Raw genomic sequence first — 57,671 nt, 5'->3', positions numbered from 1 at the left:
GGCCTTCAAATTTTTTAGGCTCTTTGCGTTCATCAATAATGATAAAATCATTTCCAGTGCCTTGCATCTTAAAAAACTTCACGCGTAGTCCTCCTTTAAAATCATTTTGAGCTCATAAGTATCTCTTCGGATAGATTGAGTCAGAGGTAGTTGAGTTCTAATGTGGCTCACTTCATCTAAGTCAATTTCGCCAAAGAGATAGCCCTCTTCATCGCTTAAGCGGCCGATGACTTCCCCCCAGGGATTGACGACGATAGAATTGCCATATGAGATATAGTTTGACTCATAATCCCGTGCTGGTGCACATCCCACAGTAAACACTTGTTGGTCAATGGCTCTTGATCTGAATAAAAGTTCCCAATGCGCTGGCCCAGTGGTCATATTAAAAGCTGCTGGATAAATAAGCATCTCAGCACCTTGCTCCGCCATAAGTCTTGCAAGTTCTGGAAACCTAATATCGAAACATATAGCCACACCGATCTTGCCAAATTCAGTTTCCACAACAGTTACAGATTTTCCGGCGGTTAGAGTTTCTGCCTCACTAAAGTACTGCCCATTAATAATATCAATTTCAAAAAGATGCATTTTTCTATGCTTGCCAATTGGATTGCCATTTGGTCCAAAAATGTAAGTCGTGTTATAAATTCTATCGCCTTCGGATGCCACCTCTAATTCTGGGATCGATCCCGCAATAAGATAGATTTTTTTCTTTTTAGCAATTTCAGACATTTTTTGATAAGTGTCCCCACCCTCTACTTCTGCATATGCTGGAAAACGGTGTGTTTCATATGGACAGTTAAACATCTCGGGCAAAACAACAATATGTGCACCTTTATCTGCCATATAGGCAATATTCTCAATCGCTTTATGAACAGAATCCGCTTTAGACTCACTGACCTTCATTTGGATGACACCTAAATTAAATTTTTGATTCACTTGTGATCACCTCATTTATGATATCAATTCTCCAAGTCTACAATCTCTTTAATCGCAGATACCAATCTGTCATTACCTGCAATAACATTATACTTCTGTTCTTCTTCTTTAAAGTAAAATGTGCCCCCAGCTTCTTTAATGATGAGCATACCTGCTGCCAAATCCCACTTTGCAAGACGCAATTCCCAAAAAGCATCTAAGACTCCCATGGCAACCAAGCAAAGATCATATGCCGCGGCTCCCAATCTTCTAACCCCCTTGGTTAAAGGAATCATCTTTTGAACATTTTCACCATTATTATTACGGGCTGTAGCACGATTATATGGAAATCCAGTTCCAATAACAGCTCTGTCTAATTGATTACAAGCAGAGCCATGAATTCTTTCACCATTAAGATAAGCACCGCACCCTTTTTCTGCATAGAAAAGTTCATCTAACATCGGTACATAAACTACACCAAAAACAGCTTCCGTTTCATGCCATCGTGCAATTGAAACTGCAAATATAGGGTGTCCAATACTGTAATTTGTCGTCCCATCTAGAGGATCAATAATCCACTGATAACCACTTTTTTCGCCTTCTGGAATATAGAGTCCTTGTTCCTCAGAAAGAATCTGATCCAATGGAAATAGACGTTGAAGCTGATCCACTATAAATCGATCACACATCAGATCTACTTCTGTAACGAGATCCACTGCACTGCTTTTCGTCTCAATTTTGAAAGAAGCCGTCCGAAAACTTTCCCTTTGAAGCTCTCCTACAACTTTTGAAATTTGAATCACTTCAATATATTCTGGGCTTATTGCATTATCTAAAATTTGATTTAAATCAGACATATAAACTCCTCTTAATCCTCTTTGGGCATATTACTTGCTTTCCCAGTAATATTTTCTGGTTTAATTTCTATAATCATCGTTTTTTCAAAACTGCCTTCTGCATATTTATAACCACTTTCAGTAAAATCCAAAGCATACTTATCGATAAACATTTTAAGGGGCGAAATTGTCCCTTCACCTGTTACAAGAAAAGCGTTTCCAAACACCGTTACACTTTCATAAAAACTTGTGAAGCGCTCTGCGATGACACCGTGTGTTTTGACGATATTAAAGCTCACTTTAGGCTGTTTTAATATCGCTTCAAGTTTTGCACCTGCTTTTGCACAATGAATGTATATTTTTTCATTTTCATAAACATAGTTCATAGGGACACCATAAGGATATCCAGATATATCAAGTACACTGAGAACACCATATTCACCGGTTTTAAGGATTTCTATAATGCGTTCCTCAGACATTTGTTTTTCTTTTCTTCTCATTTCTTTAAACATGTTATCCTCCTTTATATGCATTCTTATCCACACTTTTAACCCGTTTACACACATTTTTTGTGGATAACTTTATGATTTTACACTTTTAGTCCACAATTATCCACTTCTGCTCACATTTTAATCCACAGCAGAGAACCTGTATTAATGATACACTCAAATTTCTGACATTTCAACATTTTAATAAATTGTAAATTATCTTCTATATGTGTTTAAAACAAATATAAAATGGCATTAATATAACACACGTCGTATAATAAAAAACTTACTTGGAGGCAAAACATGAGAGAAAATATAACAATGGGTGGAAACCCAATCAAATTGTTGGGAAACGAGATTAAAGTCAATGATAAAGCACCTGAATTTTCAGCTGTTAACAAGGATATGACACCTTTCAATTTTTCAGATCTAAAAGGCAAACTGAAGATCATTAGTGTTGTTCCTTCCGTGGATACAAAAATTTGTGAATTTCAAACCATCTCTTTTAACGAAGAAGCCACTAAGCATCCAGAGGTTGTAGTCCTCACCATCAGTGTGGATTTGCCCTTTGCACAACAAAGATTCTGCGTGGCTAACGCTATTGAGAATTCAATCGTTGTCTCGGATCATAGAGCGCTTGATTTCGGTATGAAATACGGTTTTGCAATAGATGAAATTCGCTTGCTCGCAAGGGGCATCGTGATCGTCGATCAAAACGAGACAGTCAGATATGTGGAGTACGTTAAAGAAGTGGGCACGCATCCTGATTATGACAAAGCCCTTGAATTCGTAAAAACATTAGTTTAATGCATCTGTAACCTCATTAATATATTAAATGAAGGGTAATCTCATTTAACGACGATTCGTTGAGATTACCCTTATTTTAAGTTACATCTAAACAGCACCTAAATTCAATATAAAAGGAACCAGTACCGGCACCAACATGGACAAAATCAAACCTGTTGTGAAAGATAAAATAGCGGTTTCAGCATTTGTGTTTTTAGAGACAATGGGTAATGTTGTATCCATTGCAGTTGCACCAGAAGGGGCAATCGCTTCTATAAACCCGATGTGTTTCGCAATAAAGGGAATGCACATAATCGCCAGTATCTCCCTGATCACATTGGTTAAGAACGACAGAACTGAAAGTTCAGAGCTGTAGGGTGCAATAATGATGGCCGACAAAGAATACCAACCAAATCCGGCACCAATTGCACCCGCTTCATTGGCTGGATACCCTAAAATAAATCCGAGTAAAATCGACCCCAATATACTGCCAGCAGCTACACCCATTGGCACTAATATAAAAAGTGGTCCTGACTTTTTAATATCCTGAAAAAGCGCTTTGTTTTTACCAATATCTATCCCCACGAAAAAGAGCAAAAGACATAGGCCTATATTTAACATATAGTCTGTCCAACCGTAATAAGATTCGGGAATGAACAACCCTATGACCACCCCTAAGATAACAACGCCAATAATCTTTAATGTCATGATCTCACCGCTTTCTTTGTCAAAATTTTTAACAAAGTCTTCCTTAAAATCCACACCATCAGAACACTGAAAACCACAGAGACAAGCGCAAAAAAGGTGGCATGAACACCCAGCTTTAAAAAGGCATTGATCACACGATCATCCATTCCAATTCTGAGTCCCATGGTGAAAAGTAGAATAAAGAGACAAATTAACTGGATGTGTTCCAGTTTATCAAACAACTTTTGTGAAACGACGCCTCTGTAGCTTAAAAAGCCACCTACTATAAGCAATAATAAATACAACACTATACTACTCATTTCTCTTCTCCTTGATTGGCAAAATTTCTCTAAATGTGAATGCATTAACCTCATGATCATACAAAATTTTACACGGATAAATCTCCACACCGCTGTTTAATGCTTCATAGAATATATTATAAAACTTTGGATCCGTCTCTCTATTGGGCTCAAATAGAGTGGCTTCACTTAACACAAGAATCAAAACCGCACATCTCGTATTGGGCTCTGACTCTGACAATAAAGCCATCAATTCTTCCAAGTGACGCCGACCTCTATCTGTAGGCGCATCTGGAAATTTTGCGATGCCCTCTTCAGAAAGTGAACACCCCTTAACTTCTATCCAAATGGTTTCGCCTGCTTCGTTTTTAACCCTAAAATCCAGCCTTGACTTTCCAACCTTTACTTCAGCTTTGATCGCTTTAAGGATTCCAAAAGGCGCAATATTTCTTTTCAGGACTGCCTCTGCAAGATATCTATGATAAGCAGAATGAATTAAAATCCATTCATCACCCTTTCTTGCAAACACCATATCCCATTTTGTCTTACGGGTCTCACTCACCACGGATTTGATTAAGCACGCGTTGTTCTCAAACAACAACTCTTTAAGACGTCCTGGATCGTGAACATGTACCTGCTCCATGCGCCCATTAATCATTACCTCTGATAAATAGCGATTGGGACGGCTCTTAAAAATGCCACTTTGAAGCGTTTCCATTTGAAATAAAGGCTCCGATGATTTATTCATTTCCCCTCCTTTTTGCCTCTCTTTTAATCATTATATCAAAAAAAGAGCACTAAAGTGCTCTCAAATAGGTGTATCAACATTTTTTAATTTAAGGGATCCACTTGATAATCATTAGATTTTGCAATTAACTTCCCATCGTCCGTTAAGAGCTCCATTTTCAAAAGATCATCTTTTTGTATTTGCTTTTCCACAATCACTTCATGCTCTCCAATAAAATCAAATGCAACTGCTGTGTTGTTAATATATAGCGTCATGGTTTGATAAAAATTTTGGCCTGTTATAATGGTCCTTTGATCGCTTGATTCTGCATTTTCAATCTTAATATTATTGAGTGCTTGATTATAGGATTCATTCGTCTCGTCAATCCAAGCGCTATAATTTAAATCATACTTTTTAGAGGTCCAGTTTTTATAAAGCAAATGATATTTAGCGAGTGCTACTTTATAGACATCCTCTGAAGGGTTTATTTTTTCGCCATTGGCATTTACAGCATACGTTCTTAGAATTAAAGGCATCTCCTTTGAAATAGTGGAGACAACCTTCATATAATTAGGCATCTCAACCCCTAATTTTTCAAGTAAAAACGCAGACATAAAAGAGGCATTCATCGGCGCTTTTGCTTCTTCCACTTGACTATAATTGGACCACAACACATAGGGTACCGACATCATCTCAAGCCCTTGTTGAAGCTCACTGCTACTTTCATAGCCAATATATCCAGATTCTCTGTACGCCAGATAATCATCCCCAAGCATCGGCAAGTGATCCCCGTAAAATAAAATCACTGTCGGTTCATCACTTTCTTTTAGATATTTTACCAAGCGTTTCAATTCAATATCCGAATGATAAAGCCCTTGGACATAATTCTTTAAGAAATAGTTACTGTCATTGCTCAGTTTTGTTTTGACCTGTACATCAATTTGATCCTCTTCAAATCTAAAATTCCCATAGGGACCATGATTCTGCATGGTTATAGTCATATTAAAAACAGGTTCTGCATTCTCTTCAATCGCCTTAATAATCTCATCTGTAGTATATTTATCAGAAGTATAGCCTCCGATGAGTTCTAGATGATCCATATACTCGATAGACTTAAATTCATCAAATCCCATGTCTTTGTAGACTTCCACGCGATTGTAATACCAAGACATATAAGGGTGAATGGCAATAGCTCTATAGCCGCTGTGTCTAAAAATTGTCGCCAAAGAGGGAATGGGTGATTTTATTGCGTTGGGATAAACCATAAACCAATCGCTTGAAAAATTTTTGAGTGTCATCCCTGTTAAAATCTCAAACTCCGTATTTGAGGTTCCGCCTCCAATGACTGGCACATACATATCTCCATGGATACTCTCCGTCTTCAAGTCATCAAAATACTGAATCGGATTCTCACTCATTTCAAGTCCCATTTTATTAATATCCCAAAAGGCTTCACTTTGGATGATAATCACATTGGGCTTTTCATAAGAACTCAGCGTCGCATCGTTATTCTCATACGTTTCTATATCTGCTCTGATTTGTGCATCCGCCTCTTTGAGTGCCGCTTTATCAAAAGGAAGCTTAATTCTTGTGTGATTGGACAAATGATATAGAAAACCCGTCTTCATGATATCAAGGTTACTGTTATAAGCCATTTGCCCTATTCCCAATACCGCAACTGATATCACTATAAGCGTTGCAAATACCACTCTATGTTGACTAATCTTTCTTACCTTCAAAATTTTAAACAGCAAAAAGCTGAGTATACCCATTGCAACTACCAAGATGCCTAGGATAATCAAAGATTGAAAATTGGCCATCTGTGGCATTAATGCCAATACCTCTTTTACTAAAAATGCATCTTCAATGTCAAGCGGAACGTTTCTAAGCGCATATTTACTGCTGTTTATCGCCCCCAAAACGAGCAAAAAATTGCTCATAACCACTGTAGTCACAAAGAGTCGTTTTGTCACCATGAGTAAAGTTGAAGCAATAAGCATAACGGTTGCAAGATTCATTAAAACAAGATCAAAATCAAAGATAAACCAGTGCATTGTTTTGAACAAACTTTTTCTAAGCATCCATTCGTCAATAAAAATAATACTCAAGTAAATTCCAATGAGCCTCAGTACGGTCCATTTATGTTGTTTCCATTTTTCTTTATATCTCTCTATCATAATACCCTTCATTTTTAAAAACATTTATTTGATTTAACATCCCTTTTACATGGATTTAATTCGAAGCTAATTATATACCTTTTTGAAATGCTGTACAAGCGCCTTTCACTATTCTAAAGAAATTTTAAGATCTCTTTAAAGAGACTCTTTTTTTTCAAAAAAAAATTTCAGAGTGTTATACGCACTCTGAAAAATTTTATGATGCTCTTTGTGGTTAAAGTGTCAAAAGCCCGTTTCGCACGAACCCTCTTCCATCTGTTTATGCTCTCATTGAACTCATGCACCTGCACCGAGTTTAATTTCCGCTAATTTTTTTCAGCATACGCTTTAGCATCGTGTATTGAATCAAAAAAAGAAGTCTCTCCTATGCGATCCACAAAGCCATCTTGTTTCATGAGTTTATAGGGCTGTTCATTGACCCCAGAAAATAAGAGTTTAATTTTATGTGCCTTACAAAGCTTTTCAAGCCGTTTAATACCATGATAGGCCGTGGCATCCATTGCAGGTACATTGCGCATTCGGATGATCAGAAAATGAGTGCTGTACTGTACTTCATCAAGTGTATTGATAAACTTATCTGCGATTCCAAAGAAAAAGGGCCCATTGATTTCATAAATAGTAATATGCTTAGTTTGTTCAGTGAGTTCCTCCGCTGTTAAATCATTTTCCTCACCCGCTTCATACAAGAGATGATTAACCTCTGCCACATCTGACATTCTCTTAACGAATAAGAAAGCAGCGAGTACAATGCCAAATTCAATTGCAACTACTAAATCAACTACTATCGTTAAGAAAAACGTCACTAAAAGCACGATGACATCACTCTTAGGCGCTCCTAAAAGACCTGCAAACTCGCGCCATTCACTCATATTATAAGCAACAATTATGAGAATAGCTGAAAGTGATGCTAGTGGAATCATCTGAGCCAGTGGCATAAAAATGAGGACAATCAATAATAGTACAACTGCATGAACCATACCCGCGACTGGTGTTCTGCCCCCGTTTTTTATATTAGCAGCAGTTCTTGCGATTGCACCTGTAGCGGGAATGCCACCAAACAATCCTGATGCAATATTGGCAACCCCTTGTGCTACAAGCTCCATATTTGACCTGTGTTTCCCACCGATCATACCATCTGAAACCACACAGGCAAGAAGTGACTCAATTGCGCCAAGCATGGCAATGGTGAACGCAGGTTTGAGAAGCATTTGCAATCTTTCTAAAGATATTTCTGGAAAATGTGGCGCTGGAAAGCTGGAAGAAAGCTCTCCAAATTTGGAACCAATCGTAGGCACATCTAAATGTCCAAAAGTGACCATTAAAGTCGTCACAATTAATGCGATTAATGAGCCAGGAATCTTCTTGTTGACCTTTGGCCAAAATATAATAATGAGCAGTGCAATGATGCCAATGAGTGCACTCTCCTTATGAAACGTATTAAAATTTTCAAAATAAACACGCCATTTTTCAACAAATTCGGTCGGGACTTCTTCTATTGAAAGTCCAAAAAAATCTTTTATTTGTGACGAAAAAATCACAACTGCAATACCACTTGTAAATCCCGTCGTAATGGGATAAGGCATGAATTTAATCAAACTGCCTAGCTTTAAAACACCCATTAAGATCAACATAACACCTGCCATCATCGTGGCCAAAATTAATCCATCAATACCATACTGCACCACAATGCCATAGACGATTACCATAAAGGCTCCCGTTGGCCCGCCTATAATAACGCGGCTCCCACCGAGTAAAGAAATGATGAATCCTGCTATGATGGCTGTAAAAAGTCCTCTTTCAGGTGTTACACCTGAAGATATGCCAAGTGCTATAGAAAGTGGTAATGCAATAATTGCAACTATCACGCCCGCAGTGGCATCACTGAAAAACTGTTCCTTAGTATACCCTTTTAAAGTCGTAAATAACTTGGGTTTAAATGTAGACATATGCGCCTCCTATAATACATCCTCATTTTAGCACTAACGGTGTACTTTGTATACAATATTTACACTCAAAAATGGATTATTTTTGTCATATACTACCACTCTATGCGTTAAAAAAGGCAAGTTTTTTTTATTGTGTATTCGGATGGTGTATAATATAATGGTAGGATGTTCGGTATAGTTAGCTTAGGAGGCAATATGAAGTATAGATTTCTGGAACTCAAGATCCACCAACGCCATTTAGATAAATACAAAGATCAGTACCCACTGCTCTTTAAAGAAGCCATTATGGGCAATCATATTTTTGAAGATTCGACGATTCAAGAAGGCACACTTCTTAAATTAACGGATGAAAGAGGCCATTTCATTGCAACTGCTTACTATGGCATCCAAAACAAAGGCATTGGCTGGGTACTTAGCCGTATTGAAAAAGAGAAGATAGATGAACTCTTCTTTAAAAAGAAACTTTACAATGCCATTGAAAAGCGTATAAAACTCTATAATAATCCCAAAACAAATGCTTTTAGAGTTTTCAATGGGGAAGGCGATGGTATCGGTGGTTTAACCATAGATTTCTTTAACGGCTCCTATCTAATCAACTGGTACAGCCAAGGTATCTATAGCTTTAAAGACAGCATTGTCAAAGGCCTAAAAGAAATTGTTGAATACGATGCCATTTATGAAAAAATGAGATTTGATAATGAAATGATTGAAGAAAATCATGGTTTTATTGCAGGAAAAGAAGTTGATTTTCCAATCCTGCTTAAAGAGAATGGTGAACAATTTGCGGTTTATTTCAATGACGGCTCCATGGTTGGTATTTTCCTCGATCAGCGTGAAGTGCGTAGAACCATCCGAAATAATTATTCTAAAGGCAAAAATATTCTAAATTTATTTTCATATACGGGTGCTTTTTCCGTATTTGCAGCTAAAGGTGGCGCACGAAACACAACAAGTGTTGACCTTGCCAATAGAAGTCTTGAACGTACTCAAGAAAACTTCAAACTCAATAATTTAAATCTCGATGATAATGTTATTATCGTTGAAGACGTTTTTAATTATTTCAATTATTGTGCGAAGAAGGAACTCAAATTTGATATGGTTATCCTCGATCCACCAAGTTTTGCAAAGTCTAAAGATTTTGTTTTCTCTGCAGAAAAAGATTACCCGGTCTTACTTGCAGAAACCATAAAGATCACCACAAACAATGGCATTATTGTTGCTTCTAATAATTCGAGCACCATCGATTTAGAAAAATTTCAGCAAATGATTGGCAAGGCATTTAATTTAGGAAAAGCGCGATTTGAAATTCTGGAAATCCATCAGTTACCCAAAGATTTCAGAACAAACCACGCTTATCCAGAAAGCAATTATTTGAAAGTTGCCTTTATTAAAGTGATTAAAAAATCTAAAACGCTCAGCACTTAAAAATGCTGACCATTTTCAAAGTAGTACGTTGGGATTAAGTCCGTGAAGATAACGGCATTCTCAGCGTATTTTTTTTGAATAAAAAACGCATTAAACAATTCTGAAACCTGTTTACAGGTCGTCTCATCTCTCTTAAACCATTGAATGCTTACAAAGGGATAAGCCCCTTGCCCAGCAACACCGTTTTGATAAAATACTGTTGGGAGATATTCAATCGTAATATGATCTTCTGGACATTTAATAATTTCAGCCATTGGCTTTACAAGTGTCTTGCTAATTTCTTTCACATGTTCTTCTGAAGCACCTTTAATGATAATATGTGGCATCGTCTTTTTCTCCTATAATGATCTGCTCGTTTACATTTTTAAATTTACTGAGCTTACATCTATTATAATCTTTTTGCGATACAAGGAAAATACCATTACAATATTATTTTTGTGTTTAAATTAAACAAATATCTGCATTGAAATTTGTTGAGTATCATTTAACTAAATTTCAGATCAAAAAGAAAGATTCCTCAATAAAAGTCGTTTCAACAACCGAAATTATTTGAGGAATCTTTCTTTTTTTGATTCATAAGCCCATAAAAAATCGGGATACATTTCTGTATACCGATTTTTTATGGGCTGTTTATTTCTCGACAGTCTTATTACTTTTCTGTCTCAAAATCTTTTTTTGCTTCTGATTGCTCTTTTCCAATCACAATTTTATGTCCAAATAAATACGGTACTGCCAAAACGAAAATTGAAACTGGCATTGTGACTAAAGTTGCCACGGATGCCGTCAATAAGGACACATCTAACACATTCTTTTCTTCATTTTTAATTTTAAATCGCGTTTCTTTCAGATCATTAAAAAATGACTTACTCTTAGATTTGATCGCCTCTTTTGTTTCCCTGTTCTTCTCAGAAGCAGATTTTTCAGGCTCTAGAATTTTTTCTGCCTTTTCTAATCGTATTAGCGCTTCTAACAAATCACCGTCAGTTTCTTCAAGCGTCTCTTTTGCCTCTTTATAAGAAACATTTGCACGCTCCATTAACAAATCAATTTTTTCTAGTGATAAACTCATATGTTGCCTCCTCTTAATCTTAATTTCTGGTCTCATTATATCGGTTTAAGATTAAGATCCCTCACTAGAAAGATTAAAAAGAAACTAAAAGCTGGTAAGATTTTAAACTGCTATTTTTATTCAACCTTGAAGAATTTAATTTCTTCTGCCAGTTTTTCCATATCAGCAGTCAAAGCGTCAATATCTGCTGTATTTTCGTTAAGAGATTTTGCAATCCCTTCAAAAGACTTGTAAGAATCATTGATCAGGTGTTCAATCTCCACAGAATTATGTGCAATATCACTTACAGCTTTCGTAATTTCCTCTGAAGCTTCTATTTGTTCTTTAGAAGTTAAAGAAACTGCTTTAATATGTTCCAAGTTCGCTTTCGCTTTTTCTAAAATCTCATTGATACTAGACTTCACTTGATCTGAAATCGAAATACCTTCTTGAACGCTTACACTTACCTTTTCATTGGCTTTTTGAACCACTTCAACTTCTTGCTGTATGCTCTCGATAATGGCTTTAATCTTATCTGTTTCTGAGCTGGTTTGCTCTGCAAGTTTACGGATTTCATCTGCAACCACAGCAAATCCTTTTCCAGCTTCACCTGCTCTTGCGGCTTCAATAGCAGCATTTAATGCAAGCAAGTTCGTTTGTTCAGAAATAGAATTGATTGTAATCAAAATACCCCCAATGTCTTTTGATAGTTTTGAAAGCTCTAATATCTGATTATTGGCATTGACAACATTGGCATCAATCATACTCATATTGCTATTCATTGCTTCGACACTTGAGTAACTTGAAGTCGCAATTTGACTTGTCTTTTCAGAGTGTTCCAGCGCCGCTTCTGTCTTATAAAACGAATCTTTTGTGGAAGCCAATATTTCTTCAAGACCCGCTAAAGACTCTTCCGTCCCTGCAGCTTGACTCTTGACATTATCTAAGACTTCACTTAATCGTCTTTGAAGCTGATCAATTCCAAGTGTGATTGGCCTCTTGATTTCGTTCTTATAAATGCTGTCTTCACCATGAATTACATTATCCATTCCTTTGTATATGCGATCATTACTTTCTTCTGCTCTCAGAATGACGTTTCCAATTTCTGAAACCACTTGATGTGTTTTCTCAATAAAGTCATTATAATGTTCACCCATAATACCAAATTCATCTTTACTCTGGATGTGAATTCTAGCCGTCAAATCACCGCTTGAACCAATTTCAAATGCGGCTCTAAACTGCTCAATGGATCTGGCAAGTTTTTTACCAATAAATACAGCAATCAAAGCAGCACCTGCAATCGCTACGATGCCAATAACAAAGAAAATTAACGTCAATTGGTTTAGATCTGCATAAATTTCAGTTAAAACTGGATTCGCAGTTAAATACCAACCGTTGCTAAGTTTATAATACGACATAATTTTCTGTTTACCTTGATAGTTGTAATTTAACAATCCAGTGGTGTCACCTTTTTGAATTTCATCTGCAAGGTAACTGAGCTCGCCATCAGCTAGCGCTCTCAAATTCGTCGCTTTTTCATCTGGATGATAGAGGAAGTTAAAATCTTTATCCATTAATGTGACATAACCCGTATCATAAATTTTGATTTGGCTTAATCGATCTTTAAGAATATCAAAAAAATATTCTGTTCCTGCAACACCTATGATTTGCCCTTCTTTTTTAACACTTTGACTATAAGATATTACCATAGCGTCCCACGGCTCCCAGTAATAAGGCGCTGTCCAGTTGCTCCCATTATCGATTGCCCCTTTAAACCACGCATCCTCGCCATATCCTGATTCTCTAACATTGTATTCTTCATCCTTCTTATAAACGCCATCATCTGCTCTTGCAAATGAAACTATCCCAGGATTTTTGATAACAGCATCATCAAATATAATCCAACCGCTTTGCGCCGAAAGAGAACCAATCGCGCCTACCAGAACAGTCTCAATACTACTCTTAAAACTTTTCATTTCAGTTTCGTCACCCCGAACCTTATTAAAATCCATGTTACTGACGACAATATTTGATATTTGATTGGTTACGGTAATAATGTCATTAATGGATCTCTCAATTTCACTTGCATTCTTATCCACAACCCCTAATAAATTTTGCTCTGCATCATTAATAAGAATTGATTTCACACTAAAAAAGCTTACCGACCCCATAATTAATACTAAAATAACTGATGTCAACATAATTGAGAGGATAATTCTAGTAGATATTTTTTTCATATGACTCACCCCTTGTCGTATTGAATAAATTAACCCATTGTATCTCATGTCCTATATATACCGACTTTGATTCAAAAAAAACAAAAAGTCCAGTGTATTTTTAGGATACACTAGACTCATTCATTTCAAATTCGATTCTTGTTAAATTTTTACAGTTTTTTTAACGCGAACTCTTTTTTTATCGCCTTCAGCATTACTCTCATTGTATGATTTTTCTTTTTGGCTTTTCTTCGCTTTAAAACCCTCAGAATCTTCTTTTCCTCTGAAGCCTCTAGAGTCCTTGCCACGATCTTTGCTGCGTTCCTTGCCTCTATCGTTTGTTCTGCCTTTAGCGCGCTCAATTGAAATGGGTTTCCCTTTGATCTGTCTTTGATCCATTCTTTCGAGAACTCTATCTGCATGACTTTCTGGAATTTCAACAAAAGAGAACGAATCGTAAATATCTACACTACCGATTAAGCTGCCATCAATATCCGCTTCATTTGCAATGGCGCCAACAATGTCTCTTGGGCGTACGTGATGATTATTGCCCACATTGATATGCATACGAATCATTGATCCTGAATTTCTACTTTTATTTTTAGAACCCGACCTTGAATCTGATCTTGAATCTGATCTTGAATCTGATCTTGAATCTGATCTTGAATCTGATCTTGGGTTAGTATTTCTGACTTTCTTTTCATTATCTATAGAATCAATTTCCTTCGCTTTTTCCATTTCAAGTTCCATTTGGAGTAAAGCAGCTGCAATTTCAATTGGTGAAAAAGCTTCATCTGAAAATTCTTCAATGATTTTAATGAATTTAGCGTCAATACCTTCTTGAATACGTTCTTTAACTTTTCCAAGGAACAGTTCACGTTTCATGGCTTCGATATCTGTAATCTTTGGAATTGGATGATGCACGATATCTGATTTTGTATATTGCTTAATACTTCTAAGCAAATGATACTCTCTGTTCGTTACAAAAGTAAAAGAAACACCATCTTTACCGGCTCTTCCAGTTCTTCCAATTCTATGCACATAATATTCTTCATGGGTTGGCATATCATAGTTAAATACCGCTTCAACACCTTCAACATCAAGACCTCTTGCCGCAACATCTGTTGCTATTAAAAGATCAATATCGCCACGTTTGAATTTGTTGATGACATTCATTCTAAGGGTCTGCTTCATATCGCCGTGAATCTTGTCACATTGATAGCCTCTTGCTTGAAGCATATCTGTGACTTCATCCACACGTTTCTTGGTATTACAAAATACAATAGAAAGCTTATAATCATAAATATCCACAAGTCGGCTCAAAATCTCAAGTTTATCTTTATCTTTCATTTCAAGATAGACTTGTTTGATATTTGGAGTTGTCAATTCTTTATGTGCTACTTTTAAAATTTCTGGATTTTTTTGGTATTTATTAATAATGTTCATGATCTCTCTTGGCATTGTTGCTGAGAACAACATTGTTTGGATTTCATGATCCACATCACCCAGTACGAGTTCGATATCTTCTCTAAAGCCCATATTGAGCATTTCATCTGCTTCATCTAAAATGAGCATTTTTAAATCTGCAAATTTAAGTGTTTTTCTTCTAAGATGATCTAAGACTCTACCCGGCGTTCCGATAACGATGTGAACACCTTTTCTAAGACCTCTGATCTGTCTTTCTATATCCTGTCCACCATAAATGGGCATGATACTAACGCCTTTTTTAAACTTTGCAATTTTGCTTACTTCCTCAGAAATTTGTACAGCAAGTTCACGCGTTGGACAGAGTACAAGAGCTTGAACGCCGCGATTAGATTCATCAATCGCTTCAAGCATCGGAATTGCAAATGCTGCTGTTTTACCTGTACCAGTTTGCGCTTGACCTACTAAATCTCTACCCTCTAACGCTACGGGAATTGCCATTGTCTGTATAGGAGTTGTTTCCTCGAATCCCATAGCTTCAACGGCTCTCAAAATTTCTTCTGAGACTTTCAGTTCACTGAATTGAATTTTATTCATTTATTTGTTCCTTTCTCAATCGTACATCCACAGAATTCTGGATGCCTTACGATCCAGAAAGATTTTCTGCTAACAAATGTCTAAAAGATGCGCCTTCGCACATCTTTAATAATCATTTGAGTATTATTAACGGGTTACGAAATCCGATGATTTCATCAACGAGTTATTATATCACACTTATGGCCAATATGCCATTATTTTTTTAATCTATAAATGCATTTAATTTAAAGAAATGCTCTAAAATCAAGGCTGACCTAATGCTAATTTCTTCCGTTTCTAAAATGCGCTTGGCTTCCATACAGTCCACTATTACAATATCCGCTTCTTCATGTTCCGTTTGGTACGTGGTACTCGGCGTGCCAAAATAGTATCCATATGCCACATTCACGCGTTCGTTCACAATCCCCACTGAAACGTATCTCGGTACTGAGATGCTTACGGGTTTGAACATTAGCCCCGTCTCTTCTTTAAATTCTCTTATGCTCGCTTCTTCGATATTTTCCCCAGCATCTATAAGACCCGCTGGGAACATATAGACGTATTTACCTGCAGATACTCTGTATTCCCTGATCATGACAAGTTTTTTTCTGTTTTCATCAGATGCCACAATCATGGCGCCATCTGTATAAATTTTACCTTCAAAAATTTCCGATTCAAGTCGCTCTAGCCCAGCTCTTGATACGAGTTCCCAATACGCTAAATTACCTTCTTTTGTGATGTAATCTATGCCATATCCTTTTAAATATTTTAAAGAATCCAATTGTGTTATCTTTTTTACTTTCATATACTCAGCCTCTCTTTTAATATCATTTGTAAAATTTACGAATTATTTTTGCTTTTCTAACTGCTTTTATTATATAATATCAAAGGACTATTGGGACTTAAAGAAAGGATTTTGTATGAGTATTTTAACAGTAAAGCATTTAAGCCATGGCTTTGGCGATCGAGCAATCTTTAATAAGGTATCTTTTAGACTCTTAATGGGGGAGCATATCGGACTCATTGGCGCCAACGGTGAAGGAAAATCCACTTTTATGAATATTATCACCCATAAACTTGAACCGGATGAAGGCACAATTGAATGGTCTAAACGCGTACGTGTTGGTTACTTAGATCAACATACTGTCCTTGAAAAGGGCATGACCATTAAAAATGTATTAGACAATGCCTTCAAATATTTATTTGATTTAGAAACAGAAATGAATGACATGTACTTGAAGATGGGTGACGTTGATGAAGATGAGCTCAATCAACTCATGGAAGAAGTGGGTACAATACAGGATATTTTAAATCATAACGACTTTTATGTGATTGATGCAAAAGTAAATGATATTGCAAGAGGCTTAGGGCTACTCGATATTGGTCTCGATAAGACCGTTGAAAGCTTAAGTGGTGGTCAACGCACAAAGATTCTTTTGGCGAAGCTCTTACTTGAAAAACCAGATATTTTATTACTGGATGAGCCAACAAACTATTTGGATGAAGAGCATATTGAATGGCTTAAACGTTATCTTCAAGAATATGAAAATGCGTTTATTCTCATCTCGCATGATGTTTCTTTTTTAAACAGTGTTATCAATCTTGTTTATCACATGCACAATCAAGAACTTAATCGCTATGTTGGAGATTACGATAACTTCATACGTATTTTTGAAGTTAAAAAGAAACAACTTGAATCTGCATATAAACAACAACAACAAGAGATTTCAGATCTTGAAGATTTTGTGGCTCGTAACAAAGCACGTGTGTCCACACGAAACATGGCGATGTCTAGACAGAAAAAATTGGATAAAATGGACGTTATAGAGCTTGCAAAAGAAAAACCTAAACCAGAATTTCATTTTAAAACAGCACGTACCAGTGGTAAAATGCTCTTCAGAGTAACTGATCTTGTCATTGGTTATGATGATCCACTCTGTAGTCCATTAAACCTCATGATGGAACGTGGACAAAAAATTGCCATTACAGGTGCTAACGGACTTGGTAAAACAACGCTTCTTAAAAGCATCATCGGTGAAATCAAAGGTCTTTCTGGACAAGTTGAGCTTGGAGAATTTCTCCACATTGGCTATTTTGAACAAGAAATTAAAGATGCCAATTACAAAACCTGTATCGAAGAAGTTTGGGAATCTTTTCCCGCCCTCACTCAATATGAAGTAAGAGCTGCACTTGCAAAATGTGGCTTAACAAACCAACACATCGAGAGCAAGATTGTGGTCTTAAGCGGTGGTGAACAAGCCAAAGTAAGACTTTGCAAGTTAATTAACCGCGAAACTAACTTCCTTATTCTAGATGAGCCCACTAATCATCTGGATGTTGATGCGAAAGCAGAACTCAAACGTGCACTACAAAAATATAAAGGCTCTGTGGTACTCATTAGCCATGAACCGGAATTCTACAGAGATATTGTTACAGACGTCTGGAATTTAGAAGAATGGACCACTAAAATCGTATAGATTTATTAATAAAGCACCCTTATTCGTATGTTATCTTGCGAATAAGGGTGCTTTTTTAGATTTTATTCGGTTTTCTCAATATAGAACTGTCTAAAATGCATTATACAGTAAATCTCTGGATGATTTCTGTCAATGTGTTTGCAATCTTGCCAACATCTGATGCATTATCTTGAATATTGCGCATGAGCTCTGCTTGAGTATCCATCGTCGCATATATTTCTTCAGAAGCTGCAGCATTTTCCTCCGTAACAGCCGATATGCCATCAATGGATTCAATCGCTTTATCTTTATTTTGATCCACATTTTGAACACTTGCTGTGATATTATCCAGTTGATGAATCGTATCCACCATTGATTTTTCAATCGCATCAAAGGAAGATTGAACCTTATAAAGCACTTCGCCTGAAATTTCAATCGCCTGATTAGCATGTTTCATATTGGTTTCAGTTTCATCGATTTCGCCAAGAATTTCTTGAATGATTTGATCGATCTGAAGTGTGGATTTGGATGTTTCTTCAGCAAGTTTTCTAATTTCATCGGCGACAACTGCAAATCCTCTTCCAGCTTCACCCGCTCTTGCTGCCTCAATCGCTGCATTAAGTGCCAAAAGATTGGTCTGCTCTGCAATTTTTTGAATCGTATTGGTAATTTGAACAATAGAAGATGACTTTACCGTCAGCGTTCCGACATTCTCATTTAAGCTTGCATTGGCCTCTTTTGTCCCTTTAAATTTCTCATCCAGTTCCTTAATAAGTTTAACACCAGATGCATTATTTTCTGTCACCTCACCGGTATAACTTCTAAGCTGCTGTGCACTTTTAACACTTTGATTGATCTCATTCGCAAGACTGTTCATATTAGAAGCCGCCTTTTGGGCATCCTCTGCTTGCTCTGTGGCGCCTTTTGCAAAATCTGCCACAGTTTGAGTCACCGCATCAATGCCTTCTCTCCCTTGTGTGACAATGCTGTTGAGTTCATTGTAAGCACCAGTCAGCTGGATTGAATCCGCATGCATTTCTTTAATCAAATCTCGAAGAACTGTTCTCAAATTTGCAATAGAACGCGCTATAATCCCCCGCTCGTCTTTGTATTTTATCAAATAATCATACCCATCGTCATCTTTAATATTGAGGTTAGACGTTTTATCCACAAGTTCTGCAAGTGATAAAATCGGTTTTGAAATCGAATTACTCGTGATAAAAGAAACGATGAATCCAATGCCCAAGCCCATAATGATAAATATGCCCAATAGTAAAATGACACGATTGATATCTTTTGCAACGATCTCTTTTTCATACAAAATAAAGGCATCGATATCATCAATGTAATTTCCAGTTCCAACGATCCAATCAAAGGGTTCATAATACTTCACAAAGGCGCGTTTAGGAAGCGCTTCCTCGCTTCCAGGTTTTGCGAAGTAGTAATCCGTGAAGCCTTCTCCATCCGCTTTGACAACAGCTATCATGTTCTGAATAATTTTATTGCCTAATTTGTCTTCGAGATCAATTCTACTCTTGCCTTCAACATCTTTATTGCCAAGTAACACCACATTTACACCATCACTTGAATCCGCCCAAAAGTAACCGCTTTCACCGTACTTTGCACTTCGAATCACATCGGCTGCAATCTTCTTCCCCTCAGCCAAGGTGATGGTTTTTTCAGTAATCTGATTCTGGATGCCGTCTAACGCTGAAATCACAATTTCAACTTGGCTCTTAATGTTCAGATCGTAATTCTCTCTCATTTTACTTTCCAGTTGATCTAATCGCCCCATATTGCTTGAATAGATAAAAAAGACTGCTGTTCCCCCAACAATCACCGCTATAAGCAACATGTTAACGAGAACCATCGAAACCAGTTTTGTTCTTATTTTCTTCATATGCCCCCTCCTCGTGTGCGTATCCCTACACTCAATACAGCATCCATAATAAACATTATAACCTAATATAAATTTAATTTAATTTAATTTAATCATTTTTTTTGGGGGGAAAGGGTACAAAAAGGGCTGTTTTATGGGCATATTCCTCATAACCATCCTTATGTTTCATTTCCTTTTCAAGCATTGGAACACCCGATACAAACAACAGCAACAAAGTGATGCTTATAGGACTTATTATCGTCCACATTGGATTGCCATAGGATGATCCCACTATAAATAGCCCCCACCACATAGTTGCCTCTCCAAAATAATTGGGATGCCTCGTGTAACGCCATAAACCTGTACTCATAATTTTGCCTTTATTTAAACTATTTTTCTTAAATTGACTCAACTGATAATCCCCTACAACTTCAAAATAAAAGCCTATAATCCAAATACAAATTCCTGTTCCCATTAAGATTCCAATAGGCTCTGTTTCATATTGATAAATTGAAATTACAGGAAGCATAATGATGAACATTATAATGCCTTGAAGCATAAAAACTTGAAAAAAGCTTCTGGGAATAACCCATTTTCCCCATTCTTTTCGCCATGTCGCATATCTAAAATCTTCAGGTTTTCCCCAATTTCTCTTGAAGATATGTAAAAACAAACGTCCCCCCCATAAGGTGATGCAAAGAGTTACAATGCCTACACCAATAGAAATATTGCCCTTTATAATAATTAAATAAAAATTGGTCAGGACAAAACCGAGTCCCCAACCGAAATCTACAATCGAATTATTTTTAAGACGTATGGATGCCATAAAAAATAAAATAAAATAGCTCATAATAAATACAAATGCGGTTAAAAACATAATACAACCTCCTCACTCTTTACAGTTATCCCCCTTGATAAAGGCAATTGCAACAGCACCTTTACCCGCATGTATCGCAGTTATTGAAGAAATTTCAGAAACAAATTTTGGTGAAACTCCTAAAATTTCAATGAATCTCTCGCTATATTGTGTTGCCATTTCAAAATTTGCTGCATGTACAATTGCATAATCAACAATACCTTCATTAACAAAAATATACTTTACCAATTTTTCAATTTTTTTATTGATACCCTTGGTTGAAAGTGCAATTCCAAAGGCCGTTCCACTTCCCATATCATCTAGGGTCATAATCGGTTTTAAATTTAAAAACATTCCAAATTTCCCGACTATATTAGGAACTCTTCCACTTTTTACTGCATACTTAAAAGTATCGAGACTGACAAAAATACGTGTTTTTTTTGCAATCTGATTCAACGCTTGAACGATGTCCTCATGTGTAAAATTTGTCAATGTTAACTCTGCTGCTCTTAAGACCAAAAGTCCTTGAGCGCCTGAATTCAATTTACTGTCAATCAACGTTATATTTTTTCCATTATTTTTAGCGACTCTTATGGCTTTCTTATAACTTTCAAACATACCACTAAGCCTAGAGGAAACTGATACTACAATGATACTCTCATAATACATAAGCATCCAATCTAATTTTAATTTAATCTGCCCAACATCTGCCTGACTGCTTTGCGGGTATGAATTGGATTCTAAGAGACGAGATAAAATATCAAAATTGAGCGTCTGCTTATCCAAATAAGTTTGATTGTTTGAATGCACGTTGAGTGCAATCATATGAATTTGATATTTTTCAAATAAAGCTGGTGGTAAATCACAAATTGAATCTGTTAAAATACCAATTTTAGACTTTTGATGATTGCGCACTTGAACTTGAAGCAACATATCGTCCACTTTGGCCTTAGAAATAAAGTGACTTTCTTTTATAAAAAATTCTGTGATGCCAATGGGATTATTAGAATGAATATGCACCTTAGTAACACGCTGATTTCCAGTAATTACGATTTCATCTCCAAAACTTCCTAACGTTTTCCGCCCTTCAAATTTTCCCTTTAAAGTAAATTCACAGCAATATCGATTTTCTGCTGAAAATGCTTCAGTTTCATTATGCACTATACTCAGTTTTTTAAAATCACCTATTTCAAAATTATTATTTTCTTTTAAAAAAGTCTCGTCTGAAACTGAGTTAATGCCCTCCAAAAAGTAAACAAAACCCTTTGCCCCAGAATCTACAACATGATATTTATTTAAAATCTCTAGATGTAATGGTGTTTCTTCTAACGTGATCAAAGCTTTTTCATAGGCTTCATTAAAAAGATCACTAAACGATGCAAAGAACTTATATTCTTTATTTATGAAATCTGCCCAAACTCTAATAACGGTAAGCATCGTCCCTTCAACAGGGTGCGACACAGACTCATAAGCTTCATTAGAAGCCTTTACGACACCTAAACCGAACGCTTCCATTGTCAATTCTTTTAGATGTCCACATGATTTTGAGAAACCATTTAAAAAACTTGCAAATATTGCACCAGAATTTCCTCTTGCATTTTCAATTGCAGCATCAGATATAGAATTTATAACCACGCTGAAATCACTTGAAATCTTTGTTTCGTCCAAAATTGAAGTCAGTGTCATCATCAAATTTGTGCCTGTATCTCCATCCATTACTGGAAATACATTTGTAGAATTCAATATTTCTTTTTGAGCAACCACTGTTCCAACACCTGATCTAAATAATTTATAAAATTGATTCCCATCTAATGTCTGCTTATTCATAAGAAACCTTTCAACTTATCCTAAATATCATTTATCATGTCTTTTTGCTATATTACTCATTTATACCCATTCTCTAACGCATTACTAAAGAATATTTATAAGATCACATCGCATTTCTATCCTTTTTTTGTTATTATAGATTTAATTATAAAAAAAGAGAGTGACTCTTTAAAAATTCTACAGGAGGTTTTCATTGAAAGATTATAATATTTTTGATATTATTGGGCCCATTATGATTGGACCTTCCAGCTCACATACCGCAGGCGCTTGTCGAATCGGATACGCTGCGCAGAAGATTATCAAATCTCCCATCACTGAAGTCACTTTTATACTCTATGGTTCTTTCTCAAAAACCTATAAAGGTCATGGCACTGATGTGGCACTTTTAGGGGGCCTCCTAGGATTTAAGCCTGATGATGAACGTCTTGTTGAGGCCTTTAAAATTGCAGATAATCGGAGTTTAAAATACGAATTTATTTCATCGGATGAAGATTCTGAACATCCCAATACTGTCTTAATACGCGCGAAAACCAATATGTTAGAGACATGGGAGATTTCAGGTATTTCAATCGGTGGTGGTAAGATGATCATAAGGTCTATCAATGGTATTGATGTTCAGTTTACAGGTGAATTCAACACCCTTGTAACGCATCACAAGGATAGCTCAGGTATGCTCGCAAGGATATCTACCACACTTTCAGAGAATCGGATCAACATTGCCTTTATGAAACTCTATCGAGAAGAAAAAGGCAAAAAAGCTATCGGGATTATAGAAGCAGACGAAAAAATCCCCAAAAATGTTGTGGATGAACTCACTCGAATCGATGGCATGATTTCTGTCAATGTCATTCAGAAAATATACGAATAGGAGGCCCTATGAAACTGTCTAGTGCTTTAGACGTCATCACTTATTGTCACAACAACGGCGTAAGTTTAGATGCACTTTCACTTGCTTATGAAACAAAAAAAACGGAGAAGACACCTGAATATATCGAAAGCTATCTTAAATCAGTTTTAAAAGTTATGGAAAATGCAATTGATTCAGGTATTAACGATGTGGATAATCACATTCATGGTAAAATCATTGGCAATGATAGTATCCAAATGAAAAGACGTTATGAAACCGAGAAGACTGTCTGCGGTGAAACGATTGCAAAGGCAGTCGCCTATGCTTTGAGCACTATGGAAGTCAACGCTTCCATGGGCAAGGTAGTCGCTTCTCCAACGGCAGGCTCATGTGGTGTGTTGCCCGCTGTTTTAATGACGACAAAAGAACGCTTTGAACTCACTGAAGCTCAGCTTATAAAAGGCCTACTTGCCGCTAATATGGTGGGCAGTATCGTCGCTAGAAATGCTACAATCTCGGGCGCAGAGGGCGGATGTCAAGCCGAAGTTGGGACTGCATCCGCTATGGCATCTGGTGCTGTGGTTCATATGATGGGAGGCAGTGTAGAACAAGTCTTTAATGCTTCAGCAATGTGTTTTAAAAATCTTCTTGGGCTCGTATGCGATCCAATTGCTGGATTAGTTGAAAGTCCCTGTGCCAAACGCAATGGCATGGGTGCTGCAAATGCACTTCTATGTGCTGAAATGTCTCTTGCAGGTATTAAGAGCATCATTCCATTCGACGAAGTGGTGGAGGCGATGTATCGCGTGGGAAAAGCCATGCCGCCCTCACTTAGAGAAACTGCCCTTGGAGGACTTGCAACTACTAAAACTGGCGTTCAAATTGCAACGGATCTGTTTTCAAAATAAGTAGTGTATTTCAAAATAATAGCGTCATGATATTTTTTTGAATATTTAAAAAGGCGTCGTACAATCCCTTAAATTCGGTTTGTCTACGCCTTTTTAAAACTTATATAGAATCACTATCCTATATGCTCTAATCCAGTTTGATATGACAATATCCACCCGGATTTTTCTTCAAGTACATTTGATGATACGCTTCTGCTGGATAATAATAGTCAAGCGGCAAAACTTCTGTCACAATCGACTTATCGTATTGCTTTTGCGCTTCACTTTTAGAAGACTCAATGACTTGTAAATCTGATGAGTCCGTAAAATAGATACCCGTTCTGTATTGAGAACCAATATCACCACCTTGACGGTTTAAAAGTGTTGGATCAATCACTTTCCAAAAATGAGCTAACAAAGTTTCTAAACTTACCGCTTCTGGATCATAGTGGATGTCTAGAACTTCAGCATGCCCCGTGGTATTACTACAAACTTCATTATAGGTTGGCGCTTTGGTTTCACCATTTGCATAGCCCACTTCAGTTTCAATAACGCCATCAAGGCGTTCAAAGTAGGCCTCCATCCCCCAAAAACACCCTCCTGCCAGTACGATTCTTTTCATATCATTCTCCCTTTTATTGTAAAAATTTTATAGTTCTAAGAGGGGATCCAAGCGTATGCTCAGTCCGCTTCGCTACATTGGCTTTAATAATGCTCTTGCAGGTAATCCCTCGACATTTGCAATTTTGAGTGGTAAACACAACATTTTATATGGTCCTGCCTTGATTTCTGCCAGTGCAAGACCTTCAATGATATAAATATGATTGCCGAGGAGAATCTTATGTGTTGGATGCTCAGGCTGACTTCTTTCAATGCCAAGTGCATCAATGCCTACCGATTTGATCCCTCTCTCCAACAAATATTGTGCACCACTTTCTGCTAAAAAAACAAACTCAAAATCAAATTCCGCTTTAAGACAATTCTTTGTTTTTAATATGATAATTTCACCCGCATTGATCTGAGCTTCATAAGGCAATAAATGTGATTTTTCAATATGATTCTCTTCAATTTGAGTTAAATCGATCACAAAACATTTGCCATTGACAGCCTCAAGGCTGAAAGTATCTGATGTAGCGCCATCTTTAATCATATGGAGAGGCATGTCAATATGCGTTCCAGTGTGCAAATCCATGGCAATACTGCTTTCATAATGTTCATGCGTCTCGTAATTAGCTCTTGTCGTAATCGCAGGTTTTTTCGCCTCTAAATTCTTATAAACCATCATGCTCGGTTCTATCGTCATTGTTACATCAAGCCACTTATTTATTTTCATTGGAATTCCTTTCTGTATTTAGGGGAGCACCCCCCATCCGTGTATTCTATAAATAGGTCAAAAATTGACCCCATTCAGACTTCAACTTCTCAAGCATTTCTGCTTCATTTTCATAGATGTATAAAGGTTCATAATCTTTAAGCTGTTCAAGCTGATCTATTGTCTTCCAAGAACTCTCAATTTCATCCCATCTTGTAAAGAGAGAAGCATCATCATGAATCACATCTAAAATCAATTTCTCATAAGCTTCTGGTGTGTTGCCGATCACATTACAAAGATGACAGTAGTCCATCTTCATGGGCATCACATACGATTGAAGCCCAGGCGCTTTGCCGTTAAAGGTAAGTGCCAATCCCTCTCTTGGTGCAATTTCTATTGTCAATGTATTTTTTTCGGGTTGACCACTCTCAAAAAAGCAATTGGATTCTTTAAATGTGATCACGACAGCAGCACGCTTATGCTTCATTTTTTTGCCCGTTACAAGATAAAAGGGTGTTCTCGACCACCTCTGTGTATTGATGAACATCTTAAGGCCCACAAAGGTCTCTGTCTTTGAGTCACTTGGAATCCCCTTTTCAGAGAGATAGCCCTTATATTGGCCAAAAATTATAGGACTTGAAAATTCTAATTTTTCAAGCACCTTAACTTTTTCATCCTTGATAAGCCTGTCATTGAGCCCATTAGGCGGATCCATTGCAACAAGCGCTAAGGTCTGAAACAAATGATTTTGAACCATATCTCGCAGCGCACCCGAGCGATCATAATAGCCACCCCTTTGCTTTACAGTTTCTTGTTCAAAAGCATAAATGGTAACATGCTCAATATTATCCCGATTCCAGATACTCTCAAAAATTTTATTTGCAAATCTGACCATCAAAACATTCTGAAGCATTTCTTTTCCCAAATAATGATCTATACGATAGATTTGACTCTCTTCTATCAACCCAAGCAGAAGTTGATTGTATGCCTTAGCTGTTTCAAGATTTTCCCCAAAGGGCTTTTCAAAAATAATTTTATCCCTCATATTGCCCTTAACCACAAGAGCGTTGACAACAAGTGCATTTGCAATCACAGGAAAAAAGCGAGGGGCTGTAGCCAAGTAATAGACACGTTCTTGAGAGTCGTAATCTTCTATAGTCCTCATATGTTCTGCAAACGCCTCATAAGCATAATGTTCTGTAAAGTCCATTTTGATATAGCGCAGATGCGATTTAAAATGATTCCAATTTGGAAAATTGCCCTCTATCTGCTCCCATATACGTTGAATAAAGAGATCTTCTTCATGTGTCTGCCTACCAATCATGTTTACCAAAAAGTGGTTGGGCATTTGATCATCTTCATACAGTTTATAAAGTGCTGGTATTAATTTCTTCGTCGTTAAATCACCCGTTGCTCCGAATATTGTAAAGATCATCCAACCACCCTATTCTTTATATATTTTATGTCCGCCAAACTGATTTCTAAGTGCCGCAATGGATTTTTCACTAAACCGATCCTCATCCTTTGACTTAAAGCGCGTATACAATGACTGTGTGATCACAGGGGCTGACACTTTTAATCGCAACGCTTCTTCCACCGTCCAATCCGCTTCGCCAGATGCATCTACGATCCCCTTAATCCCTTCAAGAGTCTCACTTTCCATAAAGGCTTCATGCATCAATCGCATTAAAAGTCCCTCTATGATCGAACCGTTACTCCAGACTTTTGAAGTTAATTCAAAGTCAAAATCGTATTCAGACGCCTTTAGTATATCAAAACCTTCACCGATAGCTTGCATCATACCATACTCTATTCCATTGTGAACCATTTTCACATAATGTCCACTGCCAGAAGGTCCAAAATAGCCATAGCCATCTTTAACGGCAAGCGTCTGTAATACACCACTGATATACTCCACAGGTTCTGGATCGCCACCCACCATAAGACAGGCTCCAAAGCGTGCACCAGAAATACCGCCACTTGTGCCAACGTCGATATAATCAATGCCGAGTTCATTTAATTTTGTGTATCGCCTTTTTGTATCTTTGTAATTGGAATTGCCACCATCAATGATGATATCTGATTGTTTGAGCATTGGAATGAGCTCGTCAATTAATGTATCCACTGTTTCTCCAGCGGGCACCATTAACCAAATTACTTTTCTGGATTCATCCAAATGCGACACCAGCGCATTAAGATCGTAAAAGCCATGAATCCCTTCTTCTTTAATGTGATCCACCTTTTCTTTGGACCGGTTATACACATGGACGTCTACACCTTGATCTCTCATATTAAGCGCAAGTGCATAGCCCATTTTGCCAAGACCTATTAACCCTACTTTCATATCATACCTCTTTTCATAAATTTCGTTTAAATACTCATTACCCAATTATTGTGCTTTAAAAAGAAAAAATAAAAAAAAGGAGCCCTTTAATAACAAACCCTAAAGTTTATCATCACAGTCTCCTCTTACTGTCTACTTTCGAGCAGCAAACAATAAAGGCACATATTCACGATCCGTTTTTACAATGTGTAATACAAGCCAATCCGCAATAAAATTCAAAAGATTTAACAGTGTTTCCTTTTGATTAGAATCCACAGCATCTAAGTCCGACATAAAATCCTCCAACTTCTTTACAAATATTTTATGTTCAAACTTATGGGCCATTGATCCCATGTAATCTACAGCATCAAACAGCGCTTCCTCTTCCTCAAAATGGTTTACTGTATAGGCCTCTAGTTCTCTTAACATCGCAACGATTTCATCAAAATAGTCATCTCTTGTATCATCATTTACAAGTTCAAATAAGTTCCCACCGATCTCAATTAATCGTCTATGTTGATCGTCTATCACCGGTATGCCAAACTCAAACTCTCTCTTCCATGCTAACATAAAATTGCCTCCGTCTTCTCTCACATGGTACTCAATTCTTATTCATTACATCATAACTTATAATGAATCTCTAATCTAGAGAAGAAGTATAAACTTTTTGTTAAATCGAAGGGAGCGTTAGAGTGTCAAAAGTGAAAAGTTGAGTAACGCTCTAGCCTTTGATGATATTTAACCGATTGGATAAAACGCTGATCTCCATAGGAAAGCCAATACCAGCCTCACCATCAAGGTCTGAGCAAATCGATTCATCACACATAATCTTTAGTTTTTTTGTTGCAAAGTACTCAATATACGGGCTTTCTGGATGCTCGCCATTCCATACTTGTATTAAGAGTGGCATTATTTCTAAAACAGGACATTTCTTAAACAATAAAACATCTAAAACGCCATCATCGATCTTAGAAGTGGGCGAGATTTTCCTAAAACCGCCAGCAGACTTGCCATTCATGACCAGCGCAAAATAAATAGGTTCTTCGTACACCGTCTCATCTGTAAAAATAGTGACTTCAAACGGTTTTAATTTGGGGAATTCTTCAATCCCTTTAAGATAATACGCCAACACACCAATGATATTTTTAACCTGCTCATTAACCTTTTGACTGATATCCACCAAATAGCCAAAACTCGCCACATTGATGAAATAACGATCGTTGGCAACACCAACATCGCATGGAACACTATTTTGAGAGAGTGCATTCTCAACCATGCCCTCTATCGTCTTTGGTATTTCAAACATTTGGGCAAAGTCATTCGCTGTACCCACAGGAAAAATAGCAATCGGTCTTGTCCAATTGAGGTTTATGAGCACATTGATGACTTGATGTATCGTACCGTCACCACCTGCAATTATAACGCGATCGTATTGCGCTTCAATCTCTTCGCTGAGAAAAACCTCTAACCGCTTAGTTTGATTGAGCCTATAAGGCACCACAAATAAGTCGCGCTGTTGAAACTGATCGATTATATAATCCAGTTGATTGTGAAATCCTTTAAGGCCTGCCCTTGGATTGTACAGTAGCAACGCTTTCATAATTACAGTCGTCTCCTTTAATTAAAGTTACATATTTCGGGTTTGAACCACAAAATCATTTGTACATTTTTTACAAATAACTTTGACTTTACCTTTGCCTTTTGGCACCCTTGTTCTATGATTACAATGTGGACAGACTTCCACCGTGTAATCAATTAAAGCTTCGAGTTTAAAACGGTCAAGACCAACAACGCTTTCATTCCCAATGATAAATGCAGGGACACCCATCATTTTTCTAGACATCATTTCCTGTCGTGCAAACTGGTCCAATTGAACATTTTTTTCTATATACTTATAGCCTTTTTCGTCTAAATAAGCCTTAGCAGATCTACAATGTGGACAAGTATTACTTGTAAACATGACAATTTCTTTCAATTTGCTCACCTCTTTTCATAATTCTAGTGGTTTGTATCAAGCTATTTATACCCAACTTATCATGAATTAGTCACTAAACGAGCATTTCTAAGATCTCCTCAGATAAATTTTTCTTAAACGCAGTGGGAAGCGGAAACGCTTCAAGATGCGTTGGCACTACCCATTTCACTTCAGGATAATCCATCGATTTAGGCGATTCTATTTTGACGATAATCATTGTCATATGCCACACTAAATGTGTGAAGACATGCTTTCTCACGGGTATTTTTGTCATTATTTGCCCTTCAAAATCGTAGTTTTTATGAATCCAATCCATTAAAGTGTCCTCTGATATCACTTCACTCTTTTCGGTTTTAGAAGTCATCTGGACACCATAAGTGGGAAATCCCCAAAGACCTTTGAGTAATAATGCATCATTTCGCTTTTCTATCATCACTTTGCCCTGATTTACAAATAAAAGTACAGAGACATTTTCGTGCCTTTTCTCTATTTTTTGCGTCTTGATCGGATAATCTAATTGTGAATTGGATTCTTTCGCTAAACATTCGGATGCAATGGGGCATGTTTCACATTTTGGCGTTTTCGGCGTGCAAATGATTGCCCCGAGTTCCATGAGCGCTTGATTGAAATGTCTTGCGTCATCAGGCATGTTTGCCATCACTTTGGATTCAAAAAAAGCTCGGCTCTTGGGATCGGATATGTCACAATTCATCTTAAAATATCTAGAATAAACGCGCATAACATTCCCATCCACCGCAGGAACTCTTTCATTGTACGCAATGCTTAAAATTGCCCCAGCGGTATAAGGGCCAATCCCTGGCAGCTCTAATAATTGCTTATAGTCTCTCGGAAATTTACCCTCATAATGCGATACGATAACCTGAGCGCACTTATGCAAATTTCTTGCCCTACTGTAGTACCCAAGACCTTCCCAGTGTTTAAGCACTTCTTGCTCATCAGCTTCGGCCAAACGCTTGACATCACCGAATTTTTTGATAAACCGGTTATAGTAATCGATTACAGTAATCACCTGTGTTTGTTGAAGCATAATTTCCGAAAGCCAGATAAAATAGGGATCATGTGTTTCTCTCCACGGCATTTCTCTTTTGTTTTTTTGATACCATTCTAATAATTTTTTGTCCATTTTTTCGCCTCAACCTTAGTCTAATCTGTTATGATACAAATAACAACACCCCTCTAAAAATACGACTGTTTTTTAAGATTTAGATCGGGTATATAGTCCATATATTTCAAGAAATAGAATCGAAGAGAGGTCTAAATGCCTAAAAAAACACCTAAAAACAAACAATTTCATCTTTTAAAAAAAAGAGATACTCCTCTTAAAGTCACGCCACTTTGGGCTTCGCTTAAAATCACAATGACATATACTGTTTTTGGAACATTATGGATTTTGTTGTCAGATAAAATCTTGCTTTTTATGAGTACCAGTCAAGATCAGTTTTATAGAATAAGCATCTATAAAGGCTGGCTTTACATCGTTGTCACTGCACTTTTACTTTTTAGCCTCATTTATCAGCGTATTAAAGCGGACTACAATCTCGCTCAAAAATTGAACACACAATTCAAAGCCCTTCAAAAGACAGAAGCAACGCTCTCCAATAATCTACAAGAGCTTAAGATGAATGAGTTAGAGCTAAAAACCAGTCAAGAACGCTATCAACTTCTGCTCGAAGGTGTAAACGATGGGATTTGGGACTGGGATATCACCTCTGGTATTTTTATTGTCTCCAATAAATTCTTCGAGATTTTAGGTTATGAAATTCATGATACGCCTCATTTTACACTCGATGAATTTGAAAACATCTTACATCCTAATGAAAAGAGTGTTGTTTTGAGTCAAATTCGTGATTATCTCGACCAAAGCATAGATCGATATGACACTCAATTTCGTCTAAAAACAAGAGCAGATAAGTACATTTGGGTGCAGAACACCGGCAAAGCCGTTTGGGATGCCGATGGCAATGCGCTTAAAATGGTAGGTGCTCTTAAAGATATCACCGACTCCAAAAAAATTCAAGATCGGATAGAGTATCTCGCCTATTATGATCACATCACCGACCTGCCTAATCGTGCACGACTTGATGAAGTTGTCAACCGTTTGATTGTCAAAGAACATCAAGTAGGTCTCATCTATTTGGATATTGACAATTTTAAAATGATTAACGATCTCGTTGGACATACTCAAGGCGATCTGCTTTTAAAACAAATGGCATCCAAATTTCAAAATTTAAAACATCATTATCATATGCTTTCCAGAATGAGTGGTGATGAATTCGGTTTTATTGTCGTGGACTTTGATACAAAAGAGGCTCTCGTTACGTTATCTGAAGAAATTCTCAAGATCATCAGAACCCCTTGGACACTTATCGGAAGAGAGTTCCATCTCTCTTGTAGCATCGGCATTTCCTACACCCCAGATCATGGTCAGACCTTTGAAACGCTATTTCAGAAAGCAGACACTGCCATGTATGCGTCAAAAAACAATGGTAAAAATCAAACTACTGTCTTTAGAGACTTGCTTCACGATGAAATACTCGAGTACGTCGAACTTCAGAGCAACATGAAAAATGCACTTAATGCGCATGAATTTGAGCTGTATTATCAGCCCCAGTTTAATATGAGGACCCATGTATTGATTGGGTCAGAGGCACTCCTTAGATGGAATAGTCCTGACAAAGGCATGATTCCGCCAGATCAATTTATTGGGATTGCAGAAAAAACAGGGTTTATCCTCGAACTTGGTGATTGGGTTATCGAAGAAGTCTGTCGGCATATGCGCGAGTGGGAAGAACAGGATTATAATTTTGGAAAAGTATCGATCAATTTATCTGGTATTCAAATACTGAGCGAATCGTTTTTGCCCCGTATCACTGAAATTGTTACAGCTCACAATATTGAACCTAAAAAAATCGTCTTTGAAATCACTGAAAATGTTGCTATTGATGATAGCATCACCACTATCGCTAAGTTAGAAGCCTTAAGAGCGCTTAAATTTGAAGTCGCACTTGATGATTTTGGGACTAATTATTCATCACTAAGCTATCTTAAAAAATTGCCAATTGACTACTTGAAACTTGATAAATCATTTGTCTATTCACTCGGGCAAGATGATAAAACCGGTGCCATAACAGAATCTATTATCTATATGGCACATCGAATAGGCCTAAAAGTAATCGCAGAGGGCGTCGAAAAATTAGAACACATGGAAATATTAAAAAAGTTTAATTGTGATTTTGCACAAGGCTACCTCTTTAGTCGCCCGATTAGTAAAGTCGATTTTGAAGAAGTCTATTTAATGCCTAAAAAGGATCTCTAAAGAAAGGGATGAACTTATAAATACGGTTATATGATAAACTAAAAACACCTCATTTTTAAAGTTTTCTTTAGGAATGAGGTGCTTTTTAATGAACCACTTGATATGCTCTGCTTATAAATGAAACACAGTCAAAATCTGGCTTAGATATTTCTTTACTTGGAATCTTATTCAGTGAAGGTTTGACTGAATTGGACACCACGGTAGATATCACTAAAACTTACCCCATAGTCGCCATTGCAAAAAAAGAATTTAATTGAATGTGATAACCTAGAGCAATTTGCCGATCGAAGACTCTAAAAAAGTGTGATCTCTGATCAATTTTCACCCTCATTGTGTGTGGTGATGATTAAGCAGTGATATTATTGCCACCCTTCCCTTTACTTCTCTTAACGCGCTCGTAGCACCTTTCTGTCAACTTAAGAGCAGTATCATCTTGCTGTACCAATGTTGCCCCAACAGACACTGTCACTTCAATATCTTTAAAAGTTTCTCCACGTAGAGAAGAATTCTCAGAGATCATCCTAATCTTTTCAGCAAGCATTTTAAGCGCCTCATGTTTAATACCCGAGAACACAAATATAAACTCATCCTCTCGCCACCTTCCAACGAGGTCAGCCATTCTAAAAGCTTTGCTATAAGTTCTTCCCAACATTTGAATAACACGATCACATAGCGCTTCACCATAGGTGTTATTAAATTCTTCAAAACTGTCTATATCAATCATGACAATACCGAAAGGTATACCAAGTTCTCTGTAATCATTCATTTTTGAATTCAAATAATGGTCAATCATCCTCTTATTCGGCAAATCTGTGAGCTCATCTGTTAAGACCCCTTTCAAGGCACCTTTGTCCAGAACCAACATAGACTTTGGTTTTTTCGTGCGCTCAAAATTCTCTGTGAACACCTCAACAGAAGCTATGACTTCATCGTTTTCATAAATCGGAAAACTCTTGATTTTCACAGGTATCCTATGGCCTCTTCTGTGCTGTAGGTAAACAGTGAGTTCACGCTTATTGCCATCATTAAGGGTCTGATGTAGCGGGCATCCATTTAGACACAAATTAATGCCATATTCATCCACATGATTGAGAATATTGTCATGACAGTACCGGCCAACAACCTCTTCACTTTTAAAACCTGAAATTCGCTTGGCACCTTCATTCCAATATACAATGCGCTTCTCTTTATCCACGATGTAAACCCCATCAAAAAGTTGATCCAAAATAAATTTGTAATTCATATCGCTTAGCATTTTTTCACCTTCTCTCACATACGCGTTTTTTCATATATACCCATTCATTTTAGTGAAAATAACAATTTTATACAAAATCGAATCTTTAAGTACCCATTGTGCCTTTCATGTATTATAATAGTCGTATGAATTAAGTTATAATAGCTATATAAAGTTTACATAAACATATATGCTATTTAGGGAGATCACATGAATCTATCAGAAAATCAAAAAACAATCTATATTGTGTTTACCAAGACAGGTACATGGTTAGCACGTACGTTAAAGTATTTTTCAGCTACTAAATACGTTCATACATCCATCAGTTTTGATGCCTCATTTACATCCATGTATTCTTTTGGCAGATCAAATCCAAACAATCCATTTTCAGGCGGTTTCGTCCGAGAAAACATATACGATGGTGTTTTTAAGAAATATAGAAAGAGCGAATGTCTTATCTTTGAAGTCAATGTGACCGAGCTTCAATACGAGGGCTTGTTAAAAGATGTGGAGCGCTTTGTAACCCACAAGGATTTATATCGCTACAATTTTTTAGGGCTCTTTGGCATCTTGTTAAACAGACCCTTGGATCGAAATTATCACTACTTTTGTTCTCAATTTGTCTATGCCATGCTCAAGAAACACGGTATCGTAACTTTTGATAAGGTTCCAGGTCTAGTCCAAACGATAGATTTGTTTGAAATAGATAATAAGAGCATTCTCTATGAAGGCTTTATCAACGGTTTAAGAGATGGCATTACCCTTAAGCAATCCACTTTTGAATTTTAGGTTATAGCCTTTTGCTATAACTTTTCTATTTTTCTCTGATACAAGCGCTTAAAGAAGAATAAAACCATTATAATGCCACCTATTTCAGAGACAATAAACGCAAACCAAATGACGTCTAGCGATCCAAATGTCCCTAAAAGCCATGCAATCGGTAACAGTAATATAATCTGTCTAAAAATGGAGACCATCATGCTTAAATGTGCTTCACCCATCCCTTGAAATCCAGTACTTAAAACGATGGAGATTGCAGCAAGAGGATAACCCAAACTGATGATCTTAAACGCTTTAATGCCAATTTCAAGCATCTCATCTGTGCCATTAAACCACAAAATAAGTTGTTTGGGAAAAATCTGAAAAACAACTAATCCAAGTGTCATATAGATAACTGCCATAACAAGGCCCATCTTAAGCGCTTTTAACAAGCGTTCCTTTGACTTCGCACCATAATTAAACCCTATAATTGGCATCATTCCTTGAGAAAGACCGAAAATCGGCATAAATATAAAGGACTGAAGCTTATAGTAAATGCCCAAAACAGCCACAGCAGTTGTCGTAAATCCAGCTAGGATTAGATTTAAACCCGTTAGCATCACCGAAGCCACCGCTTGCATAATCGCAGCAGGTAACCCTACCACTAAGATTTTCTTAAGAATTTCTTGGTTCACTCTAAAAGATAAGGGGTTAAACTTTACCACCTTCTTAAATTTAAAAACCATCAAGAATACGAAGATCATTGACATTATTTGTGCCGTAACAGTTGCAATTGCAGCGCCTCTTACACCTAGCGCCGGAAATCCAAAAAGACCAAAAATCATAATAGGATCTAAAATGATATTGCCTACAGCGCCGATGAGCTGCGAAAACATCGGAATAACCATTTCTCCAGAACCCTGCAGGATACTGATGCCAGCTTGTGCTAAAATGCGGCCAAAGGCAAAGATCATGATGATTTCAAGGTACTGAATCGTATACTGTATAATCATTGGATCATCCGTGAACAGCCTCACAAACGAAGGCATCACAAAAATACCGATTACCGCAATCCATCCGTATAATATAATCGCAATAAAGAAACCGTGTTCTGCCGCCAAAGCCGCTTGCTCATAATTTTTGGCACCAAGACTTCTTGAAATCAATGAATTGATGCCAACACCCATCCCCACAAAACAAGCCACAATAACGAGCTGAACTGGAAACGCCAAAGACAACGCTGTAATGGCCGCCTCACCAATCTGTGCTACAAAAATACTGTCCACAATATTATAAAGTGCTTGCGTCATCATGGAAAAGATTGCAGGTAAGGACATCGTTAATATCAACTTTGGTATGGGCATATAGCCCATTTTATTCTTTTCCATTCAAGTCCTCCGTTAATAACTTCTCAGGTTAGAGTGTCAAAAGCCAGTTTTGCACAAACCCTCTAATGACCTTTCATTTATCATAGCATAAAAAAAGGAAATACCTCAACTGATATTTCCCTAATAGCGCCTTTAATCTTAAATAACCCGAGAGTAGTCGTTTCAAATTTCTCAGGATTGTGTTTTTCTAATTTCTTCTAAAAATACATCCAGTGGCTGATTGCCTACAAACTCATATTGATCATTAATGACAATTTTAGGGACACTAGAAACATTGAATTTATTCGATAGTTCACCGAAAGTTTGTGCTTCCACCATTTCAGCATTAATAAATGGACTTTCAAGCGCTAATTTATGTGCTTTTTGAACTGCTCCTGCACAGTGAGGACAGCTTAAAGTGACAAATACTTTAATGTTAACTGGCTTTGTAAGTGTTGCAAGCTCTGATGATAATGATTCTGGCAACGCCTCTCCAACGCCAGCAACTTCTAAAATACCAGGAATAAATGAGTTGATTTCATGTCCTGCTGGAATACCATTAAATTTGATGCCTAGATAATCTTCTTGATCATTTAAAAGGACGATGCTTGGCACCATAGAAACTTCAAAAGCTTTAGCTTTTTCAGCATCTGCGTTTAAATCGAATTTTTTCAAATGAATTTTATCATTTAACGACTCAATTTCTTCCATAAATGCTACCGTTTCAGTACAAGTGTTGCATTCACCCTCTTTAGTAAATACCGCTAATGTTACCTCTTTTTTCATTTCAGAAAAAACTTCACCTAATTGTGCCCTTAATTGTGCGTTTAATATTGCCATGTTATCCTCCTTTGCACGCCTTGTGCTTATAAATGGTTTATATAATCATTCGCCGACAGTGCTGCTTTTGCACCTTCACTTGCTGCTATAACGATCTGTTTATAAGGTGTATCCGTCACATCCCCAGCTGCATAAAGACCTTTTAAGCTGGTTTCATTCTGCGCATTGACGATAATTTCACCGCTTTCATTTAAAGAGACGAGGTCCTTTACAAGTTCATTGTTGGGAAGGTATCCAATTTCAACAAATACCCCTTCTGCTGGAATGAACAATGTTTCATTCGTTTTTTTATCCACTGCATTCACACCCGTCACTAAATTTTCACCTACGACTTCTGTAATTTGAGTTTCAAGATGAATCTTCACATTTTCTGCTGAATTGAGCTTATCAATAACGATTTGATCCGCTCTAAGCTGACTCCGATGTACCAACGTAACCGTTTTAGCGATTTTAGAGAGATCGATTGCAGCTTCAACCGCAGAGTTTCCACCTCCAGCTATGATGACATCTCTGCCTTCGAACAAAGGGCCATCACAGATTGCGCAGTAGGCAACGCCTCTTCCGCTGTATTCAGCTTCACCTTTAACGCCGAGCTGTCTCGGTTTACTGCCTGTGGCAACTATGAGTGCTTTTGACTTGTATACAGCGCCGTTCCCCAATGTGAGTTGGAATTGATCCTCAATCTTTTCGATTGATTTTACACTTTCATCTTTGATGATCGGTACAGCCAATGTGTTGACATGACTTATAAAATCATGCACCAAGCTCTCTCCTGTGGCACCTTGAATGCCCAAATAGTTTTCAACAGAAGACGTATCGAGCACCTGTCCTCCCATTTTCACGGATAGAATAGCGACCTCAAGCCCTTTTCGCTTTGCATAGAGTGCTGCATTCAAGCCTGCAGGCCCTGATCCAATAATCAACAAATCATAAAGGCTATTCTCTCGGACCGATTCGCTCTTTTTCTGACTGCTAAAATCCAAATTTAAATTAAAATCCATCATCGTTTTTCTCCTTTGTATCCATTTATTAGTTTCTTGCGAAACTCTGTAAGCATTGAAAATACTTGCTTTTATTTATAGAAATAGCATATTACCCTCCATTTTGGGTATAAATAAGGTGTGTTCCTGTTGATAACTCATACTCAAAAGAAAGGAAGGTAATAATGCTAATTTCTGCTTCTAATCAGGTTTCCCTGTTTGATCTTGATGCTGAGTTTGATGAACTCACTTCATACAAATCAGATCAACTTTTTTCTCTTTTTAACCAGTTTATTGACACAGATGATGTTATTCCAAAATCTTTCTACAGTGTTTACTACTCTAATGTTGGAAAAAACAGAGATTTTCCACTTGAAGGTATGCTCAAAGCATTTATCTTTTACAACTTGCTCGGTCTACCTACCATTTCCACTCTCATTTTTATCATCAACATTTCAAGTGATTTTAGAAAATTTCTAGGCTTTTCCAGAGCACCTCATCCCTCTCAGTTTTCTAGGTTCAAGACTCTCTTTTATGACCAAATCCTCGAAATGTTTCATCATCTTGTTGATTTTACCTCTGATTTTGCAATAGATGCAGATGATCGCCTCGCCAAAATACTCATTACCGATACAACTGGTTTCGAGTTATACGTTAAGGAAAATAACCCTAAATTCTATCAATCTATTCTTAAAACCGTTAAAACTTACGCTAAATCTCATAAGTACGACAAGACCTTTGATGTAGAAAAATATGCCCAATCAAAGATGCCAAAACAAAGTTCTTCTAACCCTGAAGCTAAACTGACTTATCTTAATGGGCATTTCGGATACTATCAAAAGGTCATCCTCGCTACCAACGGGTTTGGATTAATTCGAGATATTAATTTTTATAATGCCGACAATACGCTACAGCTTAACCTTACGCCTCAAGAAATCAAAGATGAATATGATGCTAAATCTCTTATCCCTTCACTTGAAACGTTTTTCGATTTACACCCAGATTCTAAATTCAACTACTTTCTTGGGGATTCAGGCTTTGATGCAGTTGATAATTATGCGTATCTTTACAAAAAAGGCATCATACCTATCATCAACCTTAATCCTCGAAATAATTCTACGCTGCCTCAACCCCTGTTTAATGAAGACGGTATCCCTACTTGTCCCAACGATCCTGAGTTACCAATGACCTATGCTGGGGTGATTAAAGGAGCCAATAGAGCAGATCGTATTCAGTTTATTTGCCCTAAAAGATCTCTTACAATGTCTGATTCAGTAAAATCCGTTATTCTTGATTGTGATAATCCTTGTACCAATTCACCATATGGAAGAATTAAAAACATCACTGTTCACCATAATTTCAGATTCAATGCTGCTATGCCTCGAAATAGTAATGAATGGATCAATCTTTACAAAATAAGAACGGTTTGTGAAAGAACCATCGCACAACTTAAATCCTTTATGCAAATCAATATTTCCAAAGTCAATAAAACCTTAACCCTGAAATCAAACATCTTTTTAGCTGGCATCACACAATTGATTGCTTTCATTATCATTCATAAAAGTAAATTAAACATTGGTCATTTGTCTATAAAAACTATGGTTGCATAGAATAACTTACTGCGAAATTGAGTAAGTCTTTATTCTGTTGCGCTTTTTTTTTGAACTTTTTTAGATATTTCAATTTTGCTTGTGGATAACTTTGGTTTTTATTTCGCAACGATCTAAAAATTATTGGTGTGTGTATTACAATAGTAAACAAAAAAAACAAGAATTACAATATATAAGCGAAATATTATACAAACTTTTTAACCCTAAATCCGTTTGTAATGGGTACTTTTTTTATACTTTAAATTAATTTTATTGACATATATAGATTATCGATATATCATATATATAGATAATCTATATATAGGGAGGTCAAGATGGCAACAGAAAAAAGTGTACTTACGGGCAATACAACTCTACTCATTTTAAAATTACTTGAAGAGCAAGACCTGTATGGCTATCAGATGATTGAAACACTTTCGAAACGATCCAATGAGATGTTCAATTTAAAGGCAGGGACACTGTATCCTATTTTGCATGGGCTCGAAAATGAAGGTATGGTAGAGGCCTATGAAGAACGGGCAGAAGGCGAGAGGATAAGGAAGTATTACCACATTACGAGTAAAGGCAAGAAGCTTCTTGTGGCTAAAAATGAAGAATGGAAGAAATATGTAGGTGCCGTGAATCAGGTTTTAAATGGAGGATTGAGTTATGCAACCATTTGATAAAATTCAAGAATATTCGAAATTTGTTTGTGAGCAAATAAGATGGCAAAGCGCGCATGGCAACATCATAAGCGAAATTGAAAATCACATCAAAGATCAAAGAGATGCTTATATGGCGGAAGGCATGGCAGAAATGGAGGCGACAGAAAATGCAATTCTTCAGATGGGGGATCCGATGATAATAGGCACTCAACTGGATAGAACACATAGACCTAGACCACAGTGGGGGCTGCTCTTGTTAACCATGGCGATTGTGCTAATGGGCGTCCTAGTCAGACACTTTTGGCTTCCAATTACATTAAGTCGCTCCAGAATGATTTTTGAAATAATCAGTATGATCATGGGATTAGCCTTTATGGGTGTTGCCTATTTTTCGGATTTTACTTTGATTGGAAAGTATCCAAAGTTTATATTTGGAGGCATAGTGGGTTTATCGATCGTGATTATTAACATCTCACCAGTTCTTAACGGTAGAGCTTACTACGCCACTTTTATGCCGTTACTTTTTCCGATTGGATTTGTAGCAATCTTATATGCCACAAGAAGTAAAGGCTATTTGGGTATCGTTTTAACGGGCCTATCCTTTATGATTTTAAGTTTTATAACGATGCTCATACCATCAGCGTCTGGATTCTTTAATTTAGGTGTGGTTGCAGGGATTCTTTTAGGAATTGCAGTCTATAAAAACTGGTTTGGACTGGAAAATAAGAGAGGTTATGTACTCGTTTTTTCTATGATGGCATTGCCCCTAATCGTTTGGATTTCAAGTCGCTCTATCGTTTTTTGGACAAGATTTGAAAGCGTGTTTATGCCTTCAAGGAGCACTCTAGGAGGCAGTTATATCTCTGATGGGGTGAAACGTATGCTCTCAAATGCCAAATTTATTGGTCATGGTCATATCGCCACTGGTTTAGGGACTTCTGATTTTCAAATTCCAGATGTAAGTGGAGCATTTTTGCTTACGTATCTCATCTATAATTATGGATGGATCACTTTTATAGGCATTATGAGTATCTTGGCGTTCTTTATCTTTAAGGGTTTTAAAAAGTCTATTAGGCAAAAGAGTATTTTGGGGTTAATGGTATCCCTGTCGATTATGACAACTTACACCATTCAGGTGCTCGGTTCTGTGTTGTGGAGTTTTGGATTTCAGTTGATTTCACCGATGACCTTCCCCTTTATAGCCTATGGCAATATAGCAATGGTTATCAATTTAACACTTGTGGGCATTATGCTTTCGGTGTTCAGAACAGGTGATGTTGTGAAAGATAAAAACTCTAGCTTAGCTAAAAGAGAACGCTTTATCACTTTACAGGAGGGCAAATTAATCATTGACTTTGGGAAAAAATAAAAAACTTTCACGCTATAATAAAGAGATGCATCTATGTTGGATTAACCCTAGATGCATCTCTTTTTGATTAACCTAGATGAAGTGTGACCAGTGTAGAAAGCCTATTGCAAATCGCAGTTCCAACTTCCGATGTCGTGGCATGGCCACCTAAATCTTTTGTAAGATGTTTTTCTTCTACAAGAATTTCTTCAAGTGCTTCAACGATGACCTCATGAGACAATTCAGGATAGAGATGATCCAGCATCATTTTTACGGTCCAAATCATCGCCATGGGATTGGCGATCTGCTGTCCTGCGATTTGAGGTGCAGAGCCATGTACTGGTTCGAACATCGAAGGATAGGTACCCTCTATGTTGAGATTGGCACTAGCTGCGAATCCAAGCCCCCCTTGAAGGGCTGCACCTAGGTCTGTAATAATATCACCGAATAAATTAGAAGCTACAACGACATCAAATGTTTCAGGGCGTTGAATAAAGTACATACTAATCGCATCCACATGATTGACTTCAGTTTTAATATCTGGGTATTGTGCTGCAATGGATTTGAAACGTTCATCCCAGAAGACCATGCTGTAATTGAGTGCGTTTGATTTTGTAGTGCTGGTTACTTTATTGAATTTATTTCTTTTTTGAGCTAAGTCAAACGCATATTTCATAATGCGATCGGTATTCTTTTTAGTGAAGACACCCGTTTGATAAGCTGTGGCTTCTTCAGTATCCATGTTTTCAAAGTGACCATCACCTGAATACTCGCCTTCGACATTTTCTCTAATGACGACGAAATCAATGTCTTCAGGTTTTTTGTTTTTTAAAGGACATGGTGCCCCTTTGAGTAATTTAATCGGTCTAAGGTTTACCGATTGATCAAAGCCTTGACGAATTTTGAGCAGTAAATCCCTTAATGAAACATGGTCTGGAACACCGGGGTATCCCACAGCCCCAAGCAATATAGCGTCATATGATTGAAGCGTATCAAGTGCATCCACAGGCATCATTTCGCCTTTTTCATGATAGTATTCACATCCCCAAGGATAATGTGTGAGATCGGCTTCCTTAAGATTGCGTAGTGCCAAATAATGTTGTAAAACTTTTATCCCCTCTGCAGTGACTTCTTTTCCAATACCGTCTCCAGGGATTACAGCAATTCTTTTCATATCCAAATACGCCTCCACATTTTTATATTTTAAGTGCCCAAGCCTTTAAAATGCCCTTTTGATTTTGTATCTGGCGCAGAACATCGTCTTGCACGGGGAGATCTATTGTCAGTAGCATAAGCGCAGGCTTATGTGTTTTGGAAAGGCTGACATTCATCGTTGAGATGTTGATATTATTTTGACCTAAAAGCAAACCGATTGTACCGATCATGCCAGGACTATCATTGTTTTCGATCATAAGCATGTTGCCTTTAGGCGTGATATCCATAGGATAACTGTTGATGGAAACAATTCGCGGGTCATTTTTGCCAAAAAGAGCACCTTCCATTTCAAAGGTTTGATTTTTGGAGTGAATTTCAATCTTGATAGAACTATTGAAGTCGTCTGTCGTACTAACTCTGCTTTCTGAAACGGTGACGCCCCTATTTTCTGCGATCAACTTGGCGTTGACATACGTCACAGGGGTATCTAATACAGTTTCGTAAAGCCCCTTGATAAATGCCAGTACAAAGGGATCCGTATTGCGGTGTGTAAAATCTCCTTTATAGGTAAAAACAATGCGTTCAACAGCATCGTGATGAATCTGATGGTATATTTTTCCCATTCTTTCGAGCAAGGTTAAATAGGGTTTCATATGCTCTAATTCTTGTTGTGAAAGTGTTGGTAAATTCACAGCATTGGCCACGAGTTTTCCTTTTAATGCCTCAAAGACTTCAATGGCAACAGATTCGCCAACGTTTTTTTGAGCTTCAAAAGTATCTGCTCCAAGGTGAGGTGTGATCACAGTAGATTCAAGATCGAGTAAAGGCGAAATGGGATGGGGTTCGTCTTTAAGCACGTCTATTGCAGCCCCTGCAACTATCCCTTGAGTGAGCGCATCATATAAAGCCGCTTCATCTATAATGCCACCACGTGCACAGTTGACCACACGCACCCCTCTTTTAACGAGTTTAAAGGATTCAGCATTGATGATGCCAATGGTCTCCTTTGTCTTTGGGGTATGAACAGAAATAAAATCGGATTTAACCAACAAGTCCGACAACTGCTCCATTTTTTCAACACCTAATTTTTCAAATTTATCTGAACGAATATAGGGGTCGTAAGCAACCACAGCCATACCGAAAGCTTGCATTCTTGTGGCAACCATTGTTCCAATTCTGCCAAGGCCTATGATGCCAAGTGTTTTCCCTTTGAGTTCTACCCCCCTAAAGAGTGTGCGATCCCATTGCTTTGATTTAATATGCTGATTGGCTCTTGGAATATTCCGCGCCATAGAAAGCATCAAAGCGATCGTATGTTCAGCGGCAGATACGGTATTGGCATCGGGCGTATTTACCACGATGATGCCGCGTTCGGTTGCACCAGCGAGTTCGATATTGTCAACGCCATTACCTGCACGACCAACAACTTTGAGATTCTTAGCATGAGCGTAGAGTTCCTCATTTACTTTTGTGACGCTTCTGACGATCAGAGCATCATATTCTGAGATGGAGGACAATAAGGCTTCTCGGGTAAGGGTGTAATTGACAGTGACATCCATATTTTGTGCTTTTAAAAACGCGATGCCTTCATCGGCAATGTTTTCTGTAACTAAGATCTTCATAACATCATCCTTCCTATATTGTCAAGCCTAAAATCATTGATTTTTAAGGCTTTGGTTTAAATAGTTACCTCGCTAACCAGAGCTAAAAGTGTAGAACAGTCATGATATCATGTACTGAATAGCTAAAATGGGTACAGCTTAATAAGCATCCGCTTGTAATACTCTATAAAGGCCGTGATTCCTCTGTTTAGCTATGATGGTGAACCTTCCGTGTCTAATGGGATCATGTCCCAACTTCCTTCGTCCCACCTGTTCATACACTGAGTGCCGGCTAAGCTTTCTAACAGGGTCTTGCCCTAAGGAAATAACTACTGCCAGCTACAGCTCTTGTTTTTTAGATTTTGATTTTACTGACCAATTTGATCTTCAAGGATCTGATATTCAGTGGACGCTATACCTTGATTCTCTCAGTTAGTCATATTGCTGATAAAGCACTTATAGCGACTTCATCTCAATCGGGTTGCTTTCCAGAACCCTGCTCGAATCCAGATTTTCTGAATCCCAGCAAGGGTCTGGATTGACAATACTATTTTCTTGTTTCTGTTATGCAGCAACTGCTTTCAGTTTAGTCGGTCTCTTTATATCCGCTTTCAACTTCTTAGGGTCATACACCGTGCCGTTTGTAAGCATTGTGTATATCACACGAAGTACCTTGCAAGCAATGGCTATCAGCGACTGCATCTTTTTAAGTGGATTCTCAAGCCTCGTCGTATAGTACGCATGAAGTTCTTTGAACTCATCCGAATGGACCACTACACACTTAGCAGCCTGGAATAACCAATATCTCAGCCGTTTGCGTCCTCTATGACTAATCTTGGTTCTCCCTTTGTGCTTACCTGAGCTACACGCCACAAGTCCTAAGCCACTCAGCTTTTGTATTTCCTTTACATCATCAAACCGCGATATATCGCCCATCTCTGCCAATATTCCAGAAAGTGTATTACTTCCTATCCCTGATATTTCAAGGATGTTCTCAGCGTGTGGAATTTCCATGCATTTTTGATTCAGTTGTTCCTCTACCTCTGAAAGTTGTTCGTCTAGTTCTATAATTCTTTCGACAAACCACTTTACAGCCATTCTACTGGCATCAGTGCCATCCTTCATGCCAACACTTTTGAGGGCATATTTCATAATCTCCTCAGCTCTGCTATAGCCGCGTCCTCTAAGCTTAGCATCATGCCAAATCTGTCTTATGCCATCAGTGCCAAGTGAAACAAGGTCCTCTGGAAATGGTGCTGTTTTTAGAAGTTCTAGGCTGAATGTGCCGTCAAACTTTCCCAGTGCGTCCTTATACTCTGGAAAATATATCTTCATTTCGCGATGAAGCCTATTGAGAAATCGGATTCTATCCTCGTTCAACTGTTCCCTGAACATTGACAGACGACGAAGGTCCGCATACAGTTTTTCTGGAAGATATGGCATTCCAAAGTTGCCATCCTTTACAAGATTTGCAATAAGTTTCGGATCCTTTATGTCATCCTTAAGCTGGCTATTATCCTCTAGTTCTTTTGTTTGCTTCACCGCATATGGATTAACCTGAACAACGCTGATTCCATTGGATATCATCCATGTCGCTAGGCAGAACCAATAGTGTCCTGTTGGCTCCAGACCTAATACAATCTGTTTTTTGTCATTCGCCGCAGCTATCTCAACTGCCCAGTCTTTAGCACTTTCAAAACCCTCTTGTGTGTTGCTAAATGGAAATGCGGATTTACTGAGTTCTCTGCCTCGGGTATCAATCGCTCTTATATAGTGTGTTTCGCTGCCGATATCGCATCCTAAAACAAGCATATCATCACTGATAAAAGTCAATTTTTCGTTTTTATCAAACTTGCCTTTTGTTTCCAATTCATGCCATGTAGATGCTTTAAGATTATTTTTTATGGCTTCCATTTTTTTTAAAATTTCTTGTTGTTCAAAAATATTTGCTGCTATAACTTGATTTTTTTTCTTTTTGCCTTTAAAATTCATCTTAGATACCTCTCGTATTTTTTTGATTTTTTACTAACGGTCTGGTCAGTAATAATCTTAATTTACTTGAGGTATTTTTCTTTGTCAATCGCTTGACCTATTTAAATTATACAGGAAGCTTTCTTATCGAAGACCACTGACATATTTGATAAGAACTCTATTTTCCAGCGACTGAGGATTGGCTGTGCAATTTCATATTTTCTTGATAATTCAGATAATGTGTTTTCTTCTCGAAGGATTTCTAGCACTATTTCTACTTTCTCCTGAGGGGTCCATGTTCTTCTTTTTCTACTCATAACTGTATTATAACTTAAATTTGATTTTTTGTGTCCAACCCTATGTGTACATTATATTAACTCATAGTTATCCAGTGTAGAGTTGATGATCGCTAGGCACATATTTATTATTTATTAACTGCATAAATCTCCTTATTTCTTTTGATATTAAGAGTATATTAGTCTTTGCATATATCATCTTTATATCTTCAAATGTTGAAAATTAGATATTTAGATAAATTACTGTTCTCTAATAAAAATAATTTAAAATAAACCGTTGACTTCGATTTGAATATGAGGTATTATAGTCAAGTCGCCTAATAAACTTGTTGGGAGATAATAAAGCAAGTTATCATATATAGTTTTGTAAAAGAATGTAGAAATCTAAATGATAATATCATTAGAATATAATATTGAAAAATACTCTAAGAAAAGAGTAAAAAAGATATTGACATGATTAAACATAACTGCTATACTGATATAGCTGTCACACATTGTTAATTCTGAATTAAAACAAAGTAAATAGTGTGTAAACAGCAAAACAGGACCTTGAAAATTGAATAGCGCAAATGAATTAAAACACGCAATTCTTTGAGCTTATGGAAACTACTGAGAGCAATCTTGGCAGAGGAAGTTGCTTAATAGAAACAAAGTGATAAAGTCAAAATGGAAGCTTAGGTGGAAGTGGAGACAAACGGAAAAACAAAAGCCAAATAGACCTTTGGGTCGAAAATGGAAGTTAGCTCATTTATGAGCGCTAAGGATTATAATTAAGAGTTTGATCCTGGCTCAGGATGAACGCTGGCGGCGTGCCTAACACATGCAAGTCGAGCGAGAATTAGGGGAGTGGAGACTTCGGTCAAAGCAAGCTTAAGGAAAGCGGCGGACGGGTGAGTAACGCGTGGGTAACCTGCCTCATACAAAGGGATAGCCACTGGAAACGGTGATTAATACCCTATAAGACTACGAGATCGCATGATCTAGTAGCCAAAGATTTATCGGTATGAGATGGACCCGCGTCTGATTAGCTAGTTGGTGAGGTAATGGCTCACCAAGGCGACGATCAGTAGCCGACCTGAGAGGGTGATCGGCCACACTGGAACTGAGACACGGTCCAGACTCCTACGGGAGGCAGCAGTGGGGAATATTGCACAATGGGCGCAAGCCTGATGCAGCAACGCCGTGTGAGTGATGAAGGTCTTCGGATTGTAAAACTCTGTCCTAGGGGAAGAAAAAAATGACGGTACCCTAGGAGGAAGCCCCGGCTAACTACGTGCCAGCAGCCGCGGTAATACGTAGGGGGCAAGCGTTATCCGGAATCACTGGGCGTAAAGGGTGCGTAGGCGGCCTAACAAGTCAGAGGTGAAAGGCATTGGCTCAACCAATGTAAGCCTTTGAAACTGTTGGGCTTGAGTGCAGGAGAGGTAAGTGGAATTCCTAGTGTAGAGGTGAAATTCGTAGATATTAGGAGGAACACCAGTGGCGAAGGCGACTTACTGGACTGTAACTGACGCTGAGGCACGAAAGCGTGGGGAGCGAACAGGATTAGATACCCTGGTAGTCCACGCCGTAAACGATGAATACTAGGTGTCGGGGGTCAAACCTCGGTGCCGCAGCTAACGCAATAAGTATTCCGCCTGGGGAGTACGCACGCAAGTGTGAAACTCAAAGGAATTGACGGGGACCCGCACAAGCAGCGGAGCATGTGGTTTAATTCGAAGCAACGCGAAGAACCTTACCAGGTCTTGACATCCTCCTGAATACACCYTAGCCGGTGTAGGCCTTCGGGACAGGAGAGACAGGTGGTGCATGGTTGTCGTCAGCTCGTGTCGTGAGATGTTGGGTTAAGTCCCGCAACGAGCGCAACCCTTATGTTTAGTTGTTAACAGGTCAAGCTGAACCCTCTAGACAGACTGCCGAGGATAACTCGGAGGAAGGCGGGGATGACGTCAAATCATCATGCCCCTTATGATCTGGGCTACACACGTGCTACAATGGCTGGTACAACGGGCAGCGAAAGAGCGATCTGGAGCGAATCCTAAAAAGCCAGTCCCAGTTCGGATTGCAGGCTGAAACTCGCCTACATGAAGTTGGAGTTGCTAGTAATCGCGGATCAGAATGCCGCGGTGAATGCGTTCCCGGGTCTTGTACACACCGCCCGTCACACCATGGAAGTTGGGGGCGCCCGAAGCCAGTGGTCCAACCCTTWTAGGGAGGAAGCTGTCGAAGGTGAAATCAATGACTGGGGTGAAGTCGTAACAAGGTAGCCGTATCGGAAGGTGCGGCTGGATCACCTCCTTTCTAAGGAGAATTAGACGTTTGCGCTATTCAATTTTGAGGGTCTTGCAATTTTTCGCTTAGCGAAAAATTGGGTGACATGGCACTTGGTAACAAGTGCATAAGCCGTAAGGTTTAACATGAAACTCTGTAAGTAACTCAAAGAAAACAAATTTATAATAGTTGAGAAAGGTTGATACTTCCTCACTTTTACTTTGTAAAGGATAAGCTGTTAGAGATTTGATTTCGTTGAAATTAACAAACCGTAGAGATGAAGTTCCTCGTTTTCTAGCGAAAACTACGTCACTACAAAGTGATGACTTCGTCATTAAGAGGCTAACGCCTCACAAATTTTGATTTCATCAAAACTTGCACTTTGAAAATTGCATATAAACGAGAAACCGACCGAGTTTCAACTTGTTGAAATCTCGGCCCGACATAACGTTTGTTTACAAACGTAGGAGGGTTATAGATGTAGAAAAGTTGGAATTCAAAAACGTATAAAACGTGTCAGATCGTTTTATACAAAACATATTTAGTATGGCCCTCGCTTATGCGAACATATTAAATGTGCGACTAAACTTGTAAAAAAGTCAATGGTCAAGTTACTAAGAGCATAGGGTGAATGCCTTGGTACCAGGAGCCGAAGAAGGACGTGGTAAGCTGCGAAAAGTTACGGGAAGCTGCAAGCAAGCATTGATCCGTAAATGTCCGAATGGGGAAACCCGGCTGGAGTAATGTCCAGTCATCCATAACTGAATAAATAGGTTATAGGAAGGGAACTCGGGGAACTGAAACATCTAAGTACCCGAAGGAAGAGAAAACAATAGTGATTTCCTAAGTAGCGGCGAGCGAACGGGAAAGAGCCCAAACCTAAGTCTACGGACGAGGGGGTGTGGACAGTCGATAAAGGTAGCCTGAATTTTAGCAGAATCGTTTGGGAAAACGAGCCGAAGAGTGTGAGAGCCACGTAAGCGAAAAGAGGAAGGCGTCGAGACTGATCCGGAGTACCACGGAGCACGTGAAACTTTGTGGGAAGCAGGCAGGACCATCTGCCAAGGCTAAATACTACCTGGTGACCGATAGTGAATAGTACCGTGAGGGAAAGGTGAAAAGAACCCCGGAAGGGGAGTGAAAAAGAACCTGAAACCCTATGTTTACAAGCAATGGAAGTTCGTTAAAGAACGACCATGTACTTTTTGTAGAACGGGCCAACGAGTTACGTTATGCAGCAAGGTTAAGTGCTTAAGGTACGGAGCCGTAGCGAAAGCGAGTCTGAAAAGGGCGAAATAGTTGTGTGGCGTAGACCCGAAACCAGGTGACCTATCCATGTGCAGGTTGAAGCTGAAGTAAAATTCAGTGGAGGACCGAACCCATATCTGTTGAAAAAGGTTGGGATGACATGTGGATAGCGGAGAAATTCCAATCGAACCTGGAGATAGCTGGTTCTCCTCGAAATAGCTTTAGGGCTAGCCTTGAGATAGAGAGATACGGGGGTAGAGCACTGACTGTCCTAGGGGCCTTCACCGGCTACCGAAGACTATCAAACTCCGAATACCGATATCTTATGCTCAGGAGTCAGACTGTGTGTGATAAGATTCATAGTCAAAAGGGAAACAGCCCAGACCATCAGCTAAGGTCCCAAAATGTAAGTTAAGTGGAAAAGGATGTGGAATTGCACAGACAACTAGGATGTTGGCTTAGAAGCAGCCATACATTTAAAGAGTGCGTAATAGCTCACTAGTCGAGTGATTCTGCGCCGAAAATTACCGGGGCTAAAACTTACTACCGAAGCTATGGAATTATACTAWGTATAATTGGTAGAGGAGCATTGTGTGAGGGGTGAAGTAGGATCGTAAGGACCTATGGACATCACACAAGAGAGAATGTTGGCATGAGTAACGAGAGACGGGTGAGAATCCCGTCCGCCGAAAACCCAAGGTTTCCTGAGGAAGGTTCGTCCGCTCAGGGTAAGTCAGGGCCTAAGCCGAGGACGAAAGTCGTAGGCGATGGACAACAGGTAAAGATTCCTGTACCACCGAGAACCGTTTGAGAGAGGGAATGACACAGGAGGTTAGGCTAAGCGCACCGTTGGTTGAGTGCGTCTAAGCAACGAGTCTGGGAAGTAGGAAAATCCGCTTCTTGTAAAGGATGAGTTGTGATGGGGAGCGAAATTTAGTAGCGAAGTAGCTGATATCACACTGTCAAGAAAAGTTTCTATCGAGGGAGCAGGTGCCTGTACCGTAAACCGACACAGGTAGGAGAGTAGAGAATACTAAGGCGAGCGAGAAAACTATTGTTAAGGAACTCGGCAAAATGACCCCGTAACTTCGGGAGAAGGGGTGCCTCACTAGGTTCAGAGCTAAGTGAGGCCGCAGAGGATAGGTCCAAGCGACTGTTTACCAAAAACACAGGTCTCTGCTAAATCGAAAGATGATGTATAGGGGCTGACGCCTGCCCGGTGCTGGAAGGTTAAGGGGAAGTGTTAGCGTAAGTGAAGCACAGAACTGAAGCCCCAGTAAACGGCGGCCGTAACTATAACGGTCCTAAGGTAGCGAAATTCCTTGTCGGGTAAGTTCCGACCCGCACGAAAGGCGTAACGATTTGGACGCTGTCTCAACAATAGACTCGGTGAAATTGTAGTACCGGTAAAGATGCCGGTTACCCGCAGCAAGACGGAAAGACCCCGTGGAGCTTTACTGCAGCTTGGCACTGGATAATGGTATATCATGTACAGGATAGGTGGGAGACATAGAAGTGAGGACGCCAGTCTTCATGGAGTCACTGTTGGGATACCACTCTTGATATAACGTTATTCTAACTATGGACAGTAACCCTGTTCTAGGACAATGTCAGGCGGGCAGTTTGACTGGGGCGGTCGCCTCCTAAAGAGTAACGGAGGCGCCTAAAGGTTCCCTCAGCGCGGTTGGAAATCGCGCGAAGAGTGTAAAGGCAAAAGGGAGCTTGACTGCGAGAGGGACACCTCGAGCAGGGACGAAAGTCGAGCTTAGTGATCCGGTGGCACCGCATGGAAGGGCCATCGCTCAACGGATAAAAGCTACCCCGGGGATAACAGGCTTATCTCCCCCAAGAGTCCACATCGACGGGGAGGTTTGGCACCTCGATGTCGGCTCGTCTCATCCTGGGGCTGAAGTAGGTCCCAAGGGTTGGGCTGTTCGCCCATTAAAGAGGCACGCGAGCTGGGTTCAGAACGTCGTGAGACAGTTCGGTCCCTATCTGCTGTGGGCGTAGGAAATTTGAGAGGAGCTGTCCTTAGTACGAGAGGACCGGGATGGACAAACCTCTGGTGTATCAGTTGTTCTGCCAAGAGCACTGCTGAGTAGCTAAGTTTGGAAGGGATAAGCGCTGAAGGCATCTAAGCGCGAAGCCCCCCTCAAGATGAGATTTCCCATCCTTTATGGAGTAAGATCCCATGTAGATAATATGGTAATAGGCCTGAGGTGTAAGTACAGTAATGTATTCAGCTGACAGGTACTAATAGATCGAGGACTTGACCAATGACAAGTTTTCACTTGTGAAAACGAGCAAGGTTTAAGACCACAAAAGAACAAATCGGTTAATCTGATATATGCAATTTTGAGTGTGCAAACATTGAGTTCTTGCTTGCAAGAATCTCAAGCCGACATAGCCTTTACGCAGTAAATGCAGGAGGCATGTCGGAGTGCTTAAACTCAATTAAATATCTGTTGACATAARCAAAGATATGTGATAAYATTATTCTTGCTTATGTAAATGAAAACATAAATCCAGTGATGAAGGCGGAGGGGCTACACCTGTTCCCATACCGAACACAGAAGTAAAGTCCTCCAGCGTCGATGGTACTTGGCGGGCAGCTGCCTGGGAGAGTAGAACGTTGCTGGTTACAAAGAGATCTGATTATCTAATAATCAGGTCTTTTTGCTTTTTTGCAGATAGTATGAGAGTAGAAGAAACATGAAAATGTAAGCTTTCTGTTAAACACAGCCTTCAAAATCATTTCTCACCACCCCATATAGCGTAATCTAGGCATCCGAGGACCAATCCGCAGGCATAGCCGAGGACTCTTGGTCTAAGGTTGCCTAGATGGAGCGAAACGTTGCTGGTTACAAAGAGATCTGATTATCTAATAATCAGGTCTYTTTGCTTTTTTGCAGATAGTATGAGAGTAGAAGAAACATGAAAATGTAAGCCTTCTGTTAAACACAGCCTTCAAAATCTTTTCTCACCACCCTATATAGCGTAATCTAGGCATCCGAGGACCAATCCGCAGGCATAGCCGAGGACTTTTGGTCTAAGGTTGCCTAGATGGAGCGTATCTTTATAAAGTCAATATGAGCATTTGATGTAAATTGGATGCTCCTGGTTGAAACTTTCAGTTTCTGCTAGGGGCAGCCAATTTACTTGGTCACTGTCGATTATTTAGGCATCCCATGCTTTCTTAAAGCGTCTTTAACGACTTGATGACAGTATATATTTGTAAAGTATTGTTTATAGAATAGCCTACAATAAAGCGCGGGTACAAATCTATTATTGAGGTCAGATAAACAAATTCAGTGGGCGTACCTACATATGAAATGTCTATTGACCAAACTTGGTTAGGCGTTGAAATCTTAATATTTCTAAGAAGATAGGGATACGTCTTAGCCATTTTTGTACGTTTACTTAAATTTGGACCTGGATAAAAAGCGACAATATCCATTTCATTCATATAGCGTTTAATAAGGCATCTGCCAATATTGTAACCGAGATTTTTCAGTTCATTTCGAATACGTGTTACCCCGAAAGAGGATTCTTTATAGTAGATTCTGTCAATAGCATTTTTGATGTCTATCTCATCATGTGATGGTTTATGCTCAATGACTGTATGATAGGCTGTGGACCTTGGTAGATCAATAAGTTCACACTGATATTTTACAGTTAGCTTAGAATTTTTAAAATCAATTAATGCTTTTTTTCCTCTTCGTGTTCTTGTTTCAACTTTTCTATATCTTCACCTTCCTATATTGTCAAGCCTAAAATCATTGATTTTTAAGGCTTTGGTTTAAATAGTTACCTCGCTAACCAGAGCTAAAAGTGTAGAACAGTCATGATATCATGTACTGAATAGCTAAAATGGGTACAGCTTAATAAGCATCCGCTTGTAATACTCTATAAAGGCCGTGATTCCTCTGTTTAGCTATGATGGTGAACCTTCCGTGTCTAATGGGATCATGTCCCAACTTCCTTCGTCCCACCTGTTCATACACTGAGTGCCGGCTAAGCTTTCTAACAGGGTCTTGCCCTAAGGAAATAACTACTGCCAGCTACAGCTCTTGTTTTTTAGATTTTGATTTTACTGACCAATTTGATCTTCAAGGATCTGATATTCAGTGGACGCTATACCTTGATTCTCTCAGTTAGTCATATTGCTGATAAAGCACTTATAGCGACTTCATCTCAATCGGGTTGCTTTCCAGAACCCTGCTCGAATCCAGATTTTCTGAATCCCAGCAAGGGTCTGGATTGACAATACTATTTTCTTGTTTCTGTTATGCAGCAACTGCTTTCAGTTTAGTCGGTCTCTTTATATCCGCTTTCAACTTCTTAGGGTCATACACCGTGCCGTTTGTAAGCATTGTGTATATCACACGAAGTACCTTGCAAGCAATGGCTATCAGCGACTGCATCTTTTTAAGTGGATTCTCAAGCCTCGTCGTATAGTACGCATGAAGTTCTTTGAACTCATCCGAATGGACCACTACACACTTAGCAGCCTGGAATAACCAATATCTCAGCCGTTTGCGTCCTCTATGACTAATCTTGGTTCTCCCTTTGTGCTTACCTGAGCTACACGCCACAAGTCCTAAGCCACTCAGCTTTTGTATTTCCTTTACATCATCAAACCGCGATATATCGCCCATCTCTGCCAATATTCCAGAAAGTGTATTACTTCCTATCCCTGATATTTCAAGGATGTTCTCAGCGTGTGGAATTTCCATGCATTTTTGATTCAGTTGTTCCTCTACCTCTGAAAGTTGTTCGTCTAGTTCTATAATTCTTTCGACAAACCACTTTACAGCCATTCTACTGGCATCAGTGCCATCCTTCATGCCAACACTTTTGAGGGCATATTTCATAATCTCCTCAGCTCTGCTATAGCCGCGTCCTCTAAGCTTAGCATCATGCCAAATCTGTCTTATGCCATCAGTGCCAAGTGAAACAAGGTCCTCTGGAAATGGTGCTGTTTTTAGAAGTTCTAGGCTGAATGTGCCGTCAAACTTTCCCAGTGCGTCCTTATACTCTGGAAAATATATCTTCATTTCGCGATGAAGCCTATTGAGAAATCGGATTCTATCCTCGTTCAACTGTTCCCTGAACATTGACAGACGACGAAGGTCCGCATACAGTTTTTCTGGAAGATATGGCATTCCAAAGTTGCCATCCTTTACAAGATTTGCAATAAGTTTCGGATCCTTTATGTCATCCTTAAGCTGGCTATTATCCTCTAGTTCTTTTGTTTGCTTCACCGCATATGGATTAACCTGAACAACGCTGATTCCATTGGATATCATCCATGTCGCTAGGCAGAACCAATAGTGTCCTGTTGGCTCCAGACCTAATACAATCTGTTTTTTGTCATTCGYCGCAGCTATCTCAACTGCCCAGTCTTTAGCACTTTCAAAACCCTCTTGTGTGTTGCTAAATGGAAATGCGGATTTACTGAGTTCTCTGCCTCGGGTATCAATCGCTCTTATATAGTGTGTTTCGCTGCCGATATCGCATCCTAAAACAAGCATATCATCACTGATAAAAGTCAATTTTTCGTTTTTATCAAACTTGCCTTTTGTTTCCAATTCATGCCATGTAGATGCTTTAAGATTATTTTTTATGGCTTCCATTTTTTTTAAAATTTCTTGTTGTTCAAAAATATTTGCTGCTATAACTTGATTTTTTTTCTTTTTGCCTTTAAAATTCATCTTAGATACCTCTCGTATTTTTTTGATTTTTTACTAACGGTCTGGTCAGTAATAATCTTAATTTACTTGAGGTATTTTTCTTTGTCAATCGCTTGACCTATTTAAATTATACAGGAAGCTTTCTGTTATTAAGAATTAATCCCGCACTATTTTTAATAATCTGAACATATTTAATATCGCTATGAGCCTTAAATTCATGTAACTTTGGTTCTTTAAATGAAATGGCAACCCCTAATGAAATAATGATAAACCCGATTGAAATTATGAAAGGAAGATAAATATTATAGCTATAGACAAAACCTGCAAGTAACGACCCAACCGCAGATGCATACAAAAGATAAGATCTTGCTTTCCCTACAATTGTCTGAAATTCTTTCTCTCTGCCTTCCAACTTCAGCGAATCAAACAAAATAGCTGTTTCGGCTCCTGATTTAAACGTCATTCCTATGGAGAATATAATTTCTGCTATAACAAAAGTTGCAAAATTCTGTGCATAAATATAGATGCTAAGTGAAATTATCCACATTATACACCCCATTATTATGGATAACTTTCTGCTGTACTTGTCAGCAACCGCACCTGTTGGTACTTCAAATAGTACAACAAAAAGACTGTTTACTGCGCCTATAGTAAATATTTGTGTGAAATTAAGCCCTTTAGCTAAAAAGAAAATGGTTAATATGGGGCCCAAAATCAGCAAGTCACTAAATACTGAATATAAAATATACTTATGTATATTATTTTCTACTAGCGAACCTGAACTTTGCCTAAATAGTTGTATCCTCTTCATTTGGTTTCTCCTGTCATAGCATTTGAGTGTGATTTGACTATTCTAGCATAACTTATACAGGTTGTAAAGTGGTGCTCCATCTAGGCAACCTTAGACCAAGAGTCCTCGGCTATGCCTGCGGATTGGTCCTCGGATGCCTAGATTACGCTATATAGGGTGGTGAGAAATGATTTTGAAGGCTGTGTTTAACAGAAAGCTTACATTTTCATGTTTCTTCTACTCTCATACTATCTGCAAAAAAGCAAAAAGACCTGATTATTAGATAATCAGATCTCTTTGTAACCAGCAACGTTTCGCTCCATCTAGGCAACCTTAGACCAAGAGTCCTCGGCTATGCCTGCGGATTGGTCCTCGGATGCCTAGATTACGCTATATGGGGTGGTGAGAAAWGATTTTGAAGGCTGTGTTTAACAGAARGCTTACATTTTCATGTTTCTTCTACTCTCATACTATCTGCAAAAAAGCAAAGAGACCTGATTATTAGATAATCAGATCTCTTTGTAACCAGCAACGTTTCGCTCCATCTAGGCAACCTTAGACCAAGAGTCCTCGGCTATGCCTGCGGATTGGTCCTCGGATGCCTAGATTACGCT

Annotated in this window: 46 protein-coding genes and 3 rRNA genes (1 of these 49 running past the window's edge); 13 read left to right on the top strand and 36 right to left on the bottom strand. The window is 38.4% G+C overall.

Going from position 1 to position 57,671, the window contains the following annotated elements:
* The 4 genes in view from dapF to F3D3_RS13330 are tightly spaced (at most 56 nt apart) and all read right to left on the bottom strand, a layout consistent with a single transcriptional unit that may run on beyond the window.
* On the bottom strand, positions 1-82 hold the start of the coding sequence (gene dapF / locus F3D3_RS13345) for a diaminopimelate epimerase (RefSeq protein ID WP_069874661.1). The gene continues 884 nt to the left of window position 1, outside the view; only the first 82 of its 966 coding nucleotides appear in the window; the start codon lies at positions 80-82; the stop codon falls past the left edge of the window.
* On the bottom strand, positions 79-903 hold the full coding sequence (locus F3D3_RS13340; protein ID WP_069874828.1) for a carbon-nitrogen hydrolase family protein: 825 nt from the start codon (positions 901-903) through the stop codon (positions 79-81). Before F3D3_RS13340 ends, dapF begins: the two co-directional genes overlap by 4 nt.
* 56 nt (positions 904-959) lie before the next feature.
* Positions 960-1,772 carry an inositol monophosphatase family protein gene (locus tag F3D3_RS13335; RefSeq protein ID WP_084389028.1) on the bottom strand — a complete coding sequence of 271 codons (813 nt, stop codon included), beginning with the start codon at positions 1,770-1,772 and terminating at the stop codon, positions 960-962.
* A gap of 11 nt (positions 1,773-1,783) precedes the next feature.
* Positions 1,784-2,263: a pyridoxamine 5'-phosphate oxidase family protein gene (locus tag F3D3_RS13330; RefSeq protein WP_069874659.1), complete on the bottom strand. Its 480-nt coding sequence runs from the start codon at positions 2,261-2,263 to the stop codon at positions 1,784-1,786.
* A 279-nt stretch (positions 2,264-2,542) separates the two neighbouring features.
* Between F3D3_RS13330 and tpx the strand changes: the two genes are divergently transcribed.
* The gene (gene tpx, locus F3D3_RS13325) at positions 2,543-3,046 is read left to right on the top strand and encodes a thiol peroxidase (protein ID WP_069874658.1); all 504 of its coding nucleotides are present in this window, start codon (positions 2,543-2,545) and stop codon (positions 3,044-3,046) included.
* A gap of 87 nt (positions 3,047-3,133) precedes the next feature.
* On the opposite strand, the gene F3D3_RS13320 is transcribed toward tpx, so the two are convergent.
* The 5 genes from F3D3_RS13320 to F3D3_RS13300 all read right to left on the bottom strand — a co-directional run bounded on the left by F3D3_RS13320 (position 3,134) and on the right by F3D3_RS13300 (position 8,861).
* Positions 3,134-3,733 (bottom strand): lysine exporter LysO family protein, encoded by a 600-nt coding sequence (locus F3D3_RS13320; RefSeq protein ID WP_069874656.1) that lies wholly within the window; start codon positions 3,731-3,733, stop codon positions 3,134-3,136.
* Positions 3,730-4,032 carry a hypothetical protein gene (locus F3D3_RS13315; RefSeq protein WP_069874654.1) on the bottom strand — a complete coding sequence of 101 codons (303 nt, stop codon included), beginning with the start codon at positions 4,030-4,032 and terminating at the stop codon, positions 3,730-3,732. The genes F3D3_RS13320 and F3D3_RS13315 overlap by 4 nt, the downstream gene beginning before the upstream one ends.
* Positions 4,025-4,759: a DNA/RNA nuclease SfsA gene (gene sfsA / locus F3D3_RS13310; RefSeq protein WP_069874652.1), complete on the bottom strand. Its 735-nt coding sequence runs from the start codon at positions 4,757-4,759 to the stop codon at positions 4,025-4,027. The genes F3D3_RS13315 and sfsA overlap by 8 nt, the downstream gene beginning before the upstream one ends.
* Positions 4,760-4,842: 83 nt before the next feature.
* Positions 4,843-6,915, bottom strand: a complete 2,073-nt coding sequence (locus tag F3D3_RS13305) for an LTA synthase family protein (protein WP_069874651.1) — start codon at positions 6,913-6,915, stop codon at positions 4,843-4,845.
* Between the two features lie 305 nt (positions 6,916-7,220).
* On the bottom strand, positions 7,221-8,861 hold the full coding sequence (locus tag F3D3_RS13300; RefSeq protein ID WP_069874649.1) for a SulP family inorganic anion transporter: 1,641 nt from the start codon (positions 8,859-8,861) through the stop codon (positions 7,221-7,223).
* Positions 8,862-9,056: 195 nt separating this feature from the next.
* Here F3D3_RS13300 and F3D3_RS13295 point away from each other — a divergent pair, with 195 nt between their 5' ends.
* Positions 9,057-10,286: a class I SAM-dependent rRNA methyltransferase gene (locus F3D3_RS13295; protein WP_069874647.1), complete on the top strand. Its 1,230-nt coding sequence runs from the start codon at positions 9,057-9,059 to the stop codon at positions 10,284-10,286.
* Here the strand turns inward: F3D3_RS13295 and F3D3_RS13290 are convergent.
* The 5 genes from F3D3_RS13290 to F3D3_RS13270 form a co-directional block, all read right to left on the bottom strand.
* Positions 10,283-10,612, bottom strand: coding sequence for a DUF1904 family protein (locus F3D3_RS13290; protein ID WP_069874646.1), 330 nt, complete (start codon positions 10,610-10,612; stop codon positions 10,283-10,285). The genes F3D3_RS13295 and F3D3_RS13290 overlap by 4 nt on opposite strands.
* A 323-nt stretch (positions 10,613-10,935) precedes the next feature.
* The gene (locus tag F3D3_RS13285; protein ID WP_069874644.1) at positions 10,936-11,355 is read right to left on the bottom strand and encodes a DUF4342 domain-containing protein; all 420 of its coding nucleotides are present in this window, start codon (positions 11,353-11,355) and stop codon (positions 10,936-10,938) included.
* Positions 11,356-11,471: 116 nt separating this feature from the next.
* Positions 11,472-13,571: a methyl-accepting chemotaxis protein gene (locus tag F3D3_RS13280; protein ID WP_069874642.1), complete on the bottom strand. Its 2,100-nt coding sequence runs from the start codon at positions 13,569-13,571 to the stop codon at positions 11,472-11,474.
* A gap of 141 nt (positions 13,572-13,712) precedes the next feature.
* The gene (locus F3D3_RS13275) at positions 13,713-15,572 is read right to left on the bottom strand and encodes a DEAD/DEAH box helicase (protein WP_069874640.1); all 1,860 of its coding nucleotides are present in this window, start codon (positions 15,570-15,572) and stop codon (positions 13,713-13,715) included.
* 202 nt (positions 15,573-15,774) lie between these two features.
* The gene (locus tag F3D3_RS13270) at positions 15,775-16,356 is read right to left on the bottom strand and encodes an NUDIX hydrolase (protein ID WP_069874638.1); all 582 of its coding nucleotides are present in this window, start codon (positions 16,354-16,356) and stop codon (positions 15,775-15,777) included.
* Between the two features lie 115 nt (positions 16,357-16,471).
* On the opposite strand from F3D3_RS13270, the gene F3D3_RS13265 reads away from it, so the two are divergent.
* Complete coding sequence (locus tag F3D3_RS13265) at positions 16,472-18,028, top strand: ABC-F family ATP-binding cassette domain-containing protein (protein ID WP_069874636.1); 1,557 nt, start codon at positions 16,472-16,474, stop codon at positions 18,026-18,028.
* A gap of 100 nt (positions 18,029-18,128) precedes the next feature.
* Here the strand turns inward: F3D3_RS13265 and F3D3_RS13260 are convergent, their stop codons facing one another.
* The 3 genes from F3D3_RS13260 to F3D3_RS13250 form a co-directional block, all read right to left on the bottom strand.
* A complete protein-coding gene (locus F3D3_RS13260) occupies positions 18,129-19,907 on the bottom strand; it encodes a methyl-accepting chemotaxis protein (protein ID WP_069874634.1) in 1,779 nt (592 codons plus the stop codon).
* A gap of 88 nt (positions 19,908-19,995) precedes the next feature.
* Entirely contained in the window at positions 19,996-20,763 is a 768-nt protein-coding gene (locus F3D3_RS13255; protein ID WP_084389023.1) for a DUF1295 domain-containing protein, read from the bottom strand.
* Positions 20,764-20,775: 12 nt separating this feature from the next.
* The gene (locus tag F3D3_RS13250) at positions 20,776-22,569 is read right to left on the bottom strand and encodes a DegV family protein (protein WP_069874631.1); all 1,794 of its coding nucleotides are present in this window, start codon (positions 22,567-22,569) and stop codon (positions 20,776-20,778) included.
* A gap of 193 nt (positions 22,570-22,762) precedes the next feature.
* Here F3D3_RS13250 and sdaAB point away from each other — a divergent pair, with 193 nt between their 5' ends.
* Positions 22,763-23,437 (top strand): L-serine ammonia-lyase, iron-sulfur-dependent subunit beta, encoded by a 675-nt coding sequence (sdaAB, locus tag F3D3_RS13245; RefSeq protein WP_069874629.1) that lies wholly within the window; start codon positions 22,763-22,765, stop codon positions 23,435-23,437.
* Positions 23,438-23,445: 8 nt separating this feature from the next.
* The gene (sdaAA, locus tag F3D3_RS13240) at positions 23,446-24,324 is read left to right on the top strand and encodes an L-serine ammonia-lyase, iron-sulfur-dependent, subunit alpha (protein ID WP_069874627.1); all 879 of its coding nucleotides are present in this window, start codon (positions 23,446-23,448) and stop codon (positions 24,322-24,324) included.
* 127 nt (positions 24,325-24,451) lie between these two features.
* On the opposite strand, the gene msrA is transcribed toward sdaAA, so the two are convergent.
* From msrA to mutY, 8 genes are all read right to left on the bottom strand, one after another.
* On the bottom strand, positions 24,452-24,925 hold the full coding sequence (msrA, locus tag F3D3_RS13235; RefSeq protein WP_069874625.1) for a peptide-methionine (S)-S-oxide reductase MsrA: 474 nt from the start codon (positions 24,923-24,925) through the stop codon (positions 24,452-24,454).
* 72 nt (positions 24,926-24,997) lie between these two features.
* Positions 24,998-25,636: a cyclase family protein gene (locus F3D3_RS13230; protein ID WP_069874624.1), complete on the bottom strand. Its 639-nt coding sequence runs from the start codon at positions 25,634-25,636 to the stop codon at positions 24,998-25,000.
* 46 nt (positions 25,637-25,682) lie between these two features.
* Positions 25,683-27,050 carry a glucose-6-phosphate dehydrogenase gene (zwf, locus tag F3D3_RS13225; protein ID WP_069874622.1) on the bottom strand — a complete coding sequence of 456 codons (1,368 nt, stop codon included), beginning with the start codon at positions 27,048-27,050 and terminating at the stop codon, positions 25,683-25,685.
* Positions 27,051-27,059: 9 nt separating this feature from the next.
* The gene (gene gnd / locus F3D3_RS13220; RefSeq protein ID WP_306455957.1) at positions 27,060-28,004 is read right to left on the bottom strand and encodes a phosphogluconate dehydrogenase (NAD(+)-dependent, decarboxylating); all 945 of its coding nucleotides are present in this window, start codon (positions 28,002-28,004) and stop codon (positions 27,060-27,062) included.
* Positions 28,005-28,091: 87 nt separating this feature from the next.
* The gene (locus tag F3D3_RS13215; RefSeq protein ID WP_069874618.1) at positions 28,092-28,508 is read right to left on the bottom strand and encodes a bacteriohemerythrin; all 417 of its coding nucleotides are present in this window, start codon (positions 28,506-28,508) and stop codon (positions 28,092-28,094) included.
* A gap of 151 nt (positions 28,509-28,659) precedes the next feature.
* A complete protein-coding gene (locus tag F3D3_RS13210; protein ID WP_069874617.1) occupies positions 28,660-29,538 on the bottom strand; it encodes a YegS/Rv2252/BmrU family lipid kinase in 879 nt (292 codons plus the stop codon).
* A gap of 27 nt (positions 29,539-29,565) precedes the next feature.
* Complete coding sequence (locus F3D3_RS13205) at positions 29,566-29,913, bottom strand: glutaredoxin domain-containing protein (RefSeq protein ID WP_069874615.1); 348 nt, start codon at positions 29,911-29,913, stop codon at positions 29,566-29,568.
* 73 nt (positions 29,914-29,986) lie between these two features.
* Complete coding sequence (gene mutY, locus F3D3_RS13200; RefSeq protein ID WP_069874614.1) at positions 29,987-31,057, bottom strand: A/G-specific adenine glycosylase; 1,071 nt, start codon at positions 31,055-31,057, stop codon at positions 29,987-29,989.
* A gap of 135 nt (positions 31,058-31,192) precedes the next feature.
* On the opposite strand from mutY, the gene F3D3_RS13195 reads away from it, so the two are divergent.
* Complete coding sequence (locus F3D3_RS13195; RefSeq protein WP_069874612.1) at positions 31,193-33,250, top strand: bifunctional diguanylate cyclase/phosphodiesterase; 2,058 nt, start codon at positions 31,193-31,195, stop codon at positions 33,248-33,250.
* A 346-nt stretch (positions 33,251-33,596) separates the two neighbouring features.
* Here the strand turns inward: F3D3_RS13195 and F3D3_RS13190 are convergent, their stop codons facing one another.
* Positions 33,597-34,523, bottom strand: coding sequence for a sensor domain-containing diguanylate cyclase (locus tag F3D3_RS13190; protein ID WP_207645379.1), 927 nt, complete (start codon positions 34,521-34,523; stop codon positions 33,597-33,599).
* Positions 34,524-34,694: 171 nt separating this feature from the next.
* Here F3D3_RS13190 and F3D3_RS13185 point away from each other — a divergent pair, with 171 nt between their 5' ends.
* Positions 34,695-35,273 (top strand): hypothetical protein, encoded by a 579-nt coding sequence (locus F3D3_RS13185; RefSeq protein ID WP_069874608.1) that lies wholly within the window; start codon positions 34,695-34,697, stop codon positions 35,271-35,273.
* 14 nt (positions 35,274-35,287) lie between these two features.
* Here F3D3_RS13185 and F3D3_RS13180 read toward each other — a convergent pair whose 3' ends face one another.
* From F3D3_RS13180 to F3D3_RS13170, 3 genes are all read right to left on the bottom strand, one after another.
* Complete coding sequence (locus tag F3D3_RS13180; protein ID WP_069874607.1) at positions 35,288-36,631, bottom strand: MATE family efflux transporter; 1,344 nt, start codon at positions 36,629-36,631, stop codon at positions 35,288-35,290.
* Positions 36,632-36,802: 171 nt separating this feature from the next.
* Positions 36,803-37,450, bottom strand: a complete 648-nt coding sequence (locus F3D3_RS13175; protein WP_069874605.1) for a thioredoxin family protein — start codon at positions 37,448-37,450, stop codon at positions 36,803-36,805.
* Positions 37,451-37,476: 26 nt separating this feature from the next.
* Positions 37,477-38,454, bottom strand: coding sequence for an FAD-dependent oxidoreductase (locus F3D3_RS13170; RefSeq protein WP_242877135.1), 978 nt, complete (start codon positions 38,452-38,454; stop codon positions 37,477-37,479).
* A gap of 161 nt (positions 38,455-38,615) precedes the next feature.
* Here F3D3_RS13170 and F3D3_RS13165 point away from each other — a divergent pair, with 161 nt between their 5' ends.
* The 3 genes from F3D3_RS13165 to F3D3_RS13155 all read left to right on the top strand — a co-directional run bounded on the left by F3D3_RS13165 (position 38,616) and on the right by F3D3_RS13155 (position 42,053).
* Complete coding sequence (locus F3D3_RS13165) at positions 38,616-40,040, top strand: transposase (RefSeq protein WP_069871022.1); 1,425 nt, start codon at positions 38,616-38,618, stop codon at positions 40,038-40,040.
* Positions 40,041-40,354: 314 nt separating this feature from the next.
* Complete coding sequence (locus F3D3_RS13160) at positions 40,355-40,702, top strand: PadR family transcriptional regulator (protein ID WP_069874603.1); 348 nt, start codon at positions 40,355-40,357, stop codon at positions 40,700-40,702.
* Positions 40,689-42,053: a permease prefix domain 1-containing protein gene (locus tag F3D3_RS13155; protein WP_069874602.1), complete on the top strand. Its 1,365-nt coding sequence runs from the start codon at positions 40,689-40,691 to the stop codon at positions 42,051-42,053. Before F3D3_RS13160 ends, F3D3_RS13155 begins: the two co-directional genes overlap by 14 nt.
* A gap of 67 nt (positions 42,054-42,120) precedes the next feature.
* On the opposite strand, the gene F3D3_RS13150 is transcribed toward F3D3_RS13155, so the two are convergent.
* From F3D3_RS13150 to F3D3_RS25190, 4 genes are all read right to left on the bottom strand, one after another.
* On the bottom strand, positions 42,121-43,206 hold the full coding sequence (locus F3D3_RS13150) for a tartrate dehydrogenase (protein WP_139132097.1): 1,086 nt from the start codon (positions 43,204-43,206) through the stop codon (positions 42,121-42,123).
* A 22-nt stretch (positions 43,207-43,228) separates the two neighbouring features.
* Positions 43,229-44,809 (bottom strand): phosphoglycerate dehydrogenase, encoded by a 1,581-nt coding sequence (gene serA, locus F3D3_RS13145; protein WP_069874598.1) that lies wholly within the window; start codon positions 44,807-44,809, stop codon positions 43,229-43,231.
* Between the two features lie 543 nt (positions 44,810-45,352).
* On the bottom strand, positions 45,353-46,780 hold the full coding sequence (locus tag F3D3_RS13140) for an IS110 family transposase (RefSeq protein WP_084388820.1): 1,428 nt from the start codon (positions 46,778-46,780) through the stop codon (positions 45,353-45,355).
* A gap of 101 nt (positions 46,781-46,881) precedes the next feature.
* A complete protein-coding gene (locus F3D3_RS25190; protein WP_084389022.1) occupies positions 46,882-47,076 on the bottom strand; it encodes a transposase in 195 nt (64 codons plus the stop codon).
* Positions 47,077-47,821: 745 nt separating this feature from the next.
* Between F3D3_RS25190 and F3D3_RS13135 the strand changes: the two genes are divergently transcribed.
* From F3D3_RS13135 to rrf, 3 genes are all read left to right on the top strand, one after another.
* Positions 47,822-49,356, top strand: a 16S ribosomal RNA gene (locus F3D3_RS13135).
* A 574-nt stretch (positions 49,357-49,930) separates the two neighbouring features.
* Positions 49,931-52,851, top strand: a 23S ribosomal RNA gene (locus F3D3_RS13130).
* A gap of 247 nt (positions 52,852-53,098) precedes the next feature.
* Positions 53,099-53,215 (top strand): 5S ribosomal RNA (gene rrf / locus F3D3_RS13125).
* Together the 16S, 23S and 5S rRNA genes form the textbook arrangement of a ribosomal RNA operon.
* A gap of 555 nt (positions 53,216-53,770) precedes the next feature.
* On the opposite strand, the gene F3D3_RS24665 is transcribed toward rrf, so the two are convergent.
* From F3D3_RS24665 to F3D3_RS13115, 3 genes are all read right to left on the bottom strand, one after another.
* Complete coding sequence (locus tag F3D3_RS24665) at positions 53,771-54,157, bottom strand: IS3 family transposase (RefSeq protein ID WP_374700075.1); 387 nt, start codon at positions 54,155-54,157, stop codon at positions 53,771-53,773.
* Between the two features lie 703 nt (positions 54,158-54,860).
* A complete protein-coding gene (locus tag F3D3_RS13120; RefSeq protein WP_084389021.1) occupies positions 54,861-56,288 on the bottom strand; it encodes an IS110 family transposase in 1,428 nt (475 codons plus the stop codon).
* A 106-nt stretch (positions 56,289-56,394) separates the two neighbouring features.
* A complete protein-coding gene (locus F3D3_RS13115) occupies positions 56,395-57,078 on the bottom strand; it encodes an MFS transporter (protein ID WP_069874597.1) in 684 nt (227 codons plus the stop codon).
* Between the last annotated feature and the right edge of the window lie 593 nt (positions 57,079-57,671).

Source organism: Fusibacter sp. 3D3, from assembly GCF_001748365.1.
In the GTDB taxonomy this organism is placed as follows: domain Bacteria; phylum Bacillota; class Clostridia; order Peptostreptococcales; family Acidaminobacteraceae; genus Fusibacter_A.
Note: the sequence above shows the minus strand (reverse complement) of the source record. Positions and strands in the feature narration are given on the sequence as shown.

Coding starts and splice junctions, on each gene's coding strand:
- F3D3_RS13340 (WP_069874828.1), bottom strand. CDS start 903: ATGAAGGTCAGTGAGTCTAAAGCGGATTCTGTTCATAAAGCGATTGAG.
- F3D3_RS13335 (WP_084389028.1), bottom strand. CDS start 1,772: ATGTCTGATTTAAATCAAATTTTAGATAATGCAATAAGCCCAGAATAT.
- F3D3_RS13330 (WP_069874659.1), bottom strand. CDS start 2,263: ATGTTTAAAGAAATGAGAAGAAAAGAAAAACAAATGTCTGAGGAACGC.
- tpx (WP_069874658.1), top strand. CDS start 2,543: ATGAGAGAAAATATAACAATGGGTGGAAACCCAATCAAATTGTTGGGA.
- F3D3_RS13320 (WP_069874656.1), bottom strand. CDS start 3,733: ATGACATTAAAGATTATTGGCGTTGTTATCTTAGGGGTGGTCATAGGG.
- F3D3_RS13315 (WP_069874654.1), bottom strand. CDS start 4,032: ATGAGTAGTATAGTGTTGTATTTATTATTGCTTATAGTAGGTGGCTTT.
- sfsA (WP_069874652.1), bottom strand. CDS start 4,759: ATGAATAAATCATCGGAGCCTTTATTTCAAATGGAAACGCTTCAAAGT.
- F3D3_RS13305 (WP_069874651.1), bottom strand. CDS start 6,915: ATGATAGAGAGATATAAAGAAAAATGGAAACAACATAAATGGACCGTA.
- F3D3_RS13300 (WP_069874649.1), bottom strand. CDS start 8,861: ATGTCTACATTTAAACCCAAGTTATTTACGACTTTAAAAGGGTATACT.
- F3D3_RS13295 (WP_069874647.1), top strand. CDS start 9,057: ATGAAGTATAGATTTCTGGAACTCAAGATCCACCAACGCCATTTAGAT.
- F3D3_RS13290 (WP_069874646.1), bottom strand. CDS start 10,612: ATGCCACATATTATCATTAAAGGTGCTTCAGAAGAACATGTGAAAGAA.
- F3D3_RS13285 (WP_069874644.1), bottom strand. CDS start 11,355: ATGAGTTTATCACTAGAAAAAATTGATTTGTTAATGGAGCGTGCAAAT.
- F3D3_RS13280 (WP_069874642.1), bottom strand. CDS start 13,571: ATGAAAAAAATATCTACTAGAATTATCCTCTCAATTATGTTGACATCA.
- F3D3_RS13275 (WP_069874640.1), bottom strand. CDS start 15,572: ATGAATAAAATTCAATTCAGTGAACTGAAAGTCTCAGAAGAAATTTTG.
- F3D3_RS13270 (WP_069874638.1), bottom strand. CDS start 16,356: ATGAAAGTAAAAAAGATAACACAATTGGATTCTTTAAAATATTTAAAA.
- F3D3_RS13265 (WP_069874636.1), top strand. CDS start 16,472: ATGAGTATTTTAACAGTAAAGCATTTAAGCCATGGCTTTGGCGATCGA.
- F3D3_RS13260 (WP_069874634.1), bottom strand. CDS start 19,907: ATGAAGAAAATAAGAACAAAACTGGTTTCGATGGTTCTCGTTAACATG.
- F3D3_RS13255 (WP_084389023.1), bottom strand. CDS start 20,763: ATGTTTTTAACCGCATTTGTATTTATTATGAGCTATTTTATTTTATTT.
- F3D3_RS13250 (WP_069874631.1), bottom strand. CDS start 22,569: ATGAATAAGCAGACATTAGATGGGAATCAATTTTATAAATTATTTAGA.
- sdaAA (WP_069874627.1), top strand. CDS start 23,446: ATGAAACTGTCTAGTGCTTTAGACGTCATCACTTATTGTCACAACAAC.
- msrA (WP_069874625.1), bottom strand. CDS start 24,925: ATGAAAAGAATCGTACTGGCAGGAGGGTGTTTTTGGGGGATGGAGGCC.
- F3D3_RS13230 (WP_069874624.1), bottom strand. CDS start 25,636: ATGAAAATAAATAAGTGGCTTGATGTAACAATGACGATAGAACCGAGC.
- zwf (WP_069874622.1), bottom strand. CDS start 27,050: ATGATCTTTACAATATTCGGAGCAACGGGTGATTTAACGACGAAGAAA.
- F3D3_RS13215 (WP_069874618.1), bottom strand. CDS start 28,508: ATGTTAGCATGGAAGAGAGAGTTTGAGTTTGGCATACCGGTGATAGAC.
- F3D3_RS13210 (WP_069874617.1), bottom strand. CDS start 29,538: ATGAAAGCGTTGCTACTGTACAATCCAAGGGCAGGCCTTAAAGGATTT.
- mutY (WP_069874614.1), bottom strand. CDS start 31,057: ATGGACAAAAAATTATTAGAATGGTATCAAAAAAACAAAAGAGAAATG.
- F3D3_RS13195 (WP_069874612.1), top strand. CDS start 31,193: ATGCCTAAAAAAACACCTAAAAACAAACAATTTCATCTTTTAAAAAAA.
- F3D3_RS13185 (WP_069874608.1), top strand. CDS start 34,695: ATGAATCTATCAGAAAATCAAAAAACAATCTATATTGTGTTTACCAAG.
- F3D3_RS13180 (WP_069874607.1), bottom strand. CDS start 36,631: ATGGAAAAGAATAAAATGGGCTATATGCCCATACCAAAGTTGATATTA.
- F3D3_RS13175 (WP_069874605.1), bottom strand. CDS start 37,450: ATGGCAATATTAAACGCACAATTAAGGGCACAATTAGGTGAAGTTTTT.
- F3D3_RS13170 (WP_242877135.1), bottom strand. CDS start 38,454: ATGATGGATTTTAATTTAAATTTGGATTTTAGCAGTCAGAAAAAGAGC.
- F3D3_RS13165 (WP_069871022.1), top strand. CDS start 38,616: ATGCTAATTTCTGCTTCTAATCAGGTTTCCCTGTTTGATCTTGATGCT.
- F3D3_RS13160 (WP_069874603.1), top strand. CDS start 40,355: ATGGCAACAGAAAAAAGTGTACTTACGGGCAATACAACTCTACTCATT.
- F3D3_RS13155 (WP_069874602.1), top strand. CDS start 40,689: ATGCAACCATTTGATAAAATTCAAGAATATTCGAAATTTGTTTGTGAG.
- F3D3_RS13150 (WP_139132097.1), bottom strand. CDS start 43,206: ATGAAAAGAATTGCTGTAATCCCTGGAGACGGTATTGGAAAAGAAGTC.
- serA (WP_069874598.1), bottom strand. CDS start 44,809: ATGAAGATCTTAGTTACAGAAAACATTGCCGATGAAGGCATCGCGTTT.
- F3D3_RS13140 (WP_084388820.1), bottom strand. CDS start 46,780: ATGAATTTTAAAGGCAAAAAGAAAAAAAATCAAGTTATAGCAGCAAAT.
- F3D3_RS25190 (WP_084389022.1), bottom strand. CDS start 47,076: ATGAGTAGAAAAAGAAGAACATGGACCCCTCAGGAGAAAGTAGAAATA.
- F3D3_RS13115 (WP_069874597.1), bottom strand. CDS start 57,078: ATGAAGAGGATACAACTATTTAGGCAAAGTTCAGGTTCGCTAGTAGAA.